The organism is Streptomyces sp. NPDC006711 (assembly GCF_042869775.1).
GTDB lineage: Bacteria > Actinomycetota > Actinomycetes > Streptomycetales > Streptomycetaceae > Streptomyces.
Window position 1 is genome coordinate 143,203 of the sequence record NZ_JBIAGO010000012.1, and the last position, 55,957, is coordinate 199,159.

Here is a 55,957-nt window from a genome sequence, read left to right on the forward strand (position 1 = left end):
GGGGCGCGCGGGGCGGGGGGGGGGGGGGGGGGGGGGGCGGGGGGGGGGGGGGGGGGGGGGGGGGGGGGGGGGGGGGCGGCCCGGGCGCCCCCCCCCCCCCCCCCCCGGCCCGCCCCCCGCTCGGCCCACACCCGCACGGGCCCCCCGCCCCCGGGCGAAAACCATTCGCCCCGCGAAACCCCCGTGGCTAGAATCCCCACCCCCCGCCTCCCCCAGGGAGCGCCGCCCCCCGGCCGGAAACCGGAAGGGCAGCCAGTACGGCACGTACAAACCCACCGAACCCCCGCCGGAGGCCCCCCGTGCAGACGCACGACCCCGACCCCGACCCCACAACCACCCCCCTCCATCAGGAACGCACGCACCTCACCGCCTCCCGAGCCGCCCTCCGCGCGATGCGCCAGGACGTCGAAGCCCTGGACATCAAGGACGTCACCGCGAACTGGGTGAACGCCGCCGTCCTGCGCCGACAGATGGACGATCGCATCAAGGCCCTCGCCGACCTCGCCCACACCCCCCTCTTCTTCGGCCGCCTCGACTACCTGCACGCGCCCGGCGTGGAGCTCGCCGAAGGAGCCGAGGGCGAGCGGTTCTACATCGGCCGCCGGCACGTCCACGACGCCGACGGCGACCCGATGGTGATCGACTGGCGCGCCCCCGTCTCGCAGCCCTTCTACCGCGCGTCGAAGAAGGACCCCCTGGGCGTGTCCCTGCGCCGCCGTTTCGGTTACACGGGCGGCGAGTTGACGGCGTACGAGGACGAACACCTCATGGACCCGGCCGAGGCCACCGGGACCAGCAAACTGCTCCAGGCGGAGATCGAGCGCCCCCGCGTGGGCCCGATGCGCGACATCGTGGCCACGATCCAGCCCGAGCAGGACGAGATCGTACGGTCGGGCCTGAGCGGCAGCGTCTGCGTGCAGGGTGGCCCCGGCACCGGCAAGACGGCCGTCGGCCTGCACCGGGTCGCGTACCTCCTCTACGCCCACCGCGAGCGCCTGGCCCGCACCGGCACCCTGGTCATCGGGCCGAACCGGTCGTTCCTGCACTACATCGAGCAAGTCCTGCCCGCCCTGGGCGAGTTGGAGGCCAAGCAGGCGACGGTGGACGACCTGGTGGCCAAGGACATCGAGGTACGCGGCACGGACCCGGCCGCCTCCGCCGTGGTCAAGGGCGACGCCCGCATGGCCGAGGTGCTGCGCCGCGCGGTGTGGTCCCATGTGACGACACCGGCCGAGCCCCTGGTGGTGGTACGGGGCTCACGCCGCTGGCGGGTACCGGCGTACGAACTGGCCGAAATCGTCGAGCAGTTGACGGACCGTGACATCCGCTACGGCGCCGCCCGCGAGGCCCTGCCGCAGCGGATCGCGCACACCGTCCTGGTACGGATGGAACAGGCGGGCGAGGCCCCCGACGACCGGGTGCAGGACGCGGTGGCCCGCAACAGCGCGGTGAAGGCGGCCGTCAAGGCGATCTGGCCGCCGGTGGACCCGGCGAAACTGGTGCTGCGCCTGCTCAACGAGCCGGAGTTCCTGGCCGCGCACGCGGAGGGCATCCTCACCGACGACGAGCAGCGGGCGATCCTCTCCCCCAAGCCGGCCCGGAGCGTGAAGTCGGCGAAGTGGTCGGCGGCGGACGCCGTCCTCATCGACGAGGCGAGCGACCTGGTGGCGCGCACCCACTCGCTCGGCCATGTCGTACTCGACGAGGCACAGGACCTCTCCCCCATGCAGTACCGCGCGGTGGGCCGGCGCTGCACGACGGGCTCGGCGACCGTGCTCGGCGATCTGGCGCAGGGCACCACGCCCTGGGCGACGGCGAGTTGGGTCGACGCGCTGCGCCACCTCGGCAAGGAGGAGGCGGTGGTCGAGGAGCTGACGGCCGGTTTCCGGGTGCCGCGCGAGGTCATCGCGTACGCCTCGAAGCTGCTGCCCGCGATCTCGCCGGGCCTGACGGCGGTGGAGTCGGTGCGTGAGACGCCGGGCTCGCTCGCGGTGCGGGAGTCGGCGGATCTGGACGCGGACGTGGTGGCCGCGTGTGTGGCGTCCCTGGCGCACGAGGGGTCGATCGGCCTGATCGCCGCCGACGCCCGTATTCCCGTCCTGCGCAAGGCACTTGAGGCGGCGGGCCTGCCCTACCTGGCGCCGGGCGAGGAGACGACGTCCGAGTCCCGCCTGACCTTGGTGCCGGCCTCGCTCGCCAAGGGTCTTGAGTACGACTATGTGGTGCTCGACGAGCCGGCCGCCGTGGTCGAGGGCGAGCCGGACGAACGCACGGGCCTGCGCCGCCTGTACGTGGCCCTGACCCGCGCGGTCTCGGGCCTGACCGTCCTGCACGCGTCCCCGCTGCCGCCCCAACTGGCTTGACCGCCACGCCCCTTGGGCCCGCTACGGCAGCGCCTTGATCAGCGCGTCCAGGAGACCGGGGAACCGGGCGTCCAGGTCCGCCCGGCGTAGCTGGACATAGCGGCCACGGCCGACGACGCGGGTCGCGGTGACCCCGGCCTCGCGCATGATCCGCATGTGGTGCGAGACGGTCGACTTGTGCAGGTGGGCGAGGCCGAGCAGGTCGGGAGCGCAGCTGTACTGCTCGCCGTCCGCGTACACCTTGAGCAGCCGAAGCCGTACGGGGTCGCCGAGCGCGTGCAGCACCTTGACGAGCTCGATGTCGTCGACGTCGGGCTGCGCGAGCCAGTGGTCGCCATCGCCGGGGCACACAGCCCGCGCGCCGTCGCCGTCGCCGTCGCCAGGGCGACCAGCCCGCGCGCCATCGCCGACGCCGGGGCGCGCGACCCGCTCACCGTCGCCGCCGCCCTCGCTCCCGCCCTCGTGATCTTGAGGCCTGTCCTCCACCATGCCCGCACTCTCCCCTCCCCCCAGACTGTTTGACAACCATCAAACGACCCCTAGGATACGGGTACTTAGTTTGACGTGCGTCAAACCATTCTCTCGTTTCGCGCGTGCGCCGCTCCCCCGCTGGAGCCGCGCACCGCCCCGCGCTGCCCGTGGAAGGGGACCACCCATGCGCCTACGCCTGCTCCTGCTCGCCCTCGGCACCTTCGCCGTCGGCACGGACGGGATGGTGATCGCCGGAATTCTCGGCCTCGTCGCCCATGACCTGGACGTATCCGTCGCCGCCGCCGGCCAGATGATCACCGTGTTCGCGCTCGCGTACGCGGTCCTCGCACCGGTCCTCGCGACGCTCACCGCGAAGTGGCCAAGACGCCGCACCCTGCTGCTCGCCCTCACCGTCTTCACCGCGGCCAACGCCCTGTCCGCGCTCGCCCCGGACTTCACCACGCTCCTGCTCACCCGCGTCCTGGCCGCCGTCGGCGCCGCGCTCTACACCCCGACGGCCAACGCCGCCGCCACCACGCTCGTACCGCCGGAGCGCCGGGGCCGGGCCATCGCCACCGTCATGGGCGGCATGACGGTCGCCACCGCGCTCGGCGTGCCGCTGGGCACCTGGGTCGGCCGCAGCGACTGGCGGCTGACGATGTGGGTGGTCACCGCGCTCGGCGCGGCGGCCTTCGCGGGCCTGGCCCTGCTGCTGCGCGACCTGCCGGCCCCCGCGCCCGCCGTCTCGCTGCGCACCCGGCTCGCCCCGCTCACCGACCGCCGGGTCCTGGGCGCGACGGCCACGACGTTCCTGGTCTTCCTGGCCTACCAGAGCGTGTTCATCTACTACACCGTCGCGGCGGCCCCCGCGACCGGCGGCGACCAGTCCCGCCTCACCCTGCTCCTGCTGGTCTCCGGCGTCTTCTCGGTGGTGGGCAGCAACGTGGGCGGCCGGGTCGTGGACGCCTGGGGCCCGCGCGTGGTGATGCTCACGGCGGGCACGGTCTCGGTGGCCGTCACGCTCGCGCTGCCCTGGCTCATGCAGTCCATGACGACGGCGCTCATCGCCTCCGCGCTCAACCCGCTCGCGGGCTGGTCGGTGTCGGTCGCCCTGCCCGCCCGCCTGGTCTCCCTCGACCCCCCGAACGCCCCCCTGCTCCTGTCCCTGAACTCCACCGCCCTGTACCTGGGCATAGCGGCGGCGGGCGCCACGGGCAGCGCGGCCATCGCCGTCCTGGGCAACCGCTGGTTCCCCCTGGCGTCAACCGCCTTGACCGCGCTGGCCGTTGTGGTGGCACACCTCACCACCCGCGAGCCCCAGCCCAACGGCCGCCGGGCCACCGCCCCGCTAGAGTCGATCTCTGCCAAGTGACGTGGGGAATTTTCTACCAAGTGGCATGGGGGACGCATGAGTTGGGGACATCGGCGGCGCATATCGGTCTGCGCCGCACTGGCGAGCGTCGTCGTCGCGGCATCAGGGTGCACGAGCGGGGCGCGGCCGCCGGACGACGGCATGACACCAGCGGCACGGACGTACTTGACCAAGGCGCTGGACATCATGCAGGACGGATCCATATTCCGGCACACGGTCGACTGGGACACCCTGCGCAGGAAGGCGTTCGCCCAGGCGCACGGGGCGCAAAAGCCGGCGGACACCTACGGAGCGGTCGAAGTGGCGCTGGCTTCGCTGGGTGACCACCACAGCAGGTTCATGGATCCGGAGGAGGCCAAGCAGACCATGGGCGCCTCCGCCACCACCTTCGACGGCCTGGAGGGCCGTTTCCTGCCGCACGGCATCGGGTACGTCTCTCTGCCCCACGTGGACGGCTCCCAGCAGCTGTACGACGCCTACGTACGGCAGGGCCGGGCCGCCGTGGCCAAGGCGAACGGGGCGGGAGCCTGCGGCTGGGTCGTGGACCTGAGGACGGAGACAGGCGGCGGCATGGACCCGGTGCTCGCCACGCTCGGCCCGATCCTGGGTGACGGCGCGGTGGGCGCGTTCGTGGACGCGGACGGGAAGAAATCGCTCTGGTCGATCAAGGGCGGCGCTCCGTACGTGGACGGCAAGTCCCTGGGCTGGAACACCGATGTTCCGCCCATCGGCAGAAGCAATCCGCCGGTAGCCGTACTGACCGGCCCCCGGACAGCCAGCGCGGGTGAGGCGGTGGTGGTGGCCTTCCACGGCCGCCCCGGCACCCGGTTCTTCGGCGGCGGCACCAGCGGCCATCCGACGGCAAACGAGTCGCACCCGCTGTCGGACGGCGCCGAGCTGATCCTCACGGAGGCCAAGGAAGCCGACCGCACCGGCCACATCTACGACGGACCGATCGCACCGGACGAGGAGTACCCCCAGGACCTGAACCCGGCCCCCGGCACCGACGACACGGCCCTTGCGGCGGCCCAGAAGTGGCTGCTCGGGCAGGCCGCCTGCCGATGAACGCCAGACCGGGGGTGGGCCCCGGCCCGTCCCCGGGGTGGAGGCCCGCGCACCGGTGATCTCCACCCCGGGCTCCACCCCTGGGACCAGGTGCGAAAGGCCTGGTGAGACCAGTCTTGAGGCATGACAACGACCGACTGGCTCACCGACATCGCACTCGTCCTCGTCGTCTTCCGCCAGCTGCGGGAAGGCCGACTCGACCTCAAGACCTTCCTGATCCCGCTCGGGATCGTGGCCTTCGTGGCCCACAGCTACCTGCACTCCATCCCGACCGCCGGCAACGACCTCGTCCTCATCGGCGCGCTCGTGGCCGCCGGCGCCGCGCTCGGTGTCGCGGGTGGCGTCTACACCCGGATCCGCGTCTCAGGGGAGCACCTGCTGATCAAGGCGGGCGCCGTCTCGGCCGCGCTGTGGGTACTCGGCATGGGGGCCAGGATGGGCTTCCAGGTCTGGGTGGACCACGGCGGCGCGTCCCACGTGGCGCAGTTCAGCATCGCCCACCAGATCACCACGGATCAGGCCTGGGTCGCGGCGTTCGTCCTGATGGCGCTCACCGAGGTGGTCACGCGACTCGCCACGATCTTCATCCGGGGCCGCCTGGTGGCCGCCCGCCGGCAGCCGGCCACGGAGATCCGCCCCGTCCGCACCCTCGACCGTACGGTCTGATCGTGCGCCCGCACCGCGCCGCCCGGCCCGTGCCCCCGGCCCCCCAGGCCCCGGTCACGGGCCTTCGCCCGCTGACGCCGCCCCCGGGCGCCCGGCCCCAGGCACCGGCCACGCGCGTACGCCCACAAGGCCCCGCCCCGGGCGCCCGACCGCACGCCGTGGTCCCGGCCAGCAGGCCCCGAGCGAGGGACAAGGCGCCCCAAGCACCCGCCCCCACCAGCGACTTGCTCAGGAGCTGGACCACCCGCCTGGACCGGGGCCTGCGCGTCCTCGCCCACGCTCTCGGCTATGGTCACGCCGTGCCCGAAGCCCAGCCCGATTCCCCGGGCGCCCCGCCCCACGGTTCAAGACCCCGGACCGTGCCAGGTCAGGACCCGCGTACGCAGTGGATCCCGACGCTCTTCCTCGTCGTGTCCGCGCTCTGGACCGTCGAGCCGCAGGGCCTCAGCGGCCGGGGTCTGGCCTGCACCGTCCTGATCGTGGTCAACTCCCTGGTGCTGGCGACCCGGCACGTGCCGGAAGACAAGATTCCGCCGCGCCTCACCGTCGCCTGGCTGACCTTCGGCGTCCTCACCGCCGCCGCCCTGATCGGCGTGAGCACCGGCGGCGCGAGCTATCTCTTCGCGTACTTCATCGTCGGGCACATCGGCTTCCGCCTCGAACCCCGCACCGCGCTCACCCTGGCCGCCCTGTGCGGCGTGCTGTGCACCGTGGCGTTGTACTTCCACCTCGGCACCGGCCACGACCTGCTGCCGTGGACACTCGGTTTCACCACCGGTGGCCCCGTCCTGATCGGCATGCTCAACCGCAGCCGCCACCGCGCGGTCCTGGCCGCGCTGTCGGCGGCCGAGTCCGCCGAGCGCGCCGCCCGCGCCGAGGCCCAGGCCGCCGTCCTGACCGAACGCGGCAGGATAGCCCGCGACGTGCACGACGTCCTGGCCCACTCCCTCGCGGGCATCAACATGCAGCTGGAACTGGCCGACGCGCTCATCGAAACCGGCGATCTGGAGAAGGTCCGCGAGGCCAACCAGAAGGCGCACAGCATGGTCAAGGAGAGCCTGAAGCAGGCCCAGTGGACCGTGCACGCGCTGCGCGAGGACTCCCTGCCGCTGGTGGAGAGCCTGACCGCGATGCTGGACTCCTCGGGCCACCGCGACGCCCTGACCGTGACCGGCACCGTACGCGACGTCCCGTCCCGGGTCACCCAGAACCTCCTGCGCATCGCCCAGGAGGCCCTGACCAACGCGGCCCGGCACGCCCCCGGCGGCCCGGTCCAAGTGGAGCTGATGTACGCCGATACGTCCATGACCCTTGCCGTACGCAACGGACCCGCCACCCGTAGGGTGAACGCCGGTGTCGGCAGCGGAATGGGGCTGATCGGCATGCGGGAACGCGTCGCCCTCCTGAACGGAACGATCACGGCGGGCCCGGTCGTCACCGGCCCGCACGAGGGTGGCTGGCAGGTCGAGGCGGTGATCCCCGGATGAGCGACCAGGCACATGAGGGAGTGGGCGACACGGTGAGTGAACCGACGCGGAATGTAAGCAAGTTGAGGGTGGTCGTCGCCGACGACCAGGCCGCCGTACGTGAACCGCTGGCCGCGGTCCTCGGCCTGTCCGACGACATCGAGGTCGTCGCGGCCGCCGCCGACGGCACCGAGGTCCTGGCCGCGGTCGCCGCGGGCCCGGTGGACGTGGTCCTCATGGACCTGCGCATGCCGGTGATGGACGGCACGGAGGCCACGCGCCTGCTGACCGAGGAGCACCCGGAGGTGGCCGTGGTCGTCCTGACCACCTTCGCCGACGACGACTCGATCCTGGCCGCGTTGAGCGCGGGCGCGCGCGGTTACCTGACCAAGAACGCGGGCCGTCAGGACATCGCCCGGGCGATCCGCGCGGCGGCGGCGGGCCAGTCGGTCCTGGACCGCGAAGTCCAGGCCCGCCTGCTGGCCACCGTACGCGTGGGCCCCGCCGCCACCCCGGCCCCGTCCCAGCCGCTGCCCGGCGACATCACCCCGCGTGAACGCGAAGTGCTGGCCCTGATCGGCCAGGGCCTGCCGAACCGGGCGATCGCCCAGCAGCTCTTCATCAGCGAGGCGACGGTGAAGACACACATCAACAACCTGTTCGCCAAGGCCGACATCCGCGACCGCGCGGACGCGGTACGCCGCGCGATCGCGGCAGGCCTGGCTTGACGAACCCGGGTCAGTCCCGCGCCCCTTGCTTGGCGTACGCCACGAACTCGCCCCAGGCGACGGGGTTCAGCGCGAGCTGGGGCCCGGCCTTGTCCTTGGAGTCCCGGATATGGATAGTGCGCGGGCAGGCGGCGACCTCAACGCAGTCGTCGCCAGACGTGCCGCTGTAGCTGGACTTGCCCCAGCACTCGGCAACTTCGACGCAGTCGCCGCTGGAGCCGCTGCTGTAGCTGGCCTTCCGCCAGGAGTGGGCGACCTCTACGCAGCTGTCGCCCTCAGCGCTGCTGTACGTCGACTTGTGCCAGTCGAGGGCGACCTCGATACAGCTGTCCCCCTGAGCGCTGCTGTAGCTGCTCTTGAACCAGCCGAGTTCATGGACACTCATAAGGCTCCTCGCAATCGCTCCAACAGGCTTCTGGACAGGGCTGGGTTGAGAGCCTGCGAGCGCAGTGTTGCATACCGCTGGCCGAGGAGGGCGACCTCTTTCGCGTCGGTGATCAACCTGCCATTCTGCTGCCCTTCCGCATAGGCGTAGCGACGCCCATTGGGGGCGACCAACAACTGCAGCGGCCCAGCAAGACACGCATGGCTCTCGCACTGCAGCGGCATGATCTGAAGAGTCACGTTGCGAGGGGCCGTTACAGCGAGGATGTGATCGAGCAACCCCCGAGTCACCTCGATACCGCCTATCCGGCGCTGAAGAACGGCTTCGTCCAGGATGAAGCTGAACGACGTGTTCGGGCGCTCCCGCAACAGCCGCTGCCGCTTCACGCGGGCACTGAGGCTGGCCTCCATCTCCTTGTCCGACAGCGGGGGGATGTCGTTCTCGAACAGCATCCGGACGTACTCCTCCGACTGCAACAACCCCGGGACCAGGCGGCACTCGTACGTGTCGAGGGAGATGGCAGTCCGTTCCAGGCGTGCCCACTTGCGAAACCAAGCGGCAAGCCCCGCCTGCCGGTTGAGGTACTGCGCCGAGTTCCGCAACGCACCCGTGTTGCCGAGCACACCCTCCGCCCGTTCGACGAAGTCGGGATCGGCCATACGACGGCCCAACTCCACCGACGTAACGGTATGCGTGGAGTAACCGACCAGGGCGGCGAACTGGGCGCGGCTGAGGCCGGCGTGTTCGCGGAGGGCCTGGACGACCGCCCCGAAGGTCTTCAGACTGTCGGAGGGATCGGGCTCCCCGTCTCGCCCTTGTCCCGGGGACTTCTCGCGCGCACGTGCCATCGGCGGCCGCCTCTCGGTGAACAGTTCGCCCCGCGTTCGCAACTCACCCAGCGTTACGGATGGACGTGCGTACCGTCTACAGGACGTGCGCGTACGCTCGCGGAGCGTACACAGGGGATGCCTGGCGGAGGGGGTCGCGAGCGGGCCACGCTGGCGCCATGCACCTCGAAACAGAACCCGGCGCGGTTCAACTGCCGGTTACCGTACGTGTGTTCAGGAAGCGGTTCGCGTCGACGCGGCGGGCGGCGGGACTGGCGCGGAGGCTGGCGCAGGGCCAGTTGGACGCGTGGGGCGTGCCGCACGGGAGCGAGGCGTCGGACACGGCGGCGCTTTTGGTGGCGGAGCTGACGGCGAACGCGGTGCTGCACGCGTATGTGTCGGGCCGGGGCTTCGAGTTGGGGCTGCTGCTGCGGGAGGACGGCGTACTGCGCATCGAGGTGACGGACACGCGGGCGGACAGGCCGCTGCCGGTGGTGGCACAGGTGGCTCCCGAGGACGCGGAGTCGGGCCGGGGCCTCCTCCTGATCCAGACCCTGGCAGACCACTGGGGCACGACGGAGGGCCCACCCCCACAGAAAACGGTATGGGCCCAGCTGACTACGCCGACCCCGTGCCGGCCCGCGCAGGCATAGTCATCCTGTCCGCCGCTTGAGGGAGGCACTCGTGTTCCGAAGCATGCTTCACATGACGGCAGTCGTCGCCACCGCGCCGCTCGTACTGTCGGCCGGCGACCTCGTTCTCGCTCTCGCGGCGGAGAATCCCGAACCCTCCGCCGGCACGTCTGCCGGTGCACAGACCGGCCCCCATCTGGAGCTGCTGGGCGGGCCGGTTGAACCGGTGGGGGGAGGCGTCTGGATCAAGATCGAGGGCATGCCTACGGGCTGGGACACCGTGACTGTGACCTCCCCCGCGCTGACAGATCCGATACGGCTGGTCCCGAAGGAAAAGGGCGCCACGGAGTCGAGCGAGGCCCAGAAGGGCGCTGGAGCCTGGATCCGCAGTGACATCGCACCGGGGCGCTATGCCCTTACCGCCACAAGCCGTGGCCGGGCAGTCACCACAACGGAGTTGACCGTCAAGCCCCAGGACCCGGCGCTCATTGGCCGGTTCGTGGCAGGTCCCAAGGGGGGCAACCTCGGCAGGGCGGACTCGACACCGAACGTCACGGTGCGGCCGGGCGCCGAGATCGTCGTTCTCCTCGCGGACGTCGTGCCCGCACCTGACGAGGAGACCCTGACGGTCAAGTCCCCGGCACTGCATGGCCCCTTGACCGTCGAGAAGGACAGTCCGGACGATCCCGGATGCAAGTGTGACGACGGGTCGACCGTGTACGCAGGACACGCCACCGTGCGGGACGACCTGCGGCCGGGCACCTACGCGCTCACCGTGGTCAGCCACCACGGGCAGAGCACGAGTACCGCGCAGCTGAAGGTGGCCGGCGAGCCGGTCACCTCCCGAAGACACTGGCTGATCGGCACGGCCGCAGTCCTGGCTCTCGCCGTGGCCGGCGGCTTCACGCTGCGCCGCCGGCGGAGGCGGCCCCGAGCGGCGTAACACGCCCAGCGCCGCACCCCGCCCCGGGCCCGACCAGGCACGCACACGCCGACCCACACCGGATGCCCCAGGGGCGCGGGGAACTGCGCGCCCAGCCACCCACAACCCGCACCGGTCAGGCCCGGGGCCCCATCCCCAAGCGCACCGCACCCTGCCCGGCGCCACACCCGGGCCCGACCAGGCACGCACACGCCGACCCACACCGGATGCCCCAGGGGCGCAGGGAACTGCGCGCCCAGCCACCCACAACCCGCACCCGAAAGCCCCGGGGCTCGCCCCCAAGACGCCGCACGCCGCACCCCGGCCCGGGCCGGGCAAGCACGACCCCCCAACCGCTACGCGTCCAGCGCGTCGCGCCACTCGGCGACGGCCGCCGAGGAGACCGGGGCGGACCAGCCGCCCGGGCGCGCCGCGCCGCCGATGTGCACCGCGTCGATCCCGGCCCCCAGCAACGCCGGCAGGTGGTCCAGCGCAAGCCCGCCACCCACCAGCAGCCTCGGCTCATACCCGGGCTCGTCCCGCCGCCCCGCCTCGGCCACGAGGACACCGAGCCCGTCCTCGACCCCCAACGGCGACCCCGCCGTGAGGTACGTGTCGAGTCCGGGCACCCCGGCAAGCTCCTTGCGCAGGGCGTCCCGGGACGCGGCCCGGTCGATGGCCCGGTGGAAGGTCCAGCGGCACCCGGCCAGCGCGGAGGCCACCGCGCGTACCGCCACCAGATCGGGCCCCCCGGTCTCGTCGAGGAACCCGAACACGAACTCCTCCGCGCCCTCACCCCGCAGCGCCTCCGCATCCCGTACGAGCCCGTCGACGTCCCCCGCCGCGAACCCGTCCGCCGCCCGCAGCATCACCCGCAGCGGGATGTCGACGGCCGCCCGGATGGCCGCGAAGGTCTTGAGGGGCGGGGTCAGCCCGTCCGCCGCCATGTCGGTGACCAGCTCAAGCCGGTCCGCCCCGCCGGCCTGGGCCGCGACGGCGTCCTGCGCGTCGAGCGCGATCACCTCAAGCAGTGCGCGGTTGCTCATCTGACCCCATTCCTCCGTAACCCGGGCCCGGCTCGGCCCAAATAGGTCTAGTCCATTGACCAGCCTACGCGGCGAAATGCCCACCCGCGCGGACGGTAAACACGTGCCGGCCGCGCCCCGCGCACCCCACCGCCCACCGCCACGCGCCCCGGACTCCGGGGATCGACCGGCCTCCCCTTGCGCCATATACACCCGGGGGGTATACCTGTGATCACAGCGAAAGATACCCCCGAGGGGTATAATCGGGGGCGCGGCCCGCACGAGACCCACACGAGACGCACCCCGGCCACACCCCGCCCGCCGCCCAAGGAGACCGCACCCCATGACCACCACCGGCTCCACCACCGGCACCAGCACTGGCACCAGCAGCGGCGCCAAGACCGGCGCCGGATCCGCCGTAGAACTCGTCATCGGCGGCATGACCTGCGCCTCGTGCGCGGCCAGGGTCGAGAAGAAGCTGAACCGCATGGACGGCGTTGAGGCCACCGTCAACTACGCCACCGAGAAGGCGAAGGTCACCTTCGCCCCGGCCGTCTCGGTGGCCGAGCTCATCGCCACCGTCGAGGCCACGGGCTACACCGCCGAGGAGCCGACCCCCGCGCGGACCGGGACGGGGGCCGGGCCCCGGGCGGCCCGGACCGGGACCGAACCCGAAGCAGCCGGAGCGGACACCGACGCCGAGCCGGCCGACGGACGGCACCCGCACCCGCACCCACTGCGCGCCCTCCGCCGCCGCCTCCTGACCGCGATCGCCCTCGCCGTCCCGGTGATCGCGATGTCGATGGTCCCGGCCCTCCAGTTCGCATACTGGCAGTGGCTCTCACTCGCCCTGACCGTCCCGGTCGTGACGTACGCCGCCTGGCCCTTCCACCGCGCCGCCTGGACCAACGCCCGCCACGGCGCGGCCACCATGGACACGCTGATCTCGGTCGGCACCTCGGCCGCGTTCCTGTGGTCCGTGTGGGCGCTGTGCTTCGGGACCGCCGGAATGATCGGCATGACCCACCCCTTCGAGCTGACCATCGGCCGCTCGGACGGCGCGGGCAACATCTATCTGGAGGCCGCGGCGGGAGTCACCGCGTTCCTCCTGGCGGGCCGCTACTTCGAGGCCCGCTCCAAGCGCAAGGCGGGCGCGGCCCTGCGCGCGCTGCTGGAACTCGGCGCCAAGAGCGTCACCGTGCTGCGCCCGGACGGCAGCGAACAAACCGTCCCCACAGCCGAGTTGGCGGTGGGCGACCGCTTCTTGGTGCGGCCGGGCGAGAAGATCGCCACCGACGGCACGGTCGTCGAGGGCACGTCCGCCGTGGACGCCTCCATGCTCACCGGCGAGTCGGTACCCGTCGAGGTCGCCCCGGGCGACACCGTCACCGGCGCCACCCTCAACGCGGGCGGCCGGCTCGTCGTCGAGGCCACCAGGATCGGCGCGGACACCCAGCTCGCCCGGATGGCCCGGCTCGTCGAGGACGCCCAGAACGGCAAGGCCTCCGCCCAGCGCCTCGCCGACCGCATCTCGGCCGTCTTCGTGCCGGCCGTCATGCTGCTCGCTCTGGCCACGCTCGGCGCCTGGCTGGCCACCGGCTCGGGCATCACGGCCGCGTTCACGGCCGCGGTGGCCGTACTGATCATCGCCTGCCCCTGCGCCCTCGGCCTCGCCACGCCGACCGCGCTCATGGTGGGTACGGGCCGTGGCGCCCAGCTCGGCATCCTGATCAAGGGTCCGGAGGTCCTGGAGACCACGCGCAAGGTCGACACGATCGTCCTGGACAAGACCGGCACGGTCACCACGGGCCGCATGACGCTGCTCGCGACGCACACGGCCGCCACCACCGGCGAGGCCGAAGCCCTGCGCCTGGAAGTCCTGCGTCTGGCAGGCGCGTTGGAGCACGCCTCCGAGCACCCCATCGCGCGCGCGGTCGCCGAGGGGGCCGCGGCCGAGGTGGGGACCCTGCCCGCGCCCGAGGACTTCGCGAACGTCGCGGGGCTCGGCGTGCGGGGCGTCGTCGAGGGCCACGCGGTCCTGGTGGGGCGCGAAAAGCTGCTGGCCCAGTGGTCCATCGGCCTCACCCCCGAGCTGAAGAAGGCCAAGGAGGAGGCCGAGGCGGCGGGCCGCACGGTCATCGCGGTCGCGTGGGACGGCGAGGCCCGGGCGGTCCTCGAAGTGGCCGACGCGGTGAAGGAGACCAGCCCGGAGGCGATCAGGCGGCTGCGCGCCCTCGGCCTGACCCCGATCCTGCTGACCGGCGACAACCGGGCCGTCGCCGAGGCGGTCGCGGCCGAGGTCGGCATCGAGAAGGTGTACGCGGAGGTCATGCCCGAGGACAAGGTCGCCGTCGTCAAGTCCCTTCAGGAGGAGGGGCGTTCGGTGGCCATGGTCGGCGACGGCGTCAACGACGCGGCCGCGCTGGCCCAGGCCGACCTGGGTCTCGCCATGGGCACGGGCACGGACGCCGCGATCGAGGCGGGCGACCTCACGCTCGTACGGGGCGACCTGCGCGCGGCGGCGGACGCGATCCGCCTCTCCCGCAAGACCCTGGGCACGATCAAGTCGAACCTGTTCTGGGCCTTCGCCTACAACGTGGCCGCCCTCCCGCTGGCCGCGTCGGGCTTCCTGAACCCGATGATCGCGGGCGCGGCGATGGCCTTCTCCTCAACCTTCGTTGTCGCCAACTCCCTACGTTTGCGCGGCTTCAAGGCAGCCTAGGGCGCGCCCAGTGCCGGCCCACGCGGGCAGCGTCAGCTTGCCTGGCAACGGAGGACGAGCCGGCGCCGGCCCACGCGGGCAGCGGCAGCTTGCCCGCCAACGGAGGACGAGCCCTGCGCCGGCCCACGCGGGCAGCGTCGGCCCGCCTCCCGGCAACGGAGGACGAGCTGGCGCTGGCTCACACAGCCAACCTGAGCCCGTCATGGGGGTCCCCCCTGGCCCTTAAGGCCTTGGGGGAGATTGAGGACGAGCTCCCTTAAGGCGCGAACGGGGTCTGGGGCGGAGCCCCAGAAGCAGCCCCCCGAAGGAACCCCGCTCCATCCCACCCCCCGGAGGGTTTAGGGAAGGGGCGGGGAGGAGCATCCCCCCGGGGCCTGGGGCAAAGCCCCGGCGACGCCCCATCCGCTTTCGGGTGCGGACCGCCCGTGGCTGGTCGCGCAGTTCCCCGCGCCCCTGAAAGGGCACCCAGCACCAACCGACCAAGCCCGCCGCAGCGCATCCACCCCCAGCACCCCGAGCCAAGCCCGCGCAGCGCACCCGCACCCGCACCCGGCGGCCGGCACCGGCACCGGCACCGGCACCGGCGGTCACGCCAACCCCGGCACCACCCCGCTACCCTCAGCCGCATGCCCGACGCCCCCCTCCGCACCCGCTGGCACACCACCCTCCTGGCCGCCCGCCCCAAGGGCCCCGCCCCCGACCCCGCCCCCTACGCCGACAACCTCCTCACCCGCTGGGCGGAACCGCAGCGCCGCTACCACACCACCGCCCACCTCACCGCCGTCCTGGACCACATCGACGTACTGGAGCAGTACGCCGACGACCCCCACCTCGTACGCCTCGCCGCGTGGTTCCACGACGCCGTGTACCTGCCGGACCGTTCGGAGAACGAGGAGCGCTCCGCCCGCCTGGCCGAACGCGCCCTGCCCGAAGCCGGGTTGACCCCGCAGGCGACGGCGGAGGTCGCGCGCCTGGTGCGCCTGACCGTCACCCACGCCCCCGAGGACGGCGACGCCAACGGCGCGGTCCTGTGCGACGCGGACCTCGCGATCCTGGCCGCCGCCCCACCGGCGTACGCCGCGTACGCCGCCGCCGTACGCGAGGAGTACGCGTTCGTACCGGACGAGGCGTTCCGCTCCGGCCGCGCGGCCGTACTGCGCCAACTACTGGCCCTGCCAAGGCTGTTCCACACCCCGCACGGCGAACGCGCCTGGCAGGGCCCGGCCCGGGCGAATCTGGAGGCGGAACTGGCCCTGCTCACCGCATAATCGGCGCGAGCCCACCCCTCGCCACGCGCCGACGGAAAGCAGGTACCCCGCGTGCTCACCGTGACAGTCACAGCCGAACGCGTCGTCCTCCACGAGCTGACCCGCGCGTCGGCCGCGGAGCTCACGGACGGCGGGACGGGCGGCTGGGAGTGGGCGCCCGGCGGCCCGGACGAGGGCAGCCGGTACGCCGCGGCGAAGATGGTGTCGGCGCTGGATGTCGGCCGGCACCGGACGGGCTGGGGCGCGTACGTCATAGTGCGCGCCCGGGACGGCCGGGCCATCGGCGGCATCGGCTTCCACGGCCCTCCGGAGGACGGCCGCGTCGAGATCGGGTACGACCTGGCGGAGTCGGTACGGGGCCACGGGTACGCCACCGAGTCCCTGCGCGCCCTGACCGCGTGGGCACTGGCCCAGCCGGACGTGGAGACGGTGTACGCCACGACGGACGAGGACAACGCGGCGTCGCAACGCGTCCTGACCCGGTCCGGCTACCACCGCGTGGGCGACACCCCCCGCCCCATCGGCGGCCGCACCGCCCAGCACCTCTACGAAACAGGCTGACGCCACCAACGCGGCCCGGCACCAGCCCCGCCAGGGGCGCACGTGCAACCCGGGCCGCCGGGGCTCCGCCCCAGACCCCGGGATGCCCCTCCCCACCCCTCCCCCAAACCCTCCGGGGGCTGAAGCAAAACCCCCTGGGGCTCCGCCCCGGACCCCGTTCGCGCCTGAAGGGCGCTCGTCCTCAATCTCCCCCAAGGCCTTGAGGGCCAGGGGGGACCCCCATGACAGGCTGGATATGCCCGCGCGGCCCGGCACCGAGTGCTCAGGGGCGCGAGGAACGGCGCGAGAAGCGACCACGACCCGCAGACGCAAACGGGTTCAGGGGCGCGGGGAACTGCGCAAACAGCCGACCCCGGCCCGCCGGCAGACCCGGGCCCCCGGCAACCCCGGGAATATCACCCCGCCCCACCCCGTTGGCACCGGATATGCCCGCCGAGCCCATACCCAAGCCCGCGCCCGCACCCACCCCCCTGCCCCCCGCCCAAGGGGCCCGCATGCCCCTGGCCGTCTACATCCTCGGCCTCTCCGTCTTCGCACTCGGCACGAGCGAATTCATGCTCACCGGCCTGCTCCCGTCCATCGCCGACGACATGAACGTGTCCATCCCCCAGGCCGGCCTCCTCATCTCCGCCTTCGCCATCGGCATGGTCGTGGGCGCCCCCCTCCTCGCCGTGGCCACCCTGCGCCTGCCCCGCCGCACCACCCTGCTCGCCCTGATCACCACGTTCGGCCTAGGCCAGGTCGCCGGCGCGCTGGCCCCGAACTACGCCATGCTCTTCGCCTCGCGCATCGTGTCCGCCCTGGCCTGCGCCGGGTTCTGGGCGGTCGGCGCCGCCGTCGCCATCGCGATGGTGCCGGCGAACGCGCGGGCCCGCGCGATGGCCGTCATGATCGGCGGCCTGTCCATCGCCAACGTCCTCGGCGTACCGCTCGGCGCCCTGCTCGGTGACGGACTCGGCTGGCGCTCGGCGTTCTGGGCGGTGGGCGCGGCCTCCGCGATCGCCCTCGTCGGCATCCTGACCCGCATCCCGCGCATCCCGCTCCCCGCCGAGAAGCCGCAGCTCGGCCGGGAGCTGCGGATCTACCGCGACCCGCAGGTGCTGTTCTCGATGGCGATCACCGCGCTCGCGGCGGGTGGCGTGTTCTGCGCGTTCAGCTACCTCAAGCCGCTGCTCACGGACGTGGCCCACGTGGACGCCGGCTGGGTCCCGGCCGTGCTGGGCCTGTTCGGCGTGGGTGCGCTCATCGGCACGACCATCGGCGGCCGGGTCGCCGACGCGCACCTCTTCGGCGTGCTGCTCAGCGGCATCACCGCCTCGACCGTGTTCCTGGTCGCGCTGGCCCTGTTCGCCTCGACCCCGGCGGTCGCGATCACCCTGTCGTTCCTGCTGGGCTGCTCGGCGTTCTTCACCGCGCCCGCGCTCAACGCCCGGATCTTCAACGTGGGCGGCGCGGCCCCGACGCTGGCCGGCGCGACGACGACGTCCTCGTTCAACCTGGGCAACACCGCGGGACCCTGGCTCGGCGGCGTCGTGATCAGCGCGAACCTCGGGTACGCCGCCACGGCGTGGGCCGGCGCCGCGATGACCGTCACGGCCCTGGCCCTGGTCGCGGCCTCCCTGCGCCTGCACAAGTCGCACTCACGCGTGGTGGCCCGCTCCTCGGAGACCCGCTCATCGGACCTGACCCCGGCGACCACCGCGCCGCCCGCGGACGTGTGCGGCCGTACGTAGACCATACGGAGGCCATACGGAGGCCATACGGAGGCCATACGGAGGCCATACGGAGCTCCACATCCATCCGCCCCGCACGGCAAAGCGCCCCGCACCCATCCTCGGGTGCGGGGCGCTTCCGCGTCGTCCGGCCACCAGGGCCGGGGTCGGCGATTAGGCGGGGGAGACGTTCTCCGCCTGCGGGCCCTTCGGGCCCTGGGTGACGTCGAAGACGACAGCCTGGTTCTCCTGGAGCTCACGGAAGCCGGTGGAGTTGATCGCGGAGTAGTGGACGAAGACGTCCGGGCCGCCGCCGTCCTGCGCGATGAAACCGAAGCCCTTTTCGGCGTTGAACCACTTCACGGTGCCGGTTGCCATGTGTTTCCCCTGTCGAGGATCGCGGGGTACTGGCTTGTCAGTACCCCTGGGTGAGGTGATCGCCCTGGTCCTCGGACATTGCTGCACAGCAAACGCCCACGGCGTAAACCGCGGGCGTTGAGACTTCGGAACCACGACTACTGGCAAGGAAGTTAGCCGATCCGCGATCGTCTGGCTACGGGCCGCAGCCGAACCGGGGACAAGTTCCGGCCAAGCAGGTGTTTCCGGGGCTCCTTCCGGGGGCGCCACCGGCGCGTTCCCTGGGCCATCATCGGCGCGTTCCCTGGGCCACCACCGCCGCCGCGTTCCCTGGGCCACCGGCGCGTTCCCTGGGCCACCAAACCGGTGTCAGGCAGGCCGCCCCTTCGGCCGCCGCAGCCCCGCCCCCGTCAGACGGCGTACGAGCTCCTTGGAACCCACCTCCACGGCCCCCGCCCGCACCGCGTCCTCGTACCGGTGGGACGGCACGTCGTAGTGATCGCGTTCGAAGGCGCGCGGCGGGCAGCCGATGGACGCGGCGAAGGCGTGCAGTTCCTCGTACGAGGCGTCGCTGACCAGATGCGACCACATGCGGCCGTGCCCGGGCCAGGTCGGCGGGTCGATGTAGAGCGTCATCCGCCGAGCCCGCCCGCGCCCCCCTGGCCGAGCGCCCCGACCGGTGCGACCACGACGCCCGCCTTGCCGCAGACCCAGTGCGGATCGGGCCCGAGCTCCGGCTCCACGTCGAGTGCGTGCGGGTCGCCGACGTCGCACACCGGGCACAGCGGCCAGCGGCCGTACCGCTCAAGGAGCGCGTCCTGGACGTCCTGGGCGACGAGCCCGGCGACGTACTCCGTGCCCTCGGGCCACTGCTCGACCCACCAGCGCCGGTGGGTCACCGCGTCCTCGACCAGGGAGACGACGTCCGCGTGCGCCACGTCACGCGCCGCCAGATCGGCGAGGACCAGGGCGCGGGCGGCGTGCAGGGCTTGCTCAAGGGGTTGTACGTCGTCCATGCCCTCCATTGTCCCCCGAGCCGCCCCGCGCGGTAGCGGACCGGGGCCGGCCCCCCGCTCGCGGCCCCGATCGCAGCCCCCGCTCCCGGCCCCCGAGGGGGTTGACCGGACACCACTGCGAAAATATCTTTCACATGTGACCCGAGACGTGAAGGAAAGTTTCAGCGAGGGCTCACCCCCCGCACCGGCGGCCCTCGCCGCCAAGGTGCGCACACTCGCGCCGTCCATGACCCGCTCCATGCAGCGGGTCGCGGAGGCCGTCGCCGGCGACCCGGCCGGCTGCGCGGCCCTCACCGTCACGGGCCTGGCCGCCCTCACCGGCACCAGCGAGGCCACCGTCGTCCGCACCGCCCGCATCCTGGGCTACCCCGGCTACCGCGACCTGCGCCTGGCGCTGGCCGGGCTCGCCGCCCAGCAGCAGTCGGGCCGGGCCCCCTCGGTGACCGCCGACATAGCGGTGGACGACCCGATCGCGGACGTCGTCGCGAAACTGGCCTACGACGAGCAGCAAACCCTGGCCGACACGGCGGCGGCGCTCGACACCACCCAACTGGGCGCCGCGGTGGGCGCGTTGGCGGCCGCGCGCCGCATCGATGTGTACGGCGTGGGGGCGTCCTGCCTGGTCGGCCAGGACCTGGCGCAGAAGCTGCTGCGGATCGGGCTCATCGCCCACGCCCACACCGACCCGCACCTGGCCGTCACCAACGCGGTGCAGCTGCGCTCGGGCGACGCGGCGGTGGCGATCACCCATTCCGGCTCGACGGGCGACGTCATCGAGCCGCTGCGGGTGGCCTTCGACCACGGCGCGACCACGATCGCGATCACCGGCCGCCCCGACGGCCCGGTCTCGCAGTACGCCGATCACGTCCTGACCACGTCCACGGCCCGCGAGAGCGAGCTGCGCCCGGCCGCGATGTCGTCCCGTACGAGCCAACTCCTGGTCGTGGACTGCCTGTTCATCGGCGTGGCCCAGCGCACGTACGAGACGGCGGCCCCCGCGCTCGCAGCCTCGTACGAGGCCCTGGCCCACCGCCACACCCCCCGGGACCGCACGCGCTGACCCCGGCCCCCCAGGCACCCGTACGGCCCCGCACACGGGCTCAGGGCCCCGCACACAGAAAGAGCCGCAGCCACGATGACCACCCAGAACCAGGCCAAGGACCAGAGCCAGGACCACGGAAGCGGAAGCGGCCAGGACCACGGCGGTGACCGCACCCAGGATCAGGGCGATACCTACTCCGACCTCAGGGCCCAGCTGGCGGGCCTCACCACGGAGGCGTTCCGGCCGGAACTCGCGGAGATCGACCGGCTGCCGACCGCCGAGATCGCCCGGATCATGAACGGCGAGGACGCCACCGTCCCCGCCGCCGTGGCCGACCGCCTCCCGGCCATCGCGGCCGCGATCGACGCGACGGCGGAGCGGATGGCGCGCGGGGGCCGCCTGATCTACGCCGGCGCGGGCACGGCCGGGCGGCTCGGCGTACTGGACGCGAGCGAGTGCCCGCCGACGTTCAACACCGACCCGTCCCAGGTGGTGGGCCTGATCGCGGGCGGCCCGTCCGCGATGGTGAAGGCGGTCGAAGGGGCGGAGGACTCACGGCAGTTGGCGGCGGAGGACCTGGCGGCGCTGCGCCTCACCGGCGCGGACACGGTGGTGGGCGTCTCGGCCTCGGGCCGCACGCCGTACGCGATCGGCGCGGTGGAGCACGCCAGGCGCGTGGGGGCCCTGACGATCGGCCTGTCGTGCAACGCGGACAGCGAGCTGGCGGCGGCGGCCGAGCACGGCATCGAGATCGTGGTGGGCCCGGAACTCCTCACCGGCTCCACCCGCCTGAAGTCGGGCACGGCCCAGAAGCTGGTCCTGAACATGATCTCGACGATCACGATGATCCGCCTGGGCAAGACGTACGGAAACCTGATGGTGGACGTACGCGCCTCCAACGAGAAACTGCGCGCCCGCTCCCGCCACATCGTGGCCCTGGCGACGGGCGCGACCGATCCGGAGATCGAGGCGGCCCTGGCGGCGACGGACGGCGAGGTGAAGAACGCGATCCTGGTCATCCTGGGCGGAGTGGAGGCGGCGACGGCCGCGAAGCTCCTGTCAGAAGCAGACGGCCACCTACGCGCAGCGCTCGCCGCGAACAACTAACACGGGTTCGCCGAGCCCTGGCCCATCCTCCCAGCGTCCAGAGCCCGGTGGCCTGCCCCCCACCCACCGCGCGAACGGCCGCCCGGACGACACTGTCCAGACCCCGTCCGGAACCTTTCCAGAACCCGAGCCCAAGCACCCCCACCCCTGAGTCCCCCACTCTTGCGCGACCGCCCTCCTGCTACGTCGGCGCCGTGTGGCAGGCCCCCTCCGAGACCTTGCCGTACGCCAAGCCGGAATAGGTACGGATACTCAATACCCAGCCGTCGACAGCCCCTAGGATCACCCGAGTTGACGGTACACAAGGCGATCGGCGGCACGCCCCGTCGCCGAGGCAGAACGAACGGGGAAAGGGGCGCGGCGTGGCCTGGGACGAGTGAAAGCAGTTGAAGACTCCGGCTGCCAAGAGACACTCCGAGCATATGCAGCTCAATGGGATACAGAGCAGCACCCCGAGCACGGGCGGCGGGGCCGATGCCCTGAAGCACACGGAGAGTCCGTGGAACCATGCCGCCGACGTCGCCGGCGACCTGACCACCGGCGCTACGACTGACATGCGAGATCTGACGCGAGCCCACGATGGTCTGGCGAGGGCCACCGTAGGTCTCACCTGTGTCGCCACTTTGAGTTCCGTGCTCACATCCTGGGATGCCCGGCTCTCCGCGCTGCGGGAGGAATGCGGCACACTGCAGCCCGCTTTGCGACAGGTCGCCGTGGACCTGAGTGCGGCGGACGCGAAGGTCAAGCAAGAGGCCGACGCGGTACGTGTGTCCGGAATCAAGCAGGGGGCATAGCGGGATGCTCACGTGGCAGCAACTGCTGGACCTGAACCTGGCGGAACTGGAACATGCGAGCAACGGCTGGGGAGCGGTCAGCAAGCGAGCCAACGCCGCTCGGGAGCTTGTCGACGCGGAGATGACGGGCTCGCTGACGAAGACACAGAAGAGCGCATCGGCGACCTCGGCCACTCAACGTCTCGAGAGATTGAGCCGTAACTATCACTACATACACACCGAATGCGGTCTCATCCGGTCCACATTGAATGGGCTGGCCTATGAACTGATGGCTCCACAGAGAAGGATAACGGCGGCAGTACGGGATGCCGACAAATCCGGATACAGCATCCTCGGCGACGGTACAGTGGAGTTTCCCGCTTGCGGCACCGACCCGGCTTCCGGACAGGAAATCCCAGGTGGAGCGGTAAGCGGCAGCCCCGGGTTCGACGTCCTGGGCATGCACATCCCGACGCCGCGGGGGGAGGCTTCTGACGCTCCCGGAGGAAATCCGCACCGTGCGCGAGCTCAGGAGATCGCCGACCGCATCGCCTACGCGGTGCAAGAGGCTCAGGCGATCGACGACCGTTTCGATCAGGCTTTGGGCAAATTGAAGGCCCCACCCGGGCTGACCGTTGACGATGCTACGTGGGCGGATACGGCGAAGGACGCCGAAGCGGTCCGAGGTGTGGCGGGCGACCACCTCGGCAGCGAGATCCCGACGAACAAGGACCCCGCTGCTTGCAAAGAGTGGTGGCAAGGCCTTACCCAGGAGAAACGCGACGAGTACCTGTCGGTTTACCCGGACGTGATCGGCAACCTGGACGGAATCCCAGCCGCCGTGCGTGATCAGGCGAATCGGGAGAACCTTCAGCTGCTCATAGGCAAGCTGGAGGGAGAACACAACGAGAAGTCGCACACGCAGCTCGCTGGGCTACTCGAGATCGACCGGAAATTGAGGGAGGAGGGAACACAGCCTCCGATGTTCCTGTTGGGAATCGGCGACGAGGGGAACGGTCGGGCAATTGTCAGTTACGGAAACCCCGATACAGCAAAGAACGTATCCGCGTACGTCCCCGGTCTGGAGACGTCACTGGACGAGGATTTCGCGAAGAACGATCTGAAGCGGGCACGCGATACCGCCATAGACGCCGCATTCGAGAATCGCGGAAGCGCAACGGCATCCATCGTCTGGCTGGGATACGACGCACCTCAACTTACGGGGTCCGACGACTGGGGGGCCAACTTCGATGTCGCGCAGAGCGACGACGCGAACGCCGGAGCACCCGCCTACGACCGCTTCATGCACGGCCTGTCGGTAACGAACGAAACCGGGGATCCCCACCTCACGGCCATAGGCCACTCCTATGGTTCACGGTTGGTCGGTGCCGCCGCCACGCAGCCGGGAGGTATCCCCGGAGTGGACGACATCATCCTCGTGGGAAGCCCTGGAGTCGGCGTGGACAAAGCCGGGGACCTCGGGGTCGGCAAGGACCACGTCTTCGTAGGGTCAGCCGGCAACGATCCCGTCACTTGGGCCCCGTCACGCAAGCAACTCGTCGGTGGTGCCGTCGGTGGTGTGCTGCTCGGCCCGGTTGGAGCACTGGCCGGTGGCTACCTCGCCGACCCGGACGGAGCTTGGTTCGGCAGGGACCCGGCCAGCGAAGGGTTCGAGGCCAGGCGGTTCGCCGTCGACGACGGCCCCTTACCGTTCTCCGACGGCACCCCCACGCCCGCACACTCCAACTACTTCAATCCCGAACGGGACCCCGAGTCGGCAAAGAACATTGCGCGGATAGTCTCCGGTCACGCAGACAAGATCACAACGGAGCCCCACCGATGAACCGGCGACTCAAGCAGGCAGCCACAGTGGCCCTGGCGGGCACATTGCTCGCAGGGTGCGGGAGCATGGAGAAGGATGCGTCGGGAAAAAAGGGACCGGATATGAATATGCAACAAGCTGCGGATCGAGCTGACGCGATGCTGGACGCCACATTCGCTGCCATCCAGCCGGAAGTCCAGTGGTCCCATACTGCGACCACGGCGGGAAGCTGTGACGTGACACGTCGGCGCATGGTCATGACCATCATCTCCGAGCAGCGGAGAGGGAGTTTCCTCGGGCTGATCGAGCGCTTCTGGAAGCAGAGCGGATACGTGATCAAGTCGGTCAATCCGGACAAACAGATGCCTGTGATCTACGCGCAAAGCAGGGACGGTTTCGCCATCACCGTTTCCGTGGGCGACAAGGGGAATGTCGACTTCGAGGTCGACACCCCTTGCGTCCAGGAATCCAAGGTGGCCAAGCCGAAGAGCAAGGCCAACGGCCCCTCTTACGAGGACGTTTGGCCGCTCCCTCTCCCCAACGTTCACTCCGACTTCTGGTCCACCGATACTCCGATCGAGCCCAACTGACATGTGAGACAGGCCGTAGGCGATCCGCTTACGCCCTCATTCCGGCATCCGCATCCGGAATGAACGCCCACCCCGCCCACGGCGCGGTACCCTGTCGCCGCCTGCGCGCCCGAGGGCTCTCTTGATCAGCCCCTCCACGTACAACTGCCGCGTCCTGAACGCCGACCGACCGCGCCAGACACGTCAGCGACCGCCGCAAATGAATCGCAAGTAGCGCGCGAACGACAACCCCCGCTACCGGAGCTTGGCGGCGCACCAAAAGGGACGCCGTCTTAACGACCGGTGCCGAAGGGTGCCTGGAACTCCCCCACCACACACCGCAGACGCCACGACGCCCCCTTGAGGAACATGGCGCACATCTCGGCGACCGGCACCACCGCCGGGAGGTAGTCGGCGTCCTCGTACAGGTCCTCGTGGTCCGGGTCCTCCATCGGGTCCCCCGGTACGCCGACGAACGGACCCTCCCACGCGGTGAAGTCCGTCGCCGGGTTCACCTTCCACACCACCCCCGCGGCCCCGGCGGCCCCCGCCGCCCGCACGCACACCTCGCCGAGGTACCACGCGGGCGCGGTCACACGAGGTGCGTGCCGAGCCGCACGCACCTCCTCCCACTCCGCACCCGCGAAGTCCCCCCGCACCGCCGCCTCCAACGCGTCGAGCGAGGCCACCGAGAAGTCCCACCGCCCCGAGTGCGACGCCGCCCACCCCCCGAACGCCGCCTCCTGCTCCACCAGCCACGCGCTCAGCCGAGGATGCTCCGTCCACGACGGCCGCCCCCGCTCCTGGCTCACACCACGCCCGTCCCCCATGCCGCCGAGCGTACGAGACCGGCCCCCGTCAGGCGTGGCAGTGGCCGGAACAGGTACCCGCGCCACCACACCCCGGCGCATCCCCCTCCGGCCCATACGCCCCGGCCAGCACCGCGACGAGCCGCAACGCCATGTCCATGTTGCAGCGCCCGAGGTCCACCAGCGGATAGAGCACGTGCCCCGCACACGTCAGCGGGTCGATCCTCAGCGACGGCAGCACCACGCCGACCCGCGCCAGCCCCTCCCGCAACTGCTCGACGGCATCCTCCGTCGCCCGCACCCTCTCCTCAGCCGTCAGTGCCATGTCCTCGCGCCCTTCCTACGTTACGTACCGACTGTGCCGTTCTCCTCACCCAGAGTGTCCGCCCGGAGCTACCCTGACTACCGTCGGCGATCCAACAACCCCGCGTGTCCCAAAGGGAGTTGCGCATGCCCGCACCGAAGGACCTCGACCCCTCCGCCTCCCCCCGCGCCCTCCTCGGCGCCGAACTCCGCCACGCCCGCGAAAAGGCCGGCCTCAGCCAGGAGGCCCTGGGCGGCCCCCTCTTCGTCTCCTCGTCCTTCATCGGCCAACTCGAAGCGGGCATCCGCCGCATGCACCTGGAGTACGCCCGCCAGTTCGACAAGATCCTCGGCACGGACGGCTTCTTCACGCGCAACTGCGTCGCGGCGGCGGAGTCCAAGTACCCGGACCACTTCGCCGAGGCGGCGGAGGCGGAGGCGATCGCGACGACGATCCGGGAGTACGCGCCCTCACTCATCCCGGGGCTGCTTCAGACCGAGGCGTACGCACGTGCCGTCTTCCGCGCCCACCGGCCGACCGCGCCGGAGGGGGTCATCGACGACCTGGTATCAGCCCGTTTGGAGCGCACTGGGCTGCTTGACGACCCAACAACGCCCTTGTTGTGGGTGGTTCTTGACGAATCGGTGCTGTGGCGAATGGTCGGAGGGCGGGGCGTCATGGCAGAGGCTCTGGCTCATATCGCCGCGCTCGGCGCCCGCCACCGGATCATCGCTCAGGTACTGCCGTTCCAGGCGGGCGCGCACGCGGCAATGAGCGGCGCGCTCAAGTTGATGGCTTTCGCCGACGCGCCCCCGCTCGCCTTCATCGACGGCCTGGGCACCGGGCGACTGGAAGACGACCCGGCCACTGTCGCCCGGCACGAACTGACTTACGATTTGGTGGGGGCCAGCGCACTCTCACCGTCCGATTCCCTGGCCCTGATCGAATCAGTGGCAGAGGATTACGCTCATGAGGATCAGCCCTGAGTACGACCTGAGTAAGGCCAGTTGGCAGAAGTCCAGCTACAGCGGAGGAGAGGGCGGCAACTGCCTCGAAATCGCGCGCTGGCAGAAGTCCAGCTACAGCGGCGGGGAAGGCGGCGACTGCCTGGAGGTGGCGCGTTGGCGCAAGTCCACCCACAGCGATGGCAGCGGCGGCGACTGCCTGGAGGTGGCGGACGACCTCCCCGGCATCGTTCCGGTCCGGGACTCGAAGTCCGCCCCGCACGGCCCGACGCTCGTGTTCCGAGCGGCGACGTGGTCGGCGTTCGTCGCCGGGGTGAAGGAGTCCAACAAAACGAGCTGACGCACCCGTTCCCGCACTACGAGCCGGCCGGCGTTGTTGACGGGGCCGGCTCGTGGCGTACGCGGCGAGGCTCACGCGTCGAGCTTCGAGCAGTGCTTGAAATCGAATGGGAGTGGGTCTCAACCCACCCACCCACCCCGCCAGTTGGGCGGAAGCGAATCCGCTGGACACTTTCCGCGTTCGACTTGCCACGGAGGGTGACTAACCTCTAGCGTCCAGACAGCAACAGGACCCAGGACATCAATCAGCCCCCGCCAGGTGCGCCAACACCTCCGGGGGCCTGACCACCAAGATCAACACACGTTAAGGAATCACTGATCCGATGGCTGACAGCCACTTTAGTGCCGCACCCGCCGCAGCGCACCCCGACCACCACCCGATGGCCAATCCGGGCTACGGAAAGCGTTCGGTGCCGCACCAACCGCCGCCCACCGCGTACGACTTCGCGCACCTCGCGCCCCGAGAGGCGGCGGTGGCGGGCTACCTGGACCGGCTCCCGGACGGCGCGGACATCTCCGTGAAAACGCTGGCGAAGGTGCTGCCGTACGGGCAGTGCGCGTTACGCACCGCACTCCAACGTCTCGTAGGCGCGGGCCACTTGAGGCGTGGACGCGAGCATCTGCGCGGCTCGGACAGCGCGAGGTGGGTGACCAGGACGTGGTTCTCGCGGACGGCGCGGGACGACGCGTGGTGGGCGGAATTCACCCGAGGGTGCGTCAACGCGGCGCCCCCGGCACCGCCACGGCCACCCGGGCCGCCTGCGGCCGCGCCACAACCGCCCACGCGCAGCAGGGCGTTCATACTCCTGGCGGCGCTGGGGCGTACCGCGCCGGCGCTGTCTTTGTCGGCGCGGGACTGCGCGGACCTGGAACCGCTGGCGGAGGCGTGGTTCGAGCGCGGCGCGACGGAGCAGGACATCCTGCGCGCCCTGGCCTCGGGCCTGCCGGTCCCGGTCCACAGCCCGGCCGGCCTCACCCGTACCCGCCTCCTCTCCAAACTCCCCCCGCACCAGCCCCCACCCCCGACGCGCCCAGCCCTACGCATCCTGGAATGCGCGAAGTGCGGCGCCCCGGGCCCCCCGGACGCCCTCCCCGGCGGCACCTGCGCCCCCTGCCAGGGCAAACCCCGACCCCACCCCCCAACCCTCCCAGCCGCGCAGGTCCACTCCCACGCAGCCAAAGCCCGAGCCGCGGCAACCACCCCCCGCCCCAGCCCCCGCCCCACGAAGACCCCCGCATGACCACGCGGCCCGCCCCGGCCTACTTCCTACACCCGTATTTCCTCGCCTCACGCGGCACCAGGTCTTCAAGGAATGGCTGGAGCTTCCCGTATCCATCGGGGCTGTCCTCCACTCGGCTGCCGGCGAGCTTGACGACGACGCTTAGGTAGGGTGCCTGTCCGCCCAGGCCGAGTTGGCCGCGTACCACGCGAGAGCATCGAGTTCGCGGCGGAGCAGCGCGTCGGACTTCAGCTGCTCCCATTCGCCCCACGCCACCTCAGTACCTCCCCGTACGGTCAGGATGCTGCCGCTCCGGCCACCCCGGCCCGGGCCCCGGTCCCCAACTACCGGCCGGCGCCGGGGCGATGACCGCCCGCTGCCGATTGCGCCTACGCCAGGCCCAGACGCCGACCAAGGCACCCACGACTCCCACCCCCGCCGCGATGCCGAGAGGAAGGAGAAAACTTGGCCGATTCCCGGCGGCCTTCTCCGCTCGGGGCGCGGCGCCCTTGGCCGGGGCGGGTGCGGGCGACGCGGCCGACGCCGGAGGATCCGGCAACGGGTACACGTCCGCCGGGCCCGGGTCACCCGGATTCACGAGGGCCACGCGGGGGCGAACGATCCCGTACCCGATCGAATCGTTCCGCTTGGCCCCATCCGTGGGACCACCGATCGTGTTCAGCATGACCCGCAGAACCTGGTTGTTGGTCCACTCCGGATGCTTGGACCAAATCAGCGCGGCGGATGCGGACGCCAGGGCGGTGGCGTCGCTGGTGCCGTGGGATCTGCACAGGCCGGTTCCACCCGGGCAGGCATGCACGATGTCGTCGCCCGGCGCGGCCATGTCCACCTGGGGGCCGTATTCGGACTCGGGCGTCTTGCGCTGGTCCCGGCTCACGGCCGACACACCCACCACGCCGGGCGTGGCGCCAGGGTATTCGACCTCATTGTTCACATTGCCGCTGTTCCCCACCGCCGCGAAGATCAGCGAACCCTTTCCTATGGCGTACTGCACCGCTGCAGTGAGCTGGGGTGAGCCTTCATTCCTTCCCATGGAGATATTGATGACTTTCGCGTTCTGATCAGCTGCATAGCGGATCGCTTGCGGCGCGGCTTTGTTGAATCGCTGGTTGCCTTCGGCTTGGTTGGCTGCTTCACCCCCCTTCGGCATGCGGATAGGGAGAATCTTGGCCCCTGGGGCAAGGCCGGAAGGTCCCTTCCTGCCGTCCGCGTCCTTTCCAGCGATCAGAGCCGCCATGCTGGTCCCGTGGCCGTCGTAGTCGACGTGTGCGTCTCCCGTCTGGCCCTCCGAGAAATCTCTACCCGGCAGGACTTGCCCTGTCAGATCAGGAATGCTCGGGTCAACGCCTGTGTCGATGACAGCTACGGTGATCCCTGCGCCTGTGCTGATCCGCCAGATTTCGTCGGCCTTCATCGCGTCGAGGAACCACTGCTGCTCGCGGGGCGTGTCCGCCCGGGCAGGCACGGATGCGGCACCCCACATGAACAGGCTGCAAACCCCCGACACTGCGGCGATCCCGCGCCTGCGGCGAACACTGCTCGATGGCATGAGCTTCCCTCGCGTCTCTCCTGAACGCATCAGTCGATGACCGGCGGTACAACGCGCGGGTCGATCCGCAACCACGTCTCATCGTCCTCAACGAGGTAGCCAGGGGGCGTTTCCCCCGACTCGCGGCGTGAACGTCCCTTTCGGGAACCTCGGGGCAGCTGCCCACCATGGGCACCACCGCCCGCATTTCCGACGACCGGCCTCCCACCCGAGACGCCTCCCCGCTCCGGAGGCGCACCAGACGATACGGAACGAGGACCGGCCGCTCGCTCCGATTGCTGAGCACTGCCCCCACGTACCACTCTTCGCGGGGCTGTCGAACTACGGCCGGGCATCGCGCCCGGCCGGCCTGCTACTTGGCCTGCGGGGCCAGCTCCCGTAACCGGCCGCGAAGCACCGCGATTGCCGGGCTCTTCGGCACCTACGACGGTTCCTTTTGGAACGCTGCTATTGGGCCGCTCCGGCCCCGTTGGAACGGGCCGACCGCCAATAATTCCGGGGCCGCCGCCCGGCGTGCGAACGGCGGTGCGCCCGGACTCCGACGGCCCCCTCGGCGACGGGTGCGCTCCCCCATCAGGAGGCCGTGTGCTGGAAGGGCCTGGAGGCGCACTCAATCCCCCGCCATAGGAGGGCGTCGGGATGCGCACTGCCGGCACATCATCGGCATGACCCACTTGCGGCCCGCTACCGAAGGGACTCGACGGGAGCGCTTGTTGCGGCAACGCGGCCGTCGAGTCAACGTCCATCCGCGTGGGCCGGTGAGTGTCCGCCAAGGCGGGGCGGTCCGTTGAGGTTAGACCGGTGTGGATCCTCGAGTCTGGGCCGCCGGAGGAGGATGAGAGAACCTGCGAAGTGCGCGTAGCGCCGCCGGACGAAACACCACGCTCGGCTGTACCGCTGGTGCCAGACGCGTACTCAATACCGCTGTACACATCGTGCGGGTCCGGCGCAATCGCCTGCGGCGGTGGAGGGAACTTGGGCCGCTCCAGCCCGTTCATCTGCGTCGCCGCCTGCTCATACGCCTGGCCAAGCTTCCGCATCTGCGCCACCGCCTCCTGGCGCACCTTCTCCTTGTCCGCCTCCAAAGCCGCCAGCTCCGACGCCGACTTACGGGCTATCACCGACGCATCCGGATCATTGTGGGCGGACCGGGCCGCATCCAGATTCGCCTGGGCGCGACCCGCGTCGCGGGGAATGGACGCCTGGGCCGAGGCGATCGCGTTCGAGGCGTGGCCCAGCCACGTCGCGGAACCCTCGCTGAAGTCGCTCAGACGCAACGTCGCATTGGCCAGATCCGCGCTCCACGTACGGAACGCGTCCGCCCCCGCACCCTTCCACTCCACCCACTGCGGACGCACCTTCAAATCCGCCGCGATCGTACGGATCTCCTTGGCCGCCGCCGCCAAACGATCAGCCGCACCCCGCACCGTCCCGCTGTTCGCCTGGTCCAGCCACGCCAGCATCGCCTCGTGGCTCATCCCCTCGAACGGTGTGCCAGCGCCCATCAGAACGCCCCTCCCGTGTCGCCGCCCGACGACTTCGGATCGCTCTTCGGCTTCGACTGCTCGGGGTGGTAGTCGCCCCCGTAGTGCTTCTTCGTTTCGACGCTGATCGCTGCCATCCGCTTGCGGACGTCCGCGTCGATGTTCTGGTAGCCCTGGTGCGAGGCGAGGACCGCGATGCCCATGCCCTCGATGGAGTCCGACAGCAGGCGGGACAGGGTTTCCAGCTCGGTGATCACCGTCGCGTACGAGGTGAACAGGCCGGCGGCCTCCGTCCACGCGCCCTCGCCGCCGCCGAACTGCTCGCGCACCAGGCGTTCTTGGCCGACTTTGCCCGGGTCGGCGGGCGAGCCCTTGAGGTTGCGGATCAGCTCGTCGACGCGGCGCTGGAACGTCGTGAAGGACGACAGTTCCGTGACTATGTCGCTCGCGGCTGCCTGCGCCCTGCCGAGCACGTCGAATGCCCAGGGCGGCGACTGCGCCCCGCCCTTGTCCTCATGTGTTGTCACGCCACTCTCCCCCGTACACCCCGCGTACACCCTTGACCGCAGCGCAACTCTAGCCAGAGCCTTTGCGATTCACAGTCGTACCGTCGCTGAGAGCGACTGGAACTGGCCATCGGAGGCGCACAATTGGCGCGGAGCGGGTCTATTTGGCGGTCTTCAGCGTTATGCCGCCGTTGTCCGTGGTCAGGTTCAGGTGGTGGGGGGCGGCGGGGTCGTCCCGTATGGAGAGGTTCTTGCTGCCGTTCTGGGTCTGGGCCACGACGTGGTACGGGGCGGGTGGGGCGGTCACCGTGATGCTGCCGTTGGCGGTCTGGGCCGTGATGTCCTGCGCGGTGGCGGGGGTCAGGGAGATCGAGCCGTTGGACGCCCTGGTGGTGATGCCTGTGCCCTTCAGGCCCTTCGCCTCGATCGAGCCGTTCGTGGTGCGGATGTCGACGGGGCCCGTCGCGCCGTTCACCACGACGCGGCCGTCGTCGGAGGAGACCTTCACCGCGCCGACCGCCGAGAAGTGCAGGCCGCCCGCCGTGGTGGAGCCGGTGACCGGGATGCCGGCGGGGACGTCGACCGTGTAGTCCACCGAGCAGTGGCCCGGGCAGCCTCCGAGTACCAGGACGTTGTTCTCCACGCGGTACGTCGGGGTGTCCGGCTTGGACTTGTCCCGGTAGGTGACCTCGCGGTGCACCGCCGTCCTGCTCAGGTGCTGCTTGCCGCGCACCCGGAAGCCGTCCGACTTCCCCTCGATGCGGACCGCGGTGACCTTGTCCTTGATGGTTGTGTCGTCCTTGAACGTCTTGTCGTCCATCGGCCCGCACGCGCCGAGTGCGCCCGCCGCGAGCGCGGTGAGGGCCGCGGCCGCGCACGCGCGAGCCCGCCACCGGGAGGTGGAGGACTGGGCAGCAGCCGGCTTGGTGGTGGACCCGTTGGCGGACTCGGTGGTGGACCACGTGGTGGACTGGGTGGTGCTCATTGACTCTCCTGCGCGGACGCCCCTCGGGGCGGCCCCCGTGCCGGTCCCCTCTGCCGGTCAAGCATGCCCGGCCCCCGTGCCCCCGCACCATGGGGCCAGCACCCTTGCCGAAGTTCGGTTTCCCGTACCCCCAGGCTTCGTACCCCCCGCCCCACTTGAAACGGCCGAGGGCGGCACCCCCGTGCTGGGAGTGCCGCCCTCGGCGTACAACGTGCGGCAGTGAACTGCCTGGAGCTACCGATCCGTTGGGATCAGAAGTCCATGTCACCGCCCGGCATGCCGCCCGGGGCACCGCCGGCGGCGGCCTTCTCCGGCTTGTCGGCGATGACGGCCTCGGTGGTGAGGAAGAGCGCCGCGATGGAGGCGGCGTTCTGCAGCGCGGAGCGCGTGACCTTCGCCGGGTCGATGATGCCCTCGGCGATCATGTCGACGTACTCACCGGTCGCGGCGTTCAGGCCGTGGCCGACGGGCAGGTTGCGCACCTTCTCGACGATGACGCCACCCTCGAGACCACCGTTGACGGCGATCTGCTTGAGCGGGGCCTCAAGGGCCAGCTTCACGGCCTTGGCGCCGGTCGCCTCGTCGCCCTCGAGCTCAAGCTTCTCGAACACCGCGGAGGCCTGGAGCAGGGCCACGCCACCACCGGCGACGATGCCCTCCTCGACGGCCGCCTTCGCGTTGCGAACGGCGTCCTCGATGCGGTGCTTGCGCTCCTTGAGCTCGACCTCGGTGGCCGCGCCCGCCTTGATGACGGCCACGCCGCCGGCGAGCTTGGCGAGGCGCTCCTGGAGCTTCTCGCGGTCGTAGTCCGAGTCGCTGTTCTCGATCTCGGCGCGGATCTGGTTGACGCGGCCCTGGACCTGGTCGCTGTCACCGGAGCCGTCGACGATGGTCGTCTCGTCCTTGGTGATGACGACCTTGCGGGCGCGGCCGAGCAGGTCGAGACCGGCGTTCTCCAGCTTCAGGCCGACCTCCTCGGAGATGACCGTGCCGCCCGTGAGGATGGCGATGTCACCGAGCATGGCCTTGCGGCGGTCGCCGAAGCCCGGGGCCTTGACGGCGACGGACTTGAAGGTGCCGCGGATCTTGTTGACGACCAGGGTCGACAGGGCCTCGCCCTCGACGTCCTCGGCGATGATCAGCAGGGGCTTGCCCGACTGCATGACCTTCTCGAGGAGCGGCAGCAGGTCCTTGACCGAGCTGATCTTCGAGTTGACGATCAGGATGTACGGGTCGTCGAGCGACGCCTCCATACGCTCCATGTCGGTGGCGAAGTACGCCGAGATGTAGCCCTTGTCGAAGCGCATGCCCTCGGTGAGCTCAAGCTCGAGCCCGAAGGTCTGCGACTCCTCGACGGTGATGACGCCTTCCTTGCCGACCTTGTCCATCGCCTCGGCGATGAGCTCGCCGATCTGGGTGTCGGCGGCGGAGATGGAGGCCGTCGAAGCGATCTGCTCCTTGGTCTCCACGTCCTTGGCCTGCTCCAGGAGGGCGGCGGAGACGGCCTCGACGGCCTTCTCGATGCCGCGCTTCAGGGCCATCGGGTTGGCGCCGGCGGCCACGTTGCGCAGACCCTCGCGCACCAGGGCCTGGGCGAGGACGGTCGCGGTGGTCGTTCCGTCACCGGCGACGTCGTCCGTCTTCTTGGCGACTTCCTTGACCAGCTCGGCGCCGATCTTCTCGTACGGGTCCTCGAGCTCGATCTCCTTGGCGATGGAAACACCATCGTTGGTGATCGTGGGGGCGCCCCACTTCTTCTCGAGGACGACGTTGCGGCCCTTGGGGCCGAGGGTGACCTTGACGGCGTCGGCGAGCTGGTTCATCCCGCGCTCGAGACCGCGCCGTGCCTCCTCGTCGAACGCGATGATCTTGGCCATGTGAAGTGGTCCTCCCGGACAGGGGTGGCGTTCTTCGTGGACCGTGTCGGTGCCCGCGACGGACGGCCTGCATCCCTTGTGGTTCCTTGCCCCACTCGGGTTGCGGGCCTCACTGACCCGATCCAAGTTCTGTCACTCTCACTGGGAGAGTGCTAAGCCCAATGATTAGCACTCGGCACCTGCGAGTGCAAGCGAGTCTCTTGAACCGGGGGGTGCCGCTTGGCGGGGTTGGCCGGTCCGTCGGGGTTGGGGGGGGGCTCTGCCCCCACGCCCCCGGCGCGGCTTCTGGCGGGGCCGCCTGCGCAGTTCCCCGCGCCCCTGGCGTGCCGTTGCCCTGCGGGCCGTGCTCGCCTCCCGCGCAGTTCCCCGCGCCCCTCAAACCCGCATCACGCCAGCGGGCCGTGCTCGCTTCTCGCGCAGTTCCTCGCGCCCCTGACACCCGCTGGCGCCTGCGAGCCGTGCCCGCGTCCCGCGCAGTTCCCCGCGCCCCTCAAACCCGCATCACGCCAGCGGGCCGTGCTCGCCTCCCGCGCAGTTCCTCGCGCCCCCAAACCCGCTGATACCTGCGAGCCGTGCCCGCGTCCCGCGCAGTTCCCCGCGCCCCTCAAACCCGCATCACGCCAGCGGGCCGTGCTCGCTACTCGCGCAGTTCCCCGCGCCCCTGACACCCGCTGATGCCTGCGGGGCGTGAGCGCCTCCCGTGCAGTTGCTCGCGCCTCTGAAGGGCTCGGTGCGGGGAATGCGTGAAGGGGGCCGCCCGGTGGGTGGTCCCCTTCATGCGTTTGTGCGTCGGTGGCCGATCGCGTCTCTATCAGACGGCGAGCTTGACCATGTCCGCCTGCGGACCCTTCTGGCCCTGCGAGATCTCGAACTCGACTCGCTGACCTTCTTCAAGGGTGCGGTAACCGTCCATCTGGATCGCGCTGTAGTGGACGAAAACATCCGCACCACCGTCGACCGCGATGAAGCCGTACCCCTTCTCCGCGTTGAACCACTTGACGGTGCCCTGAGCCATGCCTAACTCCCCTATTACTGGCCCTTGCACGGGGCCGCACTTCGCGGACCCGGGTCAGACCTGCACCCTCCGACAGGAGAGGGTGTGCGCCGGAACGCGTCGACCGCGGCTGAATGTATCTGCCCAACTGCCCTCTGCAACAGGTCAATCGGACGAGAATTCCGGGCACGCACGGGGAGCGGAATGCCATTTATTCTGCATTCCGGGGCAAGTCGGGCCGGGCAAAGCGCACTTAAGGCGCAAACGGCTCACACACTTTGACCCCATGTTGTCGCGTTCTCATATGCGCGTGGCACTCGGAGCGAGGGGGCTTCCCCAACTGTACCCCGCTCAACCATGTTGAATTGCCCCCTCCGCTTCCCGTGCGGAGGGGGCAATTCCGAAAGCGGTGGGCGCGGTTCAGCCGCCGGCGACCGCCGGAATGATCGAGACACCGGCGCCGTCCGGCGTCGCCGTCTCCAGGCCCTGCTCGAAGCGGACGTCGTCGTCGTTGACGTACACGTTGACGAAGCGGCGCAGCTTGCCCTGGTCGTCCAGGACGCGCGCGGCGATCCCGGTGTGGTTCTTCTCCAGGTCGGCGATGACGTCGGCCAGGGTCGTCCCCTCGGCCGTGACCTCGGCCTTGCCGCCGGTGTAGGTGCGCAGGATCGTGGGGATGCGGACGTTCACGCTCATGGTTTCGGTGCTCCTAGTCGTCGTTCGGCAGTGGCTCGGTGGGCCGTGCGGGCGGCCTCGTCAGTGGGCCAGGCCCGCGTCGCGGAAGGCGTCCAGGCTCGGGCGGATGGTGGCGGTCGCCTGGGAGGTGGCGGCCACCGCGTCCAGGGTCTTGAGTCCGTCACCGGTGTTGAGCACGACCGTGGTGAGCGAGGGGTCGATGAGACCGGCGTCGATGAGCTTCTTCGTGACGCCGACCGTCACGCCGCCCGCGGTCTCCGCGAAGATGCCCTCGGTGCGGGCGAGCAGCTTGATGGCGTCGACGATCTGTTCGTCGTTCACGTCGTCCACCGCACCGCCCGTGCGGCGCGCGATGTCCAGGACGTAAGGGCCGTCCGCCGGGTTGCCGATGGCGAGCGACTTGGCGATGGTGTCGGGCTTCTGGGGGCGTACGACGTCGTGTCCGGCCTTGAAGGCGGTCGACACCGGCGAGCAGCCCTCGGCCTGGGCGCCGAAGATCTTGTACGGCTTGTCCTCGACCAGGCCGAGCTTGATCAGCTCCTGGAGCCCCTTGTCGATCTTGGTGAGCTGGGAGCCCGAGGCGATCGGGATGACCAGCTGGTCGGGGAGGCGCCAGCCCAGCTGTTCGCAGATCTCGTACGCCAGCGTCTTGGAACCCTCGCCGTAGTACGGACGCAGGTTGACGTTGACGAAGCCCCAGCCCTCGCCGAGCGGGTCGCCGATGAGCTCGGAGCAGAAGCGGTTCACGTCGTCGTAGTTGCCCTCGATGCCGACGAGCTCGCCGCCGTACACCGCGGCCATGACGACCTTGCCCTGCTCCAGGTCGTGCGGGATGAACACGCAGGAGCGGAAGCCGGCCCGCGCGGCGGCGGCGCCGACCGCGCCGGCGAGGTTTCCAGTGGAGGAGCAGGAGAGCGTGGTGAAGCCGAAGGCGCGGGCGGCCTCCAGGGCCTGGGCGACGACGCGGTCCTTGAAGGAGTGCGTCGGATTGCCGGAGTCGTCCTTGACGAACAGCTTGCCGGGCTCGACACCCAGCTCGCGCGCCAGGTTGTCGGCCTTGACGAGCTTGGTGAAGCCGGGGTTCAGGTTCGGCTTGTCGGCGACGTCGGCCGGGACCGGCAGCAGCGGGGCGTAGCGCCAGATGTTCTCGGGGCCCGCCTCGATCCGCGCGCGCAGCGCCTCGGGGTCGCCGAGCGGCAGGTCATAGGCGACTTCGAGCGGTCCGAAACACAGTTCGCAGGCGAAAATCGGGCCAAGTTCGAAACGCTGGCCGCACTCGCGGCAGGAGAGGCCGGACGCCGGGCCGAGATCAACGGGGGTGCCGGACGCGTTCTCGGCGGAGGTACCGCTCTCGGCGGAGGTGCGGGTTTCAGCGGTCTGTACAGACATGGAGGGGAGGCCCTTTCTCCTCATCTTCCTCAGGGCGAACTTCGCCATGAGACGGATTTGGCACCTTCCCTAGCCGGTGGCCCCGTGTCCTGACCGACGTGTGAACGTGGTCGACGAGAACCGACTGGAGGGTTGCCGGGGCTTCAACGGGCCGTTTCCCTCTGCCCCTCTGGATGAGCGGTATTCGATTGTCGGCGTGGGGACCCCGGCATGCGGTGGTCCCTCGCGTTGTTCAAGACTGTAACCGAAGCTCTGGACGGTTGAGATAGTCGTCCGAACCGCGAGATGGATCACACGAGGAGGCCGACGGCCGTGCTGGAAGAGGTGGAACGCTGGCTGAGCAGGCGTTCCTGGTCGACGGCCGAGCGGCCGCTGGAGCGGACGCTGGCCGCGAAACACCGTACGGGTACGACCGTCAGCGTGGTGCTGCCCGCGCTCGACGAGGAGGCCACGGTCGGTGAGATCGCGGCCACGATCCGGCGCGAGCTGATGACCGCCTCCGTGCCGCTCGTCGACGAGCTGGTCGTGGTCGACTCCGGCTCCCGCGACCGTACGGCCGAGGTCGCGGCCGCCGCCGGCGCCCGGGTCGTCCACCGCGACACGATCCTGCCGAGGCTGCCCGCGCTGCCCGGCAAGGGCGAGGTGCTGTGGCGCTCGCTGCTCGTGACCAGCGGGGACGTGGTCTGTTTCGTCGACGCCGACCTCAAGGACTTCGACGCCGCGTTCGTCTCCGGCATCGTCGGGCCGCTCCTGACCGACCCGGAGGTGGACTTCGTCAAGGCCATGTACGACCGGCCGCTCGGCGCGGCGGCCGGCCAGGGCGGCCGGGTCACCGAGCTGGTGGCGCGCCCTCTGCTCAACCTCCACTGGCCCCAACTGGCTGGTGTGGTCCAGCCGTTGGGCGGTGAGTACGCGGCCAGGCGCTCGCTCCTGGAACGGCTTCCGTTCCCCGTCGGGTACGGCGTCGAGCTCGCGCTGCTCGTGGACGCGCTGCACACGGTGGGTCTTGACGCGCTGGCCCAGGTCGACGTGGGCGTACGCAAGCACCGCCACCAGGACGGGCAGGCGCTCGGCCGGATGGCCGCCGCGATCTACCGCACCGCCCAGCTGCGGCTGTCCCGCGGCCATCTCGTACGCCCCGAGCTGACCCAGTTCGAGCGCGGTGAGCACGGCTTCGTGCCGCGCACGTACGCGGTGGACACCGAGGAGCGGCCGCCGATGCGGGAGATCGAGGAGTACGCGGTCCACCGCGCGGCCTAGGCGGCTTCGGCTTCGGCCGGATCAGCGTGCGGACCCGGCGAACTCTCGGGGGTGGAGGGCCTCGCGCAGGGCGCGTACCTGGTCGGTGAGGTTGCGTTCGCTGATACGGGCCTGGGGGAAGAGGAGGTCGAAGCCGTGGACGGCGCCGGGGACCTGGACGAGTTCGGTGGTGACGCCGGCGGCGGACAGGCGTGCGGCGTAGTCGCGGCCCTCGTCGCGCAGCGGGTCGATCTCGGCCACGGCGATGTAGGTGGGCGGCAGGCCGCTGAGATCGGTGGCGCGGATCGGGAAGGCGTACGGGTCGGCGTGGCCGTCCTTGGCGTAGTACCGCACGGCCAGTTCCAGCGCGCTCCGGTCGAAGACCGGGGTATCGGTGAACTCCCGTGCCGAGGCGGTGGTGAGACCGCCGTCCACGCTGGGGTAGGTCAGGGACTGGAAGAGCAGGTGCGGGCCCGCCTGGTCGCGGGCGCGGAGCACGGTGGAGGCGGCGATGTTCCCGCCGGCGCTGCCGCCGGCCACCGCGATGCGGGTCCGGTCTCCGCCGAGTTCGGCCGGGTTGCCGGCGATCCAGGTCAGGGCGGCGTAGGCGTCGTCGGCCGCGGCCGGGTAGGGGTGTTCGGGGGCGAGGCGGTAGTCGACGGAGACGACGACGGCGTGGGCGTCTCGGGCGTAGCGCAGGGAGCGTTGCTCTTCGGCCTCGGGGGATCCGTAGGTGAAGGCGCCGCCGTGTATGTAGAGGATCATCGGCAGGTCCTCGGTGGTGTCCGGGCGGTAGACGCGCAGTCGCAGTGGTCCCGCGGGGCCGGGGATGTACAGGTCTCGCACCTTGACCTGGTCGTCGACGGGGGTGTCGGGCTGTGCGCGCAGCAGTGCGTAGCGCCGGGGGTCGGCGAGGACGGCGTCCAGGCCATGGACGGGGAAGACTCCGGTGTCGGCGGTGTCGAGCAGGGTCTGGATCTCGGGATCCACAGCGGGGACAGTCATGGCTGGAGGGGCCACCTTCCGGGTGTTCGACCGGGTGCTGCCCGGTCTGATGTGCGGTCTGATGTGCGGTCTGATGTGCGGAACTGATCTCAGTCTCCGCCGATCACGCGTGGCCCAGAAGTGGCCCGAGAGTCACTATGTGCAACTATCGGGCCATGACTGTTGCGACTCCGCATCGTGTGGCCGTCCTGGCCCTCGCACCGGTGGTGGCCTTCGACCTGAGCATCCCGGCCCAGATGCTGGCCGCGGTCGAGACCCGCGCGGGCACCGCGGCCTACGAGGTACGCACCCTCACCCCGGACGGCTCCCCCGTACCGACGGTGAACGGGTACGGCGTCACGCCGCAGGGCGACCTGTCCCTGCTGGAGCACGCCGACACAGTGATCGTCGCCGGCACCCGCTGCCCGGAGGTGCTGGACGCCGGCGCGGTGGACGCCTCCGTCGCCGAAGCGCTGCGCCGTGCGGCCCGTCGCCCTGCCCGGGTGGTGTCCCTGTGCACCGGCTCGTTCGTACTCGCGGCCGCCGGCCTGCTGGAAAACCGCCGTGCCGCGACCCACTGGCGCTACGCGCGGCAGTTCAGGCGGCTCTTTCCCGCGGTCGACCTCGACACCGACCCGCTCTACATCGCCGATCGCGGGATCCTGACGTCGGCCGGCGGCGCGGCCGCCATCGACCTGTGCCTGCACCTGGTCCGGGAGGACCACGGCAGTTCCGTGGCGAACCGGGTGGCGCGGTACAACGTCGTCGCGCCCATGAGAGACGGAGGGCAGGCGCAGTACATCGAGCACCCGGTCCGGGAGGACGCGGGCACCTCGACGGCCGGGGCGCGGACGCTGATGACGGAACACCTGGATCGGCGGCTGTCCCTCAACGACCTCGCGGCCCACTGCCACATGAGCGTACGGACCTTCACCAGGCGCTTCCGGCAGGAGACCGGACTCTCCCCGGCCGAATGGCTCGCCTCGGCCCGCCTGGCACACGTGCGCCATCTGCTGGAGTCGACCGAACTGCCTGTTGACGACATCGCCGCCAGGGCCGGCCTGGGCAGCGGCACCAACCTGCGGCAGCACATGCGCACCGCCCTGGACATCACCCCGTCCGCCTACCGGCGGGCATTCCGCTCCGCCAACGCCGCCTTCGCACGGCCCTCCTCGGAGGACGAGCGGGTCCGGTCCGCAGGCAGGTGACGCCGTTCGGCGGGTGGCCGGTTTCTGCCCATGGGGGTGGGCGTACGGGTGTTTGAGGTATTGCGGTGCGGGCTAGGTTCCGCAACATGGTCACCGCGCACACATCTCCCCCGGCTCAGGTCCTCGTCGCGTCCAACCGCGGCCCCGTCTCGTACGCCCTCAAGGAGGACGGCTCCCTGGAGTCCAGGCGGGGCGGGGGCGGCGTCGTCTCCGGGCTCAGCGCGATCGGCTCCGACGTGGAGTCGGTGTGGGTGTGCGCGGCGCTCGGCGAGGGCGACCGCGAGGCGGTGCGGCGGGGCGTGGGTGAGCAGGGCGTCCGGATGCTGGACATCGACGCGGACGTCTTCGCGGACGCGTACAACGGCATCGCGAACTCGGTGCTGTGGTTCGTCCAGCACATGCTGTACCAGACGCCGCTCGAGCCGGTCTTCGACGCGGAGTTCCGGCGGCAGTGGGCGTCCTACGAGACGTACAACCGGGCGTTCGCCGAGGCGCTGGCAGCGGAGGCGGCGGACGGGGCGCGCGTCCTGGTGCAGGACTACCACCTGGCGCTGGTGCCCGGCATGCTCCGCGAACTCCGCCCCGATCTGCGCATCGGGCACTTCTCGCACACGCCGTGGGCGCCGGTGGACTACTTCCGGATGCTCCCCGACGACATCGCGCGGCAACTGCTGCGCGGGATGCTGGGGGCGGACCGGCTCGGCTTCCTCACCTGGCGGTGGGCGTCCGCGTTCACGGACTCCGTCGTGGTCACCCTAGAGGGCGAGGCGGACCTGATCACTCCGGCCGGTGACGGGCGGCGCCGCTTCCGGCACGGCGCGCCCGGGCAGCCGGTGCGCGAGACGGACATCGCGGTGTACCCGCTGGGCGCGGACGGCGACTTCCTGCGCCGGCGCGCGCACGAGGCGGACGTCGAGGAGCGGATCGTCGCGCTGCGCGAGCAGATCGGGCCCGGCCGCAAGACGATCGTGCGGGTCGACCGCACCGAGCTGTCCAAGAACATCGTGCGGGGGCTGTACGCCTACCGGCATCTGCTGGAGACCCGGCCCGAGTGGCGCGAGCGGGTCGTGCACGTGGCGTTCGCCTACCCCTCGCGGCAGGACCTCGCGGTGTACCGGGACTACACGGCGGAGGTCGCCCGGGTGACCGAGGAGATCAACTCGGCGTACGGGACGCCGGGTTGGACGCCGGTCCTGCTGCACGTCCAGGACGACTTCGCCCGCTCCCTCGCGGCGTACCGGATCGCGGACGTCGCCCTGGTCAACCCCGTGCGCGACGGCATGAACCTGGTCGCCAAGGAGGTGCCGGTGGTGTCCGACGCGGGGTGCGCGCTGGTGCTTTCGCGGGAGGCGGGGGCGTACGAGGAGCTGGGCGAGGACGCGATCGTCGTGAACCCGTACGACGTGACGGGGACGGCGGACGCGTTGCACGCGGGGCTGTCCATGGGGGAGGGGGAGCGGGGGGAGCGGACGAAGCGGTTGGCTGTGGCGGGGACGGGGTTGGTGCCGCGGCGGTGGTTCTTGGCGCAGTTGGAGGGGTTGGGGTAGGGGGTTTTCCCACCCACCCGCCCGCCCGTGCGGCGGGGTTGGGTGGGCCGAACCCTGGGGCTGCGCCCCAGACCCCGGGGGTTTGCCGCGCCCCGGGCCGAAAGCGCGGGCTACCTCTGGGGCTGCGCCCCAGACCCCGGGGGGTTTGCCCAGCACCCCGGGCCGAAAGTGCGGGCTACCCCTGGGGCTGCGCCCCAGACCCCGGGGGTTTGCCCACCCGCCCGCCCGTGCGGCGGGGTTGGGTGGGCTGAGCCCTGGGGCTGCGCCCCAGACCCCCTGAGGGGCGCTGCCCCTCGGACCCCGGCGGGGGCGTCGCCCCCTGGACCCCAGGAGGCAGGACCCTGGCCCCCAGGGGGCAGGACCCTGGACCCCTGGACCTCCGAGGGCGTGTTCCCGGGCCCCGAGGGGGCGCCCCAGCTGCCTACATGTGCGTGGCCAGGGCCTTGAGGAAGGCCGTTACTGACTCGGGGCCGTTCAGGCGGAGGTCTGCTCGGTCGGACAGGTCCTCTATGACCGTGTCCGCGGCCACCAGGAGGCCCGGCGTGCCGTCCGAGCGGAGTTTTTCCACGGCGGCGAACGCGGGCAGGTCGCCCAGGTCGTCGCCCGCGTACAGGATCGACTCCGCGCCCACCTCGCGTACATACGCTGCCAGCGCCACGCCCTTGTCCATGCCGGGGGGCCTCAACTCCAGGACCATCCGGCCGGGTTCGAGGACCAGGCCGTGCCGGGTCGCGAGGTCGGCGAGGGGTTCGCGCAGGGCCTCGTAGGCGGCCTCGGGGTCGCGGGCCCTGCGGGTGTGGACCGCGACGGCCTGGCCCTTCTCCTCGATCCAGGTCCCGCGCCAGGCGCCGTGCGTCTCCAGGACTCCGGGGAGTTCCGCGCGGGCGGCGGCGACGCCGGGGTGGGGGGCGGGGGTGTGGACGGTGCCGGTGACGGCGTCCCAGCGTTCGGCGCCGTAGTGGCCGAGGACCACCAGGTGCTCAAGGCCTGGTACGCCCGCGAAGCCGCCGTAGCGGACCGCGACCCCGGCCGGGCGGCCGGTGACCACGGCGACGGATGCCACGTGCGGGGCCAGTGCGGCCAGGGCCGGTACGGCGTCGGGGTGGGCTCTGGCCTGCTCGGGGTCGGCGACGATCTGGGCGAGCGTGCCGTCGAAATCGAGCGCGACGACAGCGCGGCCGGGCCTCGCGAGGATGGCGGCAAGCCCCTCGCGGCCGGACTGGGTGGCGGGGGTCGGCAGGGTTTCCGGTTGGCTTCCCATGCGCTTGACCTTATAGGGGCCGGGGCGAGCGGGGGCGGGGGCACGTATGGCGCAACGGCGCGTGGGTCAGCGGCGGTCGCGGTGTGCCGCGCGCAGGCGGCGCAGACGGTTGACCGTGACGGGGTCGTGAGCGAGGGCGCGGGGGTCGTCGAGGAGGGTGTTGAGCAGCTGGTAGTAGCGGGTGGGGGACATACCGAGCTCTTCGCGAATGGCCCGTTCCTTGGCGCCGGGGGCGGGCCAGGAGCGGGATTCCATGCGGAGGGTGGCGCGGGAGCGGGGGTCCAGGGGGGTGGGGGCGTTCAGGGGGGCGGGGGCGTTCAGGGTGGGGTTGGCCTCGGTGTCCGGCGGGGCGGGGGTGGCCTCAATGTCCTGCGGGGTGGGGCTGGTCCCGGTGTTCTGCGCGGGGGTGGGGGCGGGGTCTTCCGGCGCGCCGGGCGCAGGGTTGTCCGGGGTCGTGTCGTCCGGAGCGACGGCCCGGGTCGCGTCCTCGGCGGTGGCCAGGGGTGTGCCATCCGGCACGGCGGCCCGGGTCACGTCCGCCGCGGTGGCCAGGGGTGTGCCATCCGGGATCGCGGGCCGAGTCGCATCCGCAGCAGTGGCCAAGGGCGTGCCGTCCGGGATCGCGGCCCGAGCCGCATCCGCAGCAGTGGCCAAGGGCGTGCCATCCGGGATCGCGGCCCGGGTCGCGTCCTCGGCGGTGGCTGGGGCGGGGTTTCGGGCCGGGCCCAGCGCGTTCGCCGGGGTGGCGCCGGGGGCGTTGGCCGGGGGGGCGGTTCTGGGCTCTTCGGTCATGTGGCCCACGGTAGCTTCCCCTCCCGTTCCCACCCCCTCCCCCGAACCCTCCGGGGGTGGAATGAGGGTGCGGCGCGCTGGGGGCACGATCAGCCATCTACCCGTCGCACGTGACGTGGTACTCGTTTCCGGCGGGATCGCGGAGCTCACCCGGCTCCCGGTCAGGACGAGCCACCTCCAGGCGCAGCCTGTTCCGTGCCGCCTTCGGCGCCGCAGGCGGCCCCATCACCAGCGCGACCGCGCTCGTAGGGCTCCGCCGTAGCCGGACGCCCCACTCGTGGGACTCGGCCGCGTGCCAGTCGGTCTCGGACTGCCAGAAGGGCGACTGCGCGAAGCGGTCCTCCTCGGCGACGTCGAGGCAGATCGCGACCAGGCCGGAGTCGGCGAGCACGCCAGGGTGGCCGGAACGCAGTACGCAGAACTCGTTTCCCTCCGGATCGGCCAGCACGTCCCATGGGACATCTCCCTGGCCGATGTCGGCCCTCGTCGCACCGAGTGTGCGCAGGCGCGCCACCTCGTCCTGCCAGTTCGGGCCGCCGGCCAGGTCGAAGTGGAGTCGGTTCTTGTGGGGCGGCTTCTGCCTCGCGGTCGGTTCGAACCGCAGGCGCGGGCCGCCGGTGCGGCCCTGTGTGGCGTCCAGCCAGAAGCTCTCCATGCGCGGGACATCCACCGCGTCGATCACGACCCCGGTCAGCATTTCCGGCCCCCCAGCCGTCGAACCCGTCGAACCCGTCGATGCGCGTTGGCGCTGCCGCTGCCGGAGCGAGGGCGTGCGGGCTCGCGCCCCTGACATCACCTTCGGCCTCGGACCGTACGCCGTTCTCGCGCAGTTCCCCGCGCCCCTGGGCCGTCGTAAGCCGCGGACCGTGCGTGGCTGAGCGCGCAGTTCCCCGCGCCCCCAAAATACGCCGCCGACCCCGATCGAACGCGATTCCCGCACAGCTGCCCCCGCCCCTGGCACCGTCGTCAACCCCGGACCGTGCGTGGCTGATCGCGCAGTTCCCCGCGCCCCGAAAATACGCCGCCGACCCCGACCGAACGCGATTCCCGCACAGCTCCCCCCGCCCCTGGCACCGTCGTCAACCCCGGACCGTGCGTGGCTGGTCGCACAGTTCCCCGCGCCCCCAAAACCAGCGGCGGCCCCGAACGGGCCGCGGTTGCCTGCCGCGCGCTCCCCCGCACCCGGGAGCACCGGTCCCGTGGCGGAGCCCAGGGGACGGGGACCCGCCCCGCCGCACGGGCAACCCGGGAACCCGCCCCCAGGGTTAGGGGCCTCCCCATCCACCCCGCCGCACAGGTGGGCCGGGCGGGCAAACCCCCAGGACGGGGGGCCAACCCATACACCCGCCACACGGGCGGCCGGGCAGGCAACCCTCCGGGGGTTGGGCGTCAACCCATCCAACCCGCCACACGGGCGGGCAAGTCGGCGACCCCAGGGTTGGGGGTTACCCCGGCCACCCCGCCGCACGGGCAGGCGGGTGGGCGAACCCCCAGGGTCCGGGGTCAACCCATCCAACCCCGCCACACGGGCAGGCGGGGCGGGCAAACCCCCAGGGTTGGGGGTCAACCCATCCAACCCCGCCGCACGGGTGGGCGGGTGGGCAAACCCCCCACCCCCACCTACCTACTCCGCATTGTCCGCATCCGTAGCCACCTTCGCGATGTCCTGCAACACCGCCCTGGGCGAACCCCCCGGCGTCAGGGCCGTGCCGATCTTCTTCTTGACCGTTTCGCTCACCTTCGGCCACGACGTCTTGCCCACGGGCGGCAGCTCGGACGTGGGCAGCGCGGCCAGGAACGGCTTGAGTTCCTTGTGGCCGGCGTCGGCCGCCATCGCCGTGGACCCCGACACCGTGGACGGCAGCAGGTCGTACTGGTCGGCGAACTTGAGCACGTTCTGGTCGGAGAACGTGAAGTCCAGGAACTTCCCGATCTGCGCCCGGTGCCCGCCCTGCTTGAAGCCCATGATCCAGTCGGCGACACCCATCGTCGCCTTGGCCTGCCCGTTCTGACCGGGCAACGGAACCATGCCGAACTTGATGCCCTTCTTCTTGGCCGCCTCCATCAGGGAGGGGTGGCCGTTGAGCATGCCCACCTCGCCCTTGGCGAACGCGTCGAACGCGTCCTGCCGGTTGAGCTTGCCGGGTGCGACCGGGCCGGTCAGCTCGGTGTCGACCAGGTTGGCCTTCAGCCACTCGAAGGTCTGGATGTTCTCGGGCGAGTCGATGTCGTAGCCGTCGACGGTGTTGGTGTAGCCGCCGTTGCCACTGAGCATCCACATCATGGTCTCGGCCTGCGCCTCCTCGCTGCCAAGCGGCAGCGCGAAGGGGGTCTTCACCCCCTTGGCCTTGAGCGCCTTGGCGTCGGACGCGAGCTCGGCCCAGGTGGTGGGCGGCTTGATGTGCGCCTCGTCGAACAGCGTCTGGTTGTAGAAGAGCAGGCGCGTGGAGGCCACGAACGGCATGCCGTACTGGACGCGCCGCACGTTGCCCGCGTCGGCCAGCGGCGCCAGGAAGTTGGCCTCGACGGGGATGGAGAGCAGCTGGTCGGCGCTGTAGAGCTTGCCGGTCGCCGCGTAGTCGGAGTACGCGCCGATCTGCGCGATGTCGGGGGCGTGGCCGGCCTTGACCATCTCGGCGACCTTGGCGTCCACCACGTCCCAGGAGAAGATCTGGACGTCGACCTTGATGCCCGGGTTCTTCTTCTCGAACTCCGCGACCACGTTGTGCCAGTACGTCTTCGTCGTGTTGCCGCCGGCTATGTCGTAGTCGGCGGCCACCAGCTTGAGGGTGACGTCACCGGACCCGCTCTGGCCGCCGCACCCCGAGAGCACTGCCGTCATACCGAATGCGGCAACCGCCGCGGTCAAGCCCAAGAAGCGCCTGCGCACGCGCTATCCCACCCTCGTTGGTGATCCTCGCGGATCCAGTCGGTCCCCCGTGACGTCCTGTTTGTGAGCTGCGATTTTTCCTCATACGGGGGGATGAGGTCTACACCAGTCGCATATCGCTTCCGCAACGCCCGGTGCAAGGGTACATTGGGAAACTTTGGGCACGGAAAGCGCTTTCTACCTCATCCGGCGAGTGGACTAGACCTTTAGTGGGTGTTGGCGCGAGACTGGGTCCCGTGAGACACGTCATCGCCCTGGATGTGGGCGGCACCGGGATGAAAGCCGCCCTGGTCGGGGCGGAAACCGCGCTGCCCGGGGGACAACCCCCCGGCCCTCCCCCGCTCCTGTACGAGGCGCGCAGGGCCACCGGCAGGGAGCGCGGGCCCGACGCCGTCGTCGAGTCGATCCTCGACTTCGCCGGTGAACTGCTGGCGTACGGCGAGCGCCACTTCGGCGAGAGCGCCGTCGCGGCCGGCGTCGCCGTGCCCGGCATCGTGGACGCCGAGCACGGCATCGCCACGTACTCCGCCAACCTGGGCTGGCGCGATGTGCCCATGCGCCAGCTGCTCAGCGAGCGGCTGCGCGGCGTACCGGTCGCGCTCGGCCATGACGTACGCACCGGCGGCCTCGCCGAGGGCCGCGTCGGCGCGGGGAACGGCACCGACCGCTTCCTGTTCGTGCCGCTGGGCACCGGGATCGCGGGCGCCATCGGCATCGACGGCCGCGTCGAGCCGGGCGCGCACGGTTTCGCCGGGGAGATCGGCCACATCGTCGTACGCCCCGGCGGCATCGAGTGCCCCTGCGGTCAGCGGGGCTGTCTGGAACGGCTGGCCTCCGCCTCCGCGGTGTCGCTGGCCTGGGCCGAGGCGAGCGGCGACCCGGAGGCGGACGCCGCCGACTGCGCCAAGGCCGTCGAATCCGGCGACGCCCGCGCGCTCGCCGTGTGGCACGAGGCGATCGACGCGCTCGCGGACGGCCTGGTCACCGCGCTCACCCTGCTCGACCCCCGAGTGCTGATCATCGGTGGCGGACTCGCCGAAGCCGGGGAAACCTTGTTCGTACCGCTGCGGGCCGCCGTCCAAAAGCGGGTGACGTTCCAGAAGCTGCCCGAGATCGTTCCGGCGGCCCTCGGGGACACCGCCGGATGCCTGGGCGCGGGCCTGCTCGCCTGGGACCTGGTCACCGGGACCGCGCAGACCACGCGGACCACCAACCCCACGGAGCCCCCCGCCTCCGGCCCCCACCACTCCGACCACCCCGACCACCCCGACCACCCCGACCACCCCGACCACCCCCACTCCAGTGAGGTATCCGCCTGATGGCCGCATCGCTAGTTCTCTCGGGCGCCCGTGTCGTCCTCCCGACCGGGGTCGTCGAGAACGGACGCGTGATCATCGACGGCACCACCATCTCCGGAGCGGCCCCCGCCGACGCGCCCGCGCTCGACCTGTCGGGCCACTGGATCGTGCCGGGCTTCGTCGACACGCACAACCATGGCGGCGGCGGCGCCTCCTTCACCAACGGCAGCGTCGAGGACGTCCTCAAGGGCGTGCGCACCCACCGCCTGCACGGCACCACCACCGTGGTCGCCTCCACGGTGACCGGCGAGATGGACGTGCTCGCCCAGCGCGCCGGGCTGCTGTCCGAGCTGGTCGAGCAGGGCGACCTGGCCGGCATCCACTTCGAGGGCCCGTTCATCTCGCCCTGCCGCAAGGGCGCGCACAGCGAGAGCCTGCTGCGCGATCCCGACCCGGCCGAGGTGCGCAAGCTGCTGGACGCCGCGCGCGGCACCGCGAAAATGGTCACGCTCGCCACCGAGCTGCCCGGCGGCCTCGACTCCGTACGCCTGCTGGCCGAGCACGGCGTCATCGCCGCGATCGGCCACACCGACGCCTCGTACGAGCAGACGGTGGAGGCCATCGAGGCGGGCGCCACCGTCGCCACCCACCTCTTCAACGCGATGCCCCCGCTCGGCCACCGCGAGCCGGGTCCGATCGCGGCGCTCCTGGAGGACGAGCGGGTCACCGTCGAGCTGATCAACGACGGTACGCATCTGCACCCCGCCGCACTGGAACTGGCCTTCCGGCACAAGGGCGCCGCCCGTGTCGCGTTCATCACCGACGCCATGGACGCGGCCGGGTTCGGCGACGGGCTCTACCACCTGGGCCCGCTGGAGGTCGAGGTCAGACAGGGGGTGGCGCGCCTGGTGGAGGGCGGCTCCATCGCGGGCTCCACGCTCACCCTGGACCGCGCCTTCCAGCGGTCGGTGACGGTCGACGGCCTGAGCGTCGAGGACACCGTGCGGGCGATCTCCGCCAACCCGGCCCGGCTGCTCGGCCTCGACGACAAGGTCGGCTCGCTCGAACCCGGCAAGGACGCCGACCTGGTGGTCCTGGACGGCGACTTCGCGGTCAAGGGCGTTCTGCGCAAGGGCAGTTGGGTCGTCGAGCCCTCGCGCGCCTGAGAGCAACCGGCTCCTCACGCGGACGGCGGCGGGTTCGGGTCTGGGCCTGCCGCCGTCCGTTTGGCATGATCACCCCGTGATTGTGACCGTCACGCTGAACACCGCACTGGACCTCACCTACCGCGTGCCCGCTCTCGTACCGCACGCGAGCCACCGCGTGGAGGAGGTCACCGAGCGCCCCGGCGGCAAGGGCCTCAACGTCGCCCGGGTGCTCGCCGCGCTCGGCCACGAGACCGTGGTGACGGGCTTCGCGGGCGGCCCGAGCGGCGAGGTGCTGCGCGCGCTGCTCGGCGAGCTCGCGCCCCTCGACGCGCTCGTGCCCATCGCGGGCGCCACCCGCCGCACGATCGCCGTCGTCGACGCGGCCACCGGCGACACGACCCAGCTCAACGAGCCGGGCCCGCTCATCTCGCCCGCCGAGTGGGACGCCTTCTTGACCACGTACACGCGGCTGCTTGACGGTGCCGACGCGGTCGCCCTGTGCGGGAGTCTGCCGCCGGGGCTGCCCGTGGGGGCGTACGCCCAGCTGGTGCGCCAGGCCCGGGGCGCGAAGGTGCCGGTGCTGCTCGACACCAGTGGCGAGGCCCTGCGGCGCGGCATCGCAGCCCGGCCCGACCTGGTCAAGCCCAACGCCGACGAACTGGCCCAGCTCACCGGGGCGCGCGAGCCGCTGCGGGCGACCCGTGACGCGCGCAGGCGCGGGGCCCACACCGTGGTCGCCTCGCTCGGCGCTCAGGGTCTGCTCGCCGCCTCACCCGAAGGCCTGTGGCAGGCGGCCCCGCCGGCCGTGGTGCGCGGCAATCCGACGGGAGCGGGCGACTCGGCGGTGGCGGGACTGCTGTCGGGCCTGGTGGAGGGCCTTGACTGGCCCGGGCGGCTGCGGCGCGCGGTGGCCCTGTCGGCGGCGACCGTCCTCGCGCCCGCGGCGGGCGAGTTCGACGCGGAGGCGTATGAGAAGACGCTCGGCTCAGTGCGCGTGAGCGAACTCGCGCACTGAGCCGGCGGGTCATGCAGATCAAGCGTGGTCGTACGGGATCGTGCGGGGCCGTACGGGGTCATGCGGGGTCGTACGGGATCGTGCGGGGCGGCGCTCGGCTAGGAGGCGACGAGCCACAGCTGGTCGAGGTTGGCGTTGCACTGGTTGCCCTGCTCGCAGGACAGCTTGATCTCGTTGACGCCCTTGGTGAGCTCCACGTTGGCGTACGTGGTGGCCCAGCCCTTGGCCCAGTCGCCGGCGGCGGCGTGCGCGAAGTTCTTCATGTTCATCGGGCGCGACTCGGGCTTGCCGTTGAGCGTTATCGTCGCGTTCGCGTCCGCGCCGGGGACGCCGAAGCGCAGGTACAGCTTGTACGAGCCGGCCTTGGGCACATTGGCCTTCCAGGTGACCGAGGCGCCCACGTTGTTGAAGTTGCCGACGAACGCGCCGCCGGTGCCCTTCGCGCCTGGCACATTGGTGCCGACCTGCGCGGAGCCGCCGAGCGTCAGCGTCGCCGCGTCGCCCTTGGGCAGCGGCGCCGGAGCGGAGTCCGACGGCGAGGGGTTGGTGCTGGGCGTCGAGGGCTGCCCGGACGTGGAGCTGCCGGGCTTGGCGGCGTCGTCCTTCTTGTCCTTGCCGTCGTTGTTGCTGGCCAGGGCGACCGCGATGCCGATGACGACGGCCGCGACGACCGCGACCGCGCCGATGAGCAGCCCCTTGGTGTTGGGGCCCCGGCCACCGCCGCCGTTCTGCTGCGGGGGCGGACCCTGCCGGGGCGGGACGCCCCCGGGGTAGTTCTCGGGCGCCGCGTACTGCGCGGCCGGCTGGCCGTAGGGCTGCTGCGCGGGCCCCTGCTGCGGCCCCTGGTACTGCTGGGGCGGGCCCTGGTACTGCTGCTGGTGCGGGATCGGGTTGTACTTGCGCTCACCGACCGTGCGCACCTGGTTGTACGACGTCCTGGGGACACCGGGCTGCTGCCCCACCGTCGGACCCGGGTAGCCGTAGCCGCCGCCGGTGCGGGGCGGGGTGGCACCTGCTGCCTGCCCGTCCTCGTACAGGTAGCCGAACGGATCGTCGTCCTCGGGGGTGTTCGCGCCGTCGTTGCCGGGCGTCGTCATCCGGGGTCACTCCTCACTGTCCGCCAGCCGTCGCCGACCGGCCGAGCCTACCCCGAACGGACCGCTGCCCGATTGGGCCCCGGTCACACCTGAGCGGCGGCCGGTGGCTCAGCCCGCCCGGCGGTGGACCTTGGAGCGGGAGCGCTTCTCGATGTACATCCGCTGGTCCGCCGAGCGCAGGACCTCTTCGACCGACATTCCGCAGCTGGCCCAGCCGATCCCGAAGCTGGCCCCGACCCGGACCGCCCTGCCGTCCACCCGGATGGGCGGGATGATCGCGTTGCGGAGACGGACGGCCAGGTCGGCGGCGTCGGCCGCGCCGAGCCCGTCGGCCAGGACGACGAACTCGTCGCCGCCGAGCCGGGCCACGGTGTCGCCGTCGCGCACGCCGGTGGTCAGGCGGCGGGCGACCTCGATGAGGACCGCGTCGCCGGTGTGGTGGCCGAACCTGTCGTTGATCGACTTGAAGCCGTCGAGGTCGCAGAAGAGCACCGCGAGCCCCTTCGTGCCGTCGTCGATCTCACTGCCGGGGGCCACGGTGTGGACGTGGTGGTCGAAGGGTCCGCCGCCGGGCAGCGCGTCGAAGTCGAAACCGTCCGCGCGGAAGGCGTGGCCGTGCGCCTCGGACTCGGCGCCCGGGGGGCCGCCGTAGGCCGCGTCCAGACTCTCGGCCGCACTCGCGGGACCTACGGAGTGCGGCCTCGGACAGAGCCGGGCCGACAGTCTCGCGCGCAGCTCGGCGCTGTTGGGCAGCCCGGTCAGGGCGTCGTGGGAGGCACGGTGGGCGAGCTGGAGCTCGTGCCGCTTGCGGTCCTCGATGTCCTCGACGTGGGTGAGCAGGAAGCGCGGCCCGTCGGCGGTGTCGGCGACCACGGAGTTGCGCAGCGACACCCACACGTACGTGCCGTCGCGCCGCCCGAGCCGCAGCTCGGCCCGGCCGCCCTCGGCGGAGGTGCGCAGGAGCGTTCCTATGTCCTCGGGGTGCACGAGGTCGGCGAAGGAGTAGCGCCGCATGACGGACGCGGGCCGGCCCAGCAGCCGGCACAGCGCGTCGTTGGTGCGCAGCAGACGCCCGTGCTGGTCGCCGCCCATCTCGGCGATGGCCATGCCCGAGGGCGCGTACTCGAAGGCCTGCCGGAAGCTTTCCTCGCTGGCGCGCAGGGCCTGCTGCTCACGTTCGAGGCGGACGAGGGCGCGCTGCATGTTTGCGCGCAGCCGCGCGTTGCTGATCGCAATCGCGGCCTGGGACGCATACATCTGGAGCGCTTCACGCCCCCAGGCGCCGGGCTTGCGTCCGTTGCGGGGTTTGTCGACGGAGATGACGCCGAGGAGTTCCTGGGTGCCGCCCGAGGAGTACATCGGGGCGTACAGCCGGTCCTGCGGGTGCCACTCGTCCTCGAAGCGGGGATCGGGGCCCTCGGTGTACCACTGGGGGACGTCGTCCTCCAGGAGCACCCAGCCCTCGGTGTACGGGATGAAGCGCAGCCCGTCCCAGTCCTCGCCCATGGCCAGGCGCCGCTCCCACGAGGTGCGCGAGCCGACCCGGCCGGTGATCAGGGCTTCCGCCGCCGCGTTGCCCGCGAAGGCCGCGACGACCAGATCACCGTCGGGGCGTACGAGATTGACGCAGGCCAGCTCGTAGCCGAGCCCGGCGATGACGCCGTCCGCGACGGTCTGCAACGTGTCCGCAAGACTGCGGGCCGTATTGAGCTCCCCGACCACCTGGTGCAGCTGCCTCAGGGTCGCAAGACGGACGTAGGGCTCCGACTCGGTCTCCATTGCTCGCTCTCCCCGAGACCTCGACAGCAACTCCTGGCTTTAGATCGGCATTCCTTTTCGCACTGTCCCGCCACTGAATCACAGCGAGCTGTCTAGCCGGTACACAGGGTCAACAATTACTGCCCTCTGTGACTCAAGTCACAGCGGATGATGGGGGGTTGGCCGTTCTTTCCGCCTTTGCCCCCTACCTTTCCTGAACGCAAACTGAGAACGAGCCGACAGTGAGCTGGGAATGACGGATCCCGGGGCGCCCCGGACCGCCGACGTGCCTTTCGGCGGCGGCCCGGATCGGCCCGGAGACCTAGGTCCCGGCTGGTCCCGGGGCCCGATGTGGCCCGCGGTGGCAGGAGACTAGCGTTCCGTTTGTGTTGCAGACACCCCTCACCGCCGCCGTTTCCGCACTTGCCCCAGGGACCCCTCATCCTGTGGGGGTGAGCAATGACGATTTCCGCGCCGCTATGTCCCGCCTCGCCGCGGGCGTGGTCCTGGTGACCGCGCACGACGCCGACCACGGGCCGCGGGGCGAAGACGTCGGCATGACCGCGACGGCCTTCCTCTCGGTCTCCCTCGACCCGCCCCTCGTCCTGGTCTCGCTGCGCAATGGCTCGCGGATGGACGACCTCCTGGCGGAGCAGCCGCTGTGGGCGGTCTCGCTGCTGTCCGAGAGCCAGCGCCACATCGCGGGCCGGTTCGCGATGAAGGGCCGGATCAGCGACCGGCTGCTCTTCGAGGACATCCCCTACCGCAGGGGTGAGGCGAGCGGCGCCCCGCTGGTCGGCGGCGCGCTGGCGACCCTTGAGTGCCGGACCGAACAGCGCGTCGAGGCGGGCGACCACACGCTGGCCATCGGCCGCGTCCTCACCACGGACCTGCCGAGCGTGGAGGGCGGGCCGCTGACCTACTTCCGGGGCAAATACCGGCAGTTGGGCTAGGCCTGGGCTACCAGTCCTGGGCCACCAGTCCTGGGCTACCAGTCCTGGCCCGAGCGGCCCTTCTTCGTCTGGGCGCGCTGCTTCTTCTCGCGCAGGCGGCGCTCGTTGATGCCGCGCGGGATCTTCGTGGCCCGGCGCGGCTTGGGCGGCGGCGCGGTCGCCTCGGCGAGCAGGGAGGCGAGCCGCACGGCGGCGGTCTCGCGGTTGCGCCACTGCGAGCGGTGCTCGGACGCGCGTACGGACACGACGCCGTCCACGAGGCGGCTCGCGAGCCGGTCCAGCGCGCGGGCCTTCCAGACCTCGGGCAGCGCCTCGGTGCGCGCCAGGTCGAAGCGGAGCTCCACCTGGGAGTCGCTGGTGTTGACGTGCTGGCCGCCGGGCCCTGACGACCTGGAGAAACGCCAGATCAGCTCGGCCTCCGGGAGGGAGACGGAGCCACGGATGACATAGGGCCCGGACATGACATCCATGGTGACGGCTGCCCGGCACCGCGTCACCCTCTTTTCCCCCGGTCGGCCTGCGGCTTCGCCCTTGACGGACCCTTGGCAAAGAAAGCAAAGCGGGTTGGAACCTCTCGGTCCCCTGCCGACGTTAGGAGGAGTGACGGTAGCTTCGGGACGGCTCGAAGCCCGCACCACACGACCACCAGACGACGCAGACGCAGAAGACGAAGGGGACATCCCATGGCTGTAAGCCTGTCCAAGGGCGGCAACGTCTCGCTCACCAAGGAGGCCCCGGGCCTGACCGCCGTCACGGTC

At 71.1% G+C, this 55,957-nt stretch carries 52 protein-coding genes and 1 riboswitch (1 of these 53 cut by a window edge); of the genes, 28 read left to right on the forward strand and 24 right to left on the reverse strand.

Annotated elements, in window-relative coordinates:
• Window positions 1-392 precede the first annotated feature (392 nt).
• Window positions 393-2,363: a HelD family protein gene (locus ACFYM2_RS23340; RefSeq protein ID WP_388838883.1), complete on the forward strand. Its 1,971-nt coding sequence runs from the start codon at window positions 393-395 to the stop codon at window positions 2,361-2,363.
• Window positions 2,364-2,384: 21 nt separating this feature from the next.
• Here the strand turns inward: ACFYM2_RS23340 and ACFYM2_RS23345 are convergent, their stop codons facing one another.
• On the reverse strand, window positions 2,385-2,852 hold the full coding sequence (locus tag ACFYM2_RS23345; protein WP_388838770.1) for an ArsR/SmtB family transcription factor: 468 nt from the start codon (window positions 2,850-2,852) through the stop codon (window positions 2,385-2,387).
• A gap of 166 nt (window positions 2,853-3,018) precedes the next feature.
• Here ACFYM2_RS23345 and ACFYM2_RS23350 point away from each other — a divergent pair, with 166 nt between their 5' ends.
• The 5 genes from ACFYM2_RS23350 (at window position 3,019) to ACFYM2_RS23370 (ending at window position 8,131) form a co-directional block, all read left to right on the forward strand.
• Window positions 3,019-4,206 carry an MFS transporter gene (locus ACFYM2_RS23350; RefSeq protein WP_388460929.1) on the forward strand — a complete coding sequence of 396 codons (1,188 nt, stop codon included), beginning with the start codon at window positions 3,019-3,021 and terminating at the stop codon, window positions 4,204-4,206.
• Between the two features lie 141 nt (window positions 4,207-4,347).
• Window positions 4,348-5,271 carry a S41 family peptidase gene (locus ACFYM2_RS23355; protein ID WP_388838773.1) on the forward strand — a complete coding sequence of 308 codons (924 nt, stop codon included), beginning with the start codon at window positions 4,348-4,350 and terminating at the stop codon, window positions 5,269-5,271.
• Between the two features lie 123 nt (window positions 5,272-5,394).
• Window positions 5,395-5,937, forward strand: a complete 543-nt coding sequence (locus tag ACFYM2_RS23360; RefSeq protein ID WP_388838776.1) for a hypothetical protein — start codon at window positions 5,395-5,397, stop codon at window positions 5,935-5,937.
• 359 nt (window positions 5,938-6,296) lie between these two features.
• Window positions 6,297-7,424, forward strand: coding sequence for a sensor histidine kinase (locus ACFYM2_RS23365; protein ID WP_388838779.1), 1,128 nt, complete (start codon window positions 6,297-6,299; stop codon window positions 7,422-7,424).
• Window positions 7,425-7,456: 32 nt separating this feature from the next.
• Window positions 7,457-8,131 (forward strand): response regulator, encoded by a 675-nt coding sequence (locus tag ACFYM2_RS23370; protein ID WP_388838782.1) that lies wholly within the window; start codon window positions 7,457-7,459, stop codon window positions 8,129-8,131.
• A gap of 10 nt (window positions 8,132-8,141) precedes the next feature.
• Here ACFYM2_RS23370 and ACFYM2_RS23375 read toward each other — a convergent pair whose 3' ends face one another.
• Both ACFYM2_RS23375 and ACFYM2_RS23380 read right to left on the reverse strand, forming a co-directional pair.
• Entirely contained in the window at window positions 8,142-8,516 is a 375-nt protein-coding gene (locus ACFYM2_RS23375) for a DUF397 domain-containing protein (RefSeq protein WP_359003917.1), read from the reverse strand.
• On the reverse strand, window positions 8,513-9,364 hold the full coding sequence (locus tag ACFYM2_RS23380; RefSeq protein ID WP_359003915.1) for a helix-turn-helix transcriptional regulator: 852 nt from the start codon (window positions 9,362-9,364) through the stop codon (window positions 8,513-8,515). The genes ACFYM2_RS23375 and ACFYM2_RS23380 overlap by 4 nt, the downstream gene beginning before the upstream one ends.
• A 158-nt stretch (window positions 9,365-9,522) precedes the next feature.
• Between ACFYM2_RS23380 and ACFYM2_RS23385 the strand changes: the two genes are divergently transcribed.
• On the forward strand, window positions 9,523-9,996 hold the full coding sequence (locus ACFYM2_RS23385; protein WP_388460938.1) for an ATP-binding protein: 474 nt from the start codon (window positions 9,523-9,525) through the stop codon (window positions 9,994-9,996).
• A gap of 52 nt (window positions 9,997-10,048) precedes the next feature.
• Window positions 10,049-10,918: a hypothetical protein gene (locus ACFYM2_RS23390; protein WP_388838785.1), complete on the forward strand. Its 870-nt coding sequence runs from the start codon at window positions 10,049-10,051 to the stop codon at window positions 10,916-10,918.
• A 335-nt stretch (window positions 10,919-11,253) separates the two neighbouring features.
• Here ACFYM2_RS23390 and ACFYM2_RS23395 read toward each other — a convergent pair whose 3' ends face one another.
• Window positions 11,254-11,943: a copper homeostasis protein CutC gene (locus tag ACFYM2_RS23395; RefSeq protein WP_388838788.1), complete on the reverse strand. Its 690-nt coding sequence runs from the start codon at window positions 11,941-11,943 to the stop codon at window positions 11,254-11,256.
• A 322-nt stretch (window positions 11,944-12,265) separates the two neighbouring features.
• Between ACFYM2_RS23395 and ACFYM2_RS23400 the strand changes: the two genes are divergently transcribed.
• From ACFYM2_RS23400 to ACFYM2_RS23415, 4 genes are all read left to right on the forward strand, one after another.
• Window positions 12,266-14,644, forward strand: coding sequence for a heavy metal translocating P-type ATPase (locus tag ACFYM2_RS23400; RefSeq protein WP_388838792.1), 2,379 nt, complete (start codon window positions 12,266-12,268; stop codon window positions 14,642-14,644).
• 626 nt (window positions 14,645-15,270) lie between these two features.
• Complete coding sequence (locus ACFYM2_RS23405) at window positions 15,271-15,912, forward strand: hypothetical protein (protein WP_388460947.1); 642 nt, start codon at window positions 15,271-15,273, stop codon at window positions 15,910-15,912.
• A 51-nt stretch (window positions 15,913-15,963) separates the two neighbouring features.
• Window positions 15,964-16,473, forward strand: coding sequence for a GNAT family N-acetyltransferase (locus tag ACFYM2_RS23410; protein WP_359008877.1), 510 nt, complete (start codon window positions 15,964-15,966; stop codon window positions 16,471-16,473).
• A 494-nt stretch (window positions 16,474-16,967) separates the two neighbouring features.
• Window positions 16,968-18,206, forward strand: a complete 1,239-nt coding sequence (locus ACFYM2_RS23415) for a Cmx/CmrA family chloramphenicol efflux MFS transporter (protein WP_388838796.1) — start codon at window positions 16,968-16,970, stop codon at window positions 18,204-18,206.
• Between the two features lie 153 nt (window positions 18,207-18,359).
• Here the strand turns inward: ACFYM2_RS23415 and ACFYM2_RS23420 are convergent, their stop codons facing one another.
• The 3 genes from ACFYM2_RS23420 to ACFYM2_RS23430 all read right to left on the reverse strand — a co-directional run bounded on the left by ACFYM2_RS23420 (window position 18,360) and on the right by ACFYM2_RS23430 (window position 19,558).
• Entirely contained in the window at window positions 18,360-18,563 is a 204-nt protein-coding gene (locus ACFYM2_RS23420) for a cold-shock protein (protein ID WP_120722172.1), read from the reverse strand.
• Window positions 18,564-18,911: 348 nt separating this feature from the next.
• Window positions 18,912-19,178: a DUF4031 domain-containing protein gene (locus ACFYM2_RS23425; protein ID WP_350231825.1), complete on the reverse strand. Its 267-nt coding sequence runs from the start codon at window positions 19,176-19,178 to the stop codon at window positions 18,912-18,914.
• The gene (locus ACFYM2_RS23430) at window positions 19,175-19,558 is read right to left on the reverse strand and encodes a hypothetical protein (protein ID WP_359008872.1); all 384 of its coding nucleotides are present in this window, start codon (window positions 19,556-19,558) and stop codon (window positions 19,175-19,177) included. The genes ACFYM2_RS23425 and ACFYM2_RS23430 overlap by 4 nt, the downstream gene beginning before the upstream one ends.
• 136 nt (window positions 19,559-19,694) lie before the next feature.
• On the opposite strand from ACFYM2_RS23430, the gene ACFYM2_RS23435 reads away from it, so the two are divergent.
• The 5 genes from ACFYM2_RS23435 (at window position 19,695) to ACFYM2_RS23455 (ending at window position 24,892) form a co-directional block, all read left to right on the forward strand.
• Window positions 19,695-20,618, forward strand: coding sequence for a MurR/RpiR family transcriptional regulator (locus ACFYM2_RS23435; RefSeq protein WP_350231823.1), 924 nt, complete (start codon window positions 19,695-19,697; stop codon window positions 20,616-20,618).
• Between the two features lie 75 nt (window positions 20,619-20,693).
• Complete coding sequence (murQ, locus tag ACFYM2_RS23440; protein WP_359008870.1) at window positions 20,694-21,707, forward strand: N-acetylmuramic acid 6-phosphate etherase; 1,014 nt, start codon at window positions 20,694-20,696, stop codon at window positions 21,705-21,707.
• 422 nt (window positions 21,708-22,129) lie between these two features.
• Window positions 22,130-22,501, forward strand: a complete 372-nt coding sequence (locus ACFYM2_RS23445; RefSeq protein ID WP_388838800.1) for a hypothetical protein — start codon at window positions 22,130-22,132, stop codon at window positions 22,499-22,501.
• A gap of 4 nt (window positions 22,502-22,505) precedes the next feature.
• Window positions 22,506-24,323 (forward strand): alpha/beta hydrolase, encoded by a 1,818-nt coding sequence (locus ACFYM2_RS23450; RefSeq protein ID WP_388838803.1) that lies wholly within the window; start codon window positions 22,506-22,508, stop codon window positions 24,321-24,323.
• Between the two features lie 65 nt (window positions 24,324-24,388).
• The gene (locus ACFYM2_RS23455) at window positions 24,389-24,892 is read left to right on the forward strand and encodes a hypothetical protein (RefSeq protein ID WP_388838806.1); all 504 of its coding nucleotides are present in this window, start codon (window positions 24,389-24,391) and stop codon (window positions 24,890-24,892) included.
• Window positions 24,893-25,164: 272 nt separating this feature from the next.
• Here ACFYM2_RS23455 and ACFYM2_RS23460 read toward each other — a convergent pair whose 3' ends face one another.
• A complete protein-coding gene (locus tag ACFYM2_RS23460) occupies window positions 25,165-25,701 on the reverse strand; it encodes a hypothetical protein (RefSeq protein WP_388838809.1) in 537 nt (178 codons plus the stop codon).
• Window positions 25,702-25,729: 28 nt separating this feature from the next.
• Window positions 25,730-26,005, reverse strand: coding sequence for a hypothetical protein (locus ACFYM2_RS23465; protein ID WP_359008862.1), 276 nt, complete (start codon window positions 26,003-26,005; stop codon window positions 25,730-25,732).
• Window positions 26,006-26,130: 125 nt separating this feature from the next.
• Here ACFYM2_RS23465 and ACFYM2_RS23470 point away from each other — a divergent pair, with 125 nt between their 5' ends.
• The 3 genes from ACFYM2_RS23470 (at window position 26,131) to ACFYM2_RS23480 (ending at window position 28,529) form a co-directional block, all read left to right on the forward strand.
• A complete protein-coding gene (locus ACFYM2_RS23470) occupies window positions 26,131-26,970 on the forward strand; it encodes a Scr1 family TA system antitoxin-like transcriptional regulator (RefSeq protein WP_388838812.1) in 840 nt (279 codons plus the stop codon).
• Window positions 26,954-27,289: a DUF397 domain-containing protein gene (locus ACFYM2_RS23475; RefSeq protein WP_388838815.1), complete on the forward strand. Its 336-nt coding sequence runs from the start codon at window positions 26,954-26,956 to the stop codon at window positions 27,287-27,289. The genes ACFYM2_RS23470 and ACFYM2_RS23475 overlap by 17 nt, the downstream gene beginning before the upstream one ends.
• A gap of 322 nt (window positions 27,290-27,611) precedes the next feature.
• Window positions 27,612-28,529 (forward strand): hypothetical protein, encoded by a 918-nt coding sequence (locus tag ACFYM2_RS23480; RefSeq protein ID WP_388838818.1) that lies wholly within the window; start codon window positions 27,612-27,614, stop codon window positions 28,527-28,529.
• Window positions 28,530-28,785: 256 nt separating this feature from the next.
• On the opposite strand, the gene mycP is transcribed toward ACFYM2_RS23480, so the two are convergent.
• From mycP to thrC, 7 genes are all read right to left on the reverse strand, one after another.
• On the reverse strand, window positions 28,786-30,078 hold the full coding sequence (mycP, locus tag ACFYM2_RS23485; RefSeq protein WP_388838821.1) for a type VII secretion-associated serine protease mycosin: 1,293 nt from the start codon (window positions 30,076-30,078) through the stop codon (window positions 28,786-28,788).
• Between the two features lie 1,504 nt (window positions 30,079-31,582).
• A complete protein-coding gene (locus ACFYM2_RS23490) occupies window positions 31,583-32,089 on the reverse strand; it encodes a hypothetical protein (protein WP_388838824.1) in 507 nt (168 codons plus the stop codon).
• Window positions 32,090-32,228: 139 nt separating this feature from the next.
• Window positions 32,229-33,053, reverse strand: coding sequence for a DUF4097 family beta strand repeat-containing protein (locus tag ACFYM2_RS23495; protein WP_359006983.1), 825 nt, complete (start codon window positions 33,051-33,053; stop codon window positions 32,229-32,231).
• A 251-nt stretch (window positions 33,054-33,304) separates the two neighbouring features.
• The gene (gene groL, locus ACFYM2_RS23500; protein WP_350231808.1) at window positions 33,305-34,930 is read right to left on the reverse strand and encodes a chaperonin GroEL; all 1,626 of its coding nucleotides are present in this window, start codon (window positions 34,928-34,930) and stop codon (window positions 33,305-33,307) included.
• A gap of 811 nt (window positions 34,931-35,741) precedes the next feature.
• The gene (locus ACFYM2_RS23505) at window positions 35,742-35,945 is read right to left on the reverse strand and encodes a cold-shock protein (RefSeq protein ID WP_005315736.1); all 204 of its coding nucleotides are present in this window, start codon (window positions 35,943-35,945) and stop codon (window positions 35,742-35,744) included.
• Between the two features lie 399 nt (window positions 35,946-36,344).
• Entirely contained in the window at window positions 36,345-36,620 is a 276-nt protein-coding gene (locus ACFYM2_RS23510; protein ID WP_350231807.1) for a ubiquitin-like small modifier protein 1, read from the reverse strand.
• A 60-nt stretch (window positions 36,621-36,680) separates the two neighbouring features.
• On the reverse strand, window positions 36,681-38,033 hold the full coding sequence (thrC, locus tag ACFYM2_RS23515; RefSeq protein ID WP_388461080.1) for a threonine synthase: 1,353 nt from the start codon (window positions 38,031-38,033) through the stop codon (window positions 36,681-36,683).
• Window positions 38,027-38,189, reverse strand: a riboswitch (SAM riboswitch). It overlaps the preceding gene by 7 nt.
• Window positions 38,190-38,321: 132 nt before the next feature.
• Here thrC and ACFYM2_RS23520 point away from each other — a divergent pair.
• A complete protein-coding gene (locus ACFYM2_RS23520) occupies window positions 38,322-39,269 on the forward strand; it encodes a glucosyl-3-phosphoglycerate synthase (RefSeq protein ID WP_388838827.1) in 948 nt (315 codons plus the stop codon).
• Between the two features lie 21 nt (window positions 39,270-39,290).
• On the opposite strand, the gene ACFYM2_RS23525 is transcribed toward ACFYM2_RS23520, so the two are convergent.
• A complete protein-coding gene (locus ACFYM2_RS23525) occupies window positions 39,291-40,253 on the reverse strand; it encodes an alpha/beta hydrolase (protein ID WP_388460980.1) in 963 nt (320 codons plus the stop codon).
• A gap of 155 nt (window positions 40,254-40,408) precedes the next feature.
• Here ACFYM2_RS23525 and ACFYM2_RS23530 point away from each other — a divergent pair, with 155 nt between their 5' ends.
• Both ACFYM2_RS23530 and ACFYM2_RS23535 read left to right on the forward strand, forming a co-directional pair.
• Window positions 40,409-41,440 carry a GlxA family transcriptional regulator gene (locus ACFYM2_RS23530; protein ID WP_388838830.1) on the forward strand — a complete coding sequence of 344 codons (1,032 nt, stop codon included), beginning with the start codon at window positions 40,409-40,411 and terminating at the stop codon, window positions 41,438-41,440.
• Between the two features lie 86 nt (window positions 41,441-41,526).
• On the forward strand, window positions 41,527-42,987 hold the full coding sequence (locus ACFYM2_RS23535) for a trehalose-6-phosphate synthase (protein ID WP_388838833.1): 1,461 nt from the start codon (window positions 41,527-41,529) through the stop codon (window positions 42,985-42,987).
• Between the two features lie 421 nt (window positions 42,988-43,408).
• Here ACFYM2_RS23535 and otsB read toward each other — a convergent pair whose 3' ends face one another.
• From otsB to ACFYM2_RS23555, 4 genes are all read right to left on the reverse strand, one after another.
• The gene (gene otsB / locus ACFYM2_RS23540; RefSeq protein WP_350231803.1) at window positions 43,409-44,248 is read right to left on the reverse strand and encodes a trehalose-phosphatase; all 840 of its coding nucleotides are present in this window, start codon (window positions 44,246-44,248) and stop codon (window positions 43,409-43,411) included.
• Between the two features lie 66 nt (window positions 44,249-44,314).
• Window positions 44,315-45,040: a DUF3263 domain-containing protein gene (locus ACFYM2_RS23545; protein ID WP_388838836.1), complete on the reverse strand. Its 726-nt coding sequence runs from the start codon at window positions 45,038-45,040 to the stop codon at window positions 44,315-44,317.
• Between the two features lie 97 nt (window positions 45,041-45,137).
• A complete protein-coding gene (locus ACFYM2_RS23550; protein ID WP_388838839.1) occupies window positions 45,138-45,737 on the reverse strand; it encodes a VOC family protein in 600 nt (199 codons plus the stop codon).
• A gap of 927 nt (window positions 45,738-46,664) precedes the next feature.
• Window positions 46,665-47,882 carry an extracellular solute-binding protein gene (locus ACFYM2_RS23555; protein ID WP_388838842.1) on the reverse strand — a complete coding sequence of 406 codons (1,218 nt, stop codon included), beginning with the start codon at window positions 47,880-47,882 and terminating at the stop codon, window positions 46,665-46,667.
• A 284-nt stretch (window positions 47,883-48,166) separates the two neighbouring features.
• Between ACFYM2_RS23555 and ACFYM2_RS23560 the strand changes: the two genes are divergently transcribed.
• The 3 genes from ACFYM2_RS23560 (at window position 48,167) to ACFYM2_RS23570 (ending at window position 51,391) form a co-directional block, all read left to right on the forward strand.
• On the forward strand, window positions 48,167-49,249 hold the full coding sequence (locus ACFYM2_RS23560; protein WP_388838845.1) for an ROK family protein: 1,083 nt from the start codon (window positions 48,167-48,169) through the stop codon (window positions 49,247-49,249).
• A complete protein-coding gene (gene nagA / locus ACFYM2_RS23565; RefSeq protein ID WP_359006953.1) occupies window positions 49,249-50,394 on the forward strand; it encodes an N-acetylglucosamine-6-phosphate deacetylase in 1,146 nt (381 codons plus the stop codon). The genes ACFYM2_RS23560 and nagA overlap by 1 nt, the downstream gene beginning before the upstream one ends.
• 76 nt (window positions 50,395-50,470) lie before the next feature.
• The gene (locus ACFYM2_RS23570; protein WP_388838848.1) at window positions 50,471-51,391 is read left to right on the forward strand and encodes a 1-phosphofructokinase family hexose kinase; all 921 of its coding nucleotides are present in this window, start codon (window positions 50,471-50,473) and stop codon (window positions 51,389-51,391) included.
• A gap of 98 nt (window positions 51,392-51,489) precedes the next feature.
• On the opposite strand, the gene ACFYM2_RS23575 is transcribed toward ACFYM2_RS23570, so the two are convergent.
• Both ACFYM2_RS23575 and cdgB read right to left on the reverse strand, forming a co-directional pair.
• Complete coding sequence (locus tag ACFYM2_RS23575; protein ID WP_388838851.1) at window positions 51,490-52,488, reverse strand: CBM35 domain-containing protein; 999 nt, start codon at window positions 52,486-52,488, stop codon at window positions 51,490-51,492.
• Between the two features lie 108 nt (window positions 52,489-52,596).
• Window positions 52,597-54,267 carry a diguanylate cyclase CdgB gene (gene cdgB / locus ACFYM2_RS23580; RefSeq protein WP_359006944.1) on the reverse strand — a complete coding sequence of 557 codons (1,671 nt, stop codon included), beginning with the start codon at window positions 54,265-54,267 and terminating at the stop codon, window positions 52,597-52,599.
• Between the two features lie 365 nt (window positions 54,268-54,632).
• Here cdgB and ACFYM2_RS23585 point away from each other — a divergent pair, with 365 nt between their 5' ends.
• Window positions 54,633-55,199 carry a flavin reductase family protein gene (locus tag ACFYM2_RS23585; protein WP_388460996.1) on the forward strand — a complete coding sequence of 189 codons (567 nt, stop codon included), beginning with the start codon at window positions 54,633-54,635 and terminating at the stop codon, window positions 55,197-55,199.
• 35 nt (window positions 55,200-55,234) lie between these two features.
• On the opposite strand, the gene arfB is transcribed toward ACFYM2_RS23585, so the two are convergent.
• Window positions 55,235-55,669 (reverse strand): alternative ribosome rescue aminoacyl-tRNA hydrolase ArfB, encoded by a 435-nt coding sequence (gene arfB, locus ACFYM2_RS23590; protein WP_359006941.1) that lies wholly within the window; start codon window positions 55,667-55,669, stop codon window positions 55,235-55,237.
• A gap of 213 nt (window positions 55,670-55,882) precedes the next feature.
• Between arfB and ACFYM2_RS23595 the strand changes: the two genes are divergently transcribed.
• A protein-coding gene (locus ACFYM2_RS23595) for a TerD family protein (protein ID WP_359006938.1) crosses the window boundary here: on the forward strand, window positions 55,883-55,957 show its 5' end (the start). The gene runs 501 nt beyond the window's last position; 75 of the gene's 576 nt are visible here — the first part of the coding sequence; it begins with the start codon at window positions 55,883-55,885; its stop codon lies beyond the right edge, outside the window.

Coding starts and splice junctions, on each gene's coding strand:
- ACFYM2_RS23340 (WP_388838883.1), top strand. CDS start 393: ATGCGCCAGGACGTCGAAGCCCTGGACATCAAGGACGTCACCGCGAAC.
- ACFYM2_RS23345 (WP_388838770.1), bottom strand. CDS start 2,852: ATGGTGGAGGACAGGCCTCAAGATCACGAGGGCGGGAGCGAGGGCGGC.
- ACFYM2_RS23350 (WP_388460929.1), top strand. CDS start 3,019: ATGCGCCTACGCCTGCTCCTGCTCGCCCTCGGCACCTTCGCCGTCGGC.
- ACFYM2_RS23355 (WP_388838773.1), top strand. CDS start 4,348: ATGACACCAGCGGCACGGACGTACTTGACCAAGGCGCTGGACATCATG.
- ACFYM2_RS23360 (WP_388838776.1), top strand. CDS start 5,395: ATGACAACGACCGACTGGCTCACCGACATCGCACTCGTCCTCGTCGTC.
- ACFYM2_RS23375 (WP_359003917.1), bottom strand. CDS start 8,516: ATGAGTGTCCATGAACTCGGCTGGTTCAAGAGCAGCTACAGCAGCGCT.
- ACFYM2_RS23380 (WP_359003915.1), bottom strand. CDS start 9,364: ATGGCACGTGCGCGCGAGAAGTCCCCGGGACAAGGGCGAGACGGGGAG.
- ACFYM2_RS23385 (WP_388460938.1), top strand. CDS start 9,523: ATGCACCTCGAAACAGAACCCGGCGCGGTTCAACTGCCGGTTACCGTA.
- ACFYM2_RS23390 (WP_388838785.1), top strand. CDS start 10,049: ATGACGGCAGTCGTCGCCACCGCGCCGCTCGTACTGTCGGCCGGCGAC.
- ACFYM2_RS23395 (WP_388838788.1), bottom strand. CDS start 11,943: ATGAGCAACCGCGCACTGCTTGAGGTGATCGCGCTCGACGCGCAGGAC.
- ACFYM2_RS23400 (WP_388838792.1), top strand. CDS start 12,266: ATGACCACCACCGGCTCCACCACCGGCACCAGCACTGGCACCAGCAGC.
- ACFYM2_RS23405 (WP_388460947.1), top strand. CDS start 15,271: ATGCCCGACGCCCCCCTCCGCACCCGCTGGCACACCACCCTCCTGGCC.
- ACFYM2_RS23415 (WP_388838796.1), top strand. CDS start 16,968: ATGCCCCTGGCCGTCTACATCCTCGGCCTCTCCGTCTTCGCACTCGGC.
- ACFYM2_RS23420 (WP_120722172.1), bottom strand. CDS start 18,563: ATGGCAACCGGCACCGTGAAGTGGTTCAACGCCGAAAAGGGCTTCGGT.
- ACFYM2_RS23425 (WP_350231825.1), bottom strand. CDS start 19,178: ATGACGCTCTACATCGACCCGCCGACCTGGCCCGGGCACGGCCGCATG.
- ACFYM2_RS23430 (WP_359008872.1), bottom strand. CDS start 19,558: ATGGACGACGTACAACCCCTTGAGCAAGCCCTGCACGCCGCCCGCGCC.
- murQ (WP_359008870.1), top strand. CDS start 20,694: ATGACCACCCAGAACCAGGCCAAGGACCAGAGCCAGGACCACGGAAGC.
- ACFYM2_RS23445 (WP_388838800.1), top strand. CDS start 22,130: ATGCAGCTCAATGGGATACAGAGCAGCACCCCGAGCACGGGCGGCGGG.
- ACFYM2_RS23450 (WP_388838803.1), top strand. CDS start 22,506: ATGCTCACGTGGCAGCAACTGCTGGACCTGAACCTGGCGGAACTGGAA.
- ACFYM2_RS23455 (WP_388838806.1), top strand. CDS start 24,389: ATGGAGAAGGATGCGTCGGGAAAAAAGGGACCGGATATGAATATGCAA.
- ACFYM2_RS23460 (WP_388838809.1), bottom strand. CDS start 25,701: ATGGGGGACGGGCGTGGTGTGAGCCAGGAGCGGGGGCGGCCGTCGTGG.
- ACFYM2_RS23465 (WP_359008862.1), bottom strand. CDS start 26,005: ATGGCACTGACGGCTGAGGAGAGGGTGCGGGCGACGGAGGATGCCGTC.
- ACFYM2_RS23470 (WP_388838812.1), top strand. CDS start 26,131: ATGCCCGCACCGAAGGACCTCGACCCCTCCGCCTCCCCCCGCGCCCTC.
- ACFYM2_RS23475 (WP_388838815.1), top strand. CDS start 26,954: ATGAGGATCAGCCCTGAGTACGACCTGAGTAAGGCCAGTTGGCAGAAG.
- ACFYM2_RS23480 (WP_388838818.1), top strand. CDS start 27,612: ATGGCTGACAGCCACTTTAGTGCCGCACCCGCCGCAGCGCACCCCGAC.
- mycP (WP_388838821.1), bottom strand. CDS start 30,078: ATGCCATCGAGCAGTGTTCGCCGCAGGCGCGGGATCGCCGCAGTGTCG.
- ACFYM2_RS23495 (WP_359006983.1), bottom strand. CDS start 33,053: ATGAGCACCACCCAGTCCACCACGTGGTCCACCACCGAGTCCGCCAAC.
- groL (WP_350231808.1), bottom strand. CDS start 34,930: ATGGCCAAGATCATCGCGTTCGACGAGGAGGCACGGCGCGGTCTCGAG.
- ACFYM2_RS23505 (WP_005315736.1), bottom strand. CDS start 35,945: ATGGCTCAGGGCACCGTCAAGTGGTTCAACGCGGAGAAGGGGTACGGC.
- ACFYM2_RS23510 (WP_350231807.1), bottom strand. CDS start 36,620: ATGAGCGTGAACGTCCGCATCCCCACGATCCTGCGCACCTACACCGGC.
- thrC (WP_388461080.1), bottom strand. CDS start 38,033: ATGAGGAGAAAGGGCCTCCCCTCCATGTCTGTACAGACCGCTGAAACC.
- ACFYM2_RS23525 (WP_388460980.1), bottom strand. CDS start 40,253: ATGACTGTCCCCGCTGTGGATCCCGAGATCCAGACCCTGCTCGACACC.
- ACFYM2_RS23530 (WP_388838830.1), top strand. CDS start 40,409: ATGACTGTTGCGACTCCGCATCGTGTGGCCGTCCTGGCCCTCGCACCG.
- ACFYM2_RS23535 (WP_388838833.1), top strand. CDS start 41,527: ATGGTCACCGCGCACACATCTCCCCCGGCTCAGGTCCTCGTCGCGTCC.
- otsB (WP_350231803.1), bottom strand. CDS start 44,248: ATGGGAAGCCAACCGGAAACCCTGCCGACCCCCGCCACCCAGTCCGGC.
- ACFYM2_RS23545 (WP_388838836.1), bottom strand. CDS start 45,040: ATGACCGAAGAGCCCAGAACCGCCCCCCCGGCCAACGCCCCCGGCGCC.
- ACFYM2_RS23550 (WP_388838839.1), bottom strand. CDS start 45,737: ATGCTGACCGGGGTCGTGATCGACGCGGTGGATGTCCCGCGCATGGAG.
- ACFYM2_RS23555 (WP_388838842.1), bottom strand. CDS start 47,882: ATGACGGCAGTGCTCTCGGGGTGCGGCGGCCAGAGCGGGTCCGGTGAC.
- nagA (WP_359006953.1), top strand. CDS start 49,249: ATGGCCGCATCGCTAGTTCTCTCGGGCGCCCGTGTCGTCCTCCCGACC.
- ACFYM2_RS23575 (WP_388838851.1), bottom strand. CDS start 52,488: ATGACGACGCCCGGCAACGACGGCGCGAACACCCCCGAGGACGACGAT.
- cdgB (WP_359006944.1), bottom strand. CDS start 54,267: ATGGAGACCGAGTCGGAGCCCTACGTCCGTCTTGCGACCCTGAGGCAG.
- arfB (WP_359006941.1), bottom strand. CDS start 55,669: ATGGATGTCATGTCCGGGCCCTATGTCATCCGTGGCTCCGTCTCCCTC.